Annotated in this window: 51 protein-coding genes, 1 tRNA gene and 3 pseudogenes (1 of these 55 running past the window's edge); 31 read left to right on the forward strand and 24 right to left on the reverse strand. The window is 55.5% G+C overall.

Features of this window, described 5'->3' with window-relative positions; translation table 11 throughout:
* The 7 genes and pseudogenes from ACHZBS_RS24195 to ACHZBS_RS24225 form a co-directional block, all read left to right on the forward strand.
* Nucleotides 1–459: hypothetical protein (locus ACHZBS_RS24195; protein ID WP_319409119.1), on the forward strand; the 459-nt coding region annotated here is incomplete at its 5' end.
* A gap of 176 nt (nt 460–635) precedes the next feature.
* A pseudogene (locus ACHZBS_RS24200) lies at nt 636–1,553 on the forward strand (IS481 family transposase); the annotation flags it as partial.
* Between the two features lie 226 nt (nt 1,554–1,779).
* Nucleotides 1,780–2,082 (forward strand): transposase, encoded by a 303-nt coding sequence (locus ACHZBS_RS24205; protein WP_394708070.1) that lies wholly within the window; start codon nt 1,780–1,782, stop codon nt 2,080–2,082.
* A gap of 72 nt (nt 2,083–2,154) precedes the next feature.
* On the forward strand, nt 2,155–2,424 hold the full coding sequence (locus ACHZBS_RS24210; protein WP_319404678.1) for a leucine zipper domain-containing protein: 270 nt from the start codon (nt 2,155–2,157) through the stop codon (nt 2,422–2,424).
* A 13-nt stretch (nt 2,425–2,437) separates the two neighbouring features.
* On the forward strand, nt 2,438–3,469 hold the full coding sequence (locus tag ACHZBS_RS24215; RefSeq protein ID WP_319404677.1) for a hypothetical protein: 1,032 nt from the start codon (nt 2,438–2,440) through the stop codon (nt 3,467–3,469).
* 373 nt (nt 3,470–3,842) lie between these two features.
* Nucleotides 3,843–4,978, forward strand: a protein-coding gene (locus ACHZBS_RS24220) for an IS3 family transposase (protein ID WP_319405970.1) whose coding sequence is annotated in 2 segments (ribosomal slippage) — nt 3,843–4,122 and nt 4,122–4,978 — 1,137 coding nt in all. Because the reading frame shifts where the segments join, the coding sequence is not laid out codon by codon here.
* 96 nt (nt 4,979–5,074) lie between these two features.
* Nucleotides 5,075–5,611, forward strand: a complete 537-nt coding sequence (locus ACHZBS_RS24225; protein ID WP_319409121.1) for a hypothetical protein — start codon at nt 5,075–5,077, stop codon at nt 5,609–5,611.
* Between the two features lie 28 nt (nt 5,612–5,639).
* Here the strand turns inward: ACHZBS_RS24225 and ACHZBS_RS24230 are convergent, their stop codons facing one another.
* The 7 genes from ACHZBS_RS24230 to lepA all read right to left on the reverse strand — a co-directional run bounded on the left by ACHZBS_RS24230 (nt 5,640) and on the right by lepA (nt 13,772).
* Nucleotides 5,640–6,215, reverse strand: a complete 576-nt coding sequence (locus ACHZBS_RS24230) for a hypothetical protein (protein WP_319409122.1) — start codon at nt 6,213–6,215, stop codon at nt 5,640–5,642.
* Between the two features lie 234 nt (nt 6,216–6,449).
* The gene (locus tag ACHZBS_RS24235) at nt 6,450–7,625 is read right to left on the reverse strand and encodes a transposase (RefSeq protein ID WP_319409123.1); all 1,176 of its coding nucleotides are present in this window, start codon (nt 7,623–7,625) and stop codon (nt 6,450–6,452) included.
* A gap of 317 nt (nt 7,626–7,942) precedes the next feature.
* A tRNA-Phe gene (locus tag ACHZBS_RS24240) sits at nt 7,943–8,015 on the reverse strand.
* A 154-nt stretch (nt 8,016–8,169) separates the two neighbouring features.
* Entirely contained in the window at nt 8,170–9,963 is a 1,794-nt protein-coding gene (locus ACHZBS_RS24245; RefSeq protein ID WP_319409124.1) for an SLC13 family permease, read from the reverse strand.
* A gap of 185 nt (nt 9,964–10,148) precedes the next feature.
* Nucleotides 10,149–10,673 (reverse strand): 3-isopropylmalate dehydratase small subunit, encoded by a 525-nt coding sequence (locus tag ACHZBS_RS24250; RefSeq protein WP_319409125.1) that lies wholly within the window; start codon nt 10,671–10,673, stop codon nt 10,149–10,151.
* A complete protein-coding gene (locus ACHZBS_RS24255; RefSeq protein ID WP_319409126.1) occupies nt 10,660–11,964 on the reverse strand; it encodes a 3-isopropylmalate dehydratase large subunit in 1,305 nt (434 codons plus the stop codon). The genes ACHZBS_RS24250 and ACHZBS_RS24255 overlap by 14 nt, the downstream gene beginning before the upstream one ends.
* Before the next feature lie 11 nt (nt 11,965–11,975).
* A complete protein-coding gene (gene lepA, locus ACHZBS_RS24260) occupies nt 11,976–13,772 on the reverse strand; it encodes a translation elongation factor 4 (protein WP_319409127.1) in 1,797 nt (598 codons plus the stop codon).
* A 164-nt stretch (nt 13,773–13,936) separates the two neighbouring features.
* Here lepA and ACHZBS_RS24265 point away from each other — a divergent pair, with 164 nt between their 5' ends.
* From ACHZBS_RS24265 to ACHZBS_RS24280, 4 genes are read left to right on the forward strand one after another with little or no spacing between them, the layout of a single operon-like run.
* Nucleotides 13,937–14,851, forward strand: a complete 915-nt coding sequence (locus ACHZBS_RS24265) for a diguanylate cyclase (RefSeq protein WP_319409128.1) — start codon at nt 13,937–13,939, stop codon at nt 14,849–14,851.
* A 9-nt stretch (nt 14,852–14,860) separates the two neighbouring features.
* Nucleotides 14,861–15,274, forward strand: coding sequence for a GNAT family N-acetyltransferase (locus ACHZBS_RS24270; RefSeq protein WP_319409129.1), 414 nt, complete (start codon nt 14,861–14,863; stop codon nt 15,272–15,274).
* Nucleotides 15,271–16,185 (forward strand): phosphatidylglycerol lysyltransferase domain-containing protein, encoded by a 915-nt coding sequence (locus ACHZBS_RS24275; RefSeq protein ID WP_319409130.1) that lies wholly within the window; start codon nt 15,271–15,273, stop codon nt 16,183–16,185. The genes ACHZBS_RS24270 and ACHZBS_RS24275 overlap by 4 nt, the downstream gene beginning before the upstream one ends.
* Nucleotides 16,186–16,195: 10 nt before the next feature.
* Nucleotides 16,196–16,726 (forward strand): type 1 glutamine amidotransferase domain-containing protein, encoded by a 531-nt coding sequence (locus ACHZBS_RS24280; protein ID WP_319409131.1) that lies wholly within the window; start codon nt 16,196–16,198, stop codon nt 16,724–16,726.
* Between the two features lie 185 nt (nt 16,727–16,911).
* Here the strand turns inward: ACHZBS_RS24280 and ACHZBS_RS24285 are convergent, their stop codons facing one another.
* The 3 genes from ACHZBS_RS24285 to ACHZBS_RS24295 are packed head-to-tail and all read right to left on the reverse strand — an operon-like array spanning nt 16,912 to nt 19,630.
* Nucleotides 16,912–17,820, reverse strand: a complete 909-nt coding sequence (locus ACHZBS_RS24285; RefSeq protein WP_319409132.1) for a 3-hydroxyacyl-CoA dehydrogenase — start codon at nt 17,818–17,820, stop codon at nt 16,912–16,914.
* Complete coding sequence (locus tag ACHZBS_RS24290; protein ID WP_319409133.1) at nt 17,817–18,836, reverse strand: electron transfer flavoprotein subunit alpha/FixB family protein; 1,020 nt, start codon at nt 18,834–18,836, stop codon at nt 17,817–17,819. The genes ACHZBS_RS24285 and ACHZBS_RS24290 overlap by 4 nt, the downstream gene beginning before the upstream one ends.
* An 11-nt stretch (nt 18,837–18,847) precedes the next feature.
* Nucleotides 18,848–19,630, reverse strand: a complete 783-nt coding sequence (locus tag ACHZBS_RS24295) for a hypothetical protein (protein ID WP_319409134.1) — start codon at nt 19,628–19,630, stop codon at nt 18,848–18,850.
* A 185-nt stretch (nt 19,631–19,815) separates the two neighbouring features.
* Here ACHZBS_RS24295 and ACHZBS_RS24300 point away from each other — a divergent pair, with 185 nt between their 5' ends.
* From ACHZBS_RS24300 to ACHZBS_RS24325, 6 genes are all read left to right on the forward strand, one after another.
* Complete coding sequence (locus ACHZBS_RS24300; RefSeq protein ID WP_319409135.1) at nt 19,816–20,526, forward strand: histidine phosphatase family protein; 711 nt, start codon at nt 19,816–19,818, stop codon at nt 20,524–20,526.
* 79 nt (nt 20,527–20,605) lie between these two features.
* The gene (locus ACHZBS_RS24305) at nt 20,606–21,835 is read left to right on the forward strand and encodes an acyl-CoA dehydrogenase family protein (protein WP_319409136.1); all 1,230 of its coding nucleotides are present in this window, start codon (nt 20,606–20,608) and stop codon (nt 21,833–21,835) included.
* 125 nt (nt 21,836–21,960) lie between these two features.
* Nucleotides 21,961–22,665, forward strand: coding sequence for a TetR/AcrR family transcriptional regulator (locus tag ACHZBS_RS24310; RefSeq protein ID WP_319409137.1), 705 nt, complete (start codon nt 21,961–21,963; stop codon nt 22,663–22,665).
* The gene (locus ACHZBS_RS24315) at nt 22,662–23,729 is read left to right on the forward strand and encodes a phosphotransferase family protein (RefSeq protein ID WP_319409138.1); all 1,068 of its coding nucleotides are present in this window, start codon (nt 22,662–22,664) and stop codon (nt 23,727–23,729) included. The genes ACHZBS_RS24310 and ACHZBS_RS24315 overlap by 4 nt, the downstream gene beginning before the upstream one ends.
* A 12-nt stretch (nt 23,730–23,741) precedes the next feature.
* On the forward strand, nt 23,742–24,500 hold the full coding sequence (locus ACHZBS_RS24320) for an SDR family oxidoreductase (protein ID WP_319409139.1): 759 nt from the start codon (nt 23,742–23,744) through the stop codon (nt 24,498–24,500).
* A 584-nt stretch (nt 24,501–25,084) separates the two neighbouring features.
* Nucleotides 25,085–25,348, forward strand: a complete 264-nt coding sequence (locus ACHZBS_RS24325; RefSeq protein ID WP_319409140.1) for a nickel-binding protein — start codon at nt 25,085–25,087, stop codon at nt 25,346–25,348.
* Between the two features lie 132 nt (nt 25,349–25,480).
* On the opposite strand, the gene ACHZBS_RS24330 is transcribed toward ACHZBS_RS24325, so the two are convergent.
* The 6 genes from ACHZBS_RS24330 to rarD all read right to left on the reverse strand — a co-directional run bounded on the left by ACHZBS_RS24330 (nt 25,481) and on the right by rarD (nt 33,720).
* Nucleotides 25,481–26,275 (reverse strand): transporter substrate-binding domain-containing protein, encoded by a 795-nt coding sequence (locus ACHZBS_RS24330; protein WP_319409141.1) that lies wholly within the window; start codon nt 26,273–26,275, stop codon nt 25,481–25,483.
* Nucleotides 26,276–26,720: 445 nt separating this feature from the next.
* Entirely contained in the window at nt 26,721–27,695 is a 975-nt protein-coding gene (locus ACHZBS_RS24335; RefSeq protein ID WP_319409142.1) for a rhomboid family intramembrane serine protease, read from the reverse strand.
* 70 nt (nt 27,696–27,765) lie between these two features.
* On the reverse strand, nt 27,766–28,599 hold the full coding sequence (gene nadC, locus ACHZBS_RS24340) for a carboxylating nicotinate-nucleotide diphosphorylase (RefSeq protein WP_319409143.1): 834 nt from the start codon (nt 28,597–28,599) through the stop codon (nt 27,766–27,768).
* A gap of 4 nt (nt 28,600–28,603) precedes the next feature.
* Nucleotides 28,604–31,255 (reverse strand): valine--tRNA ligase, encoded by a 2,652-nt coding sequence (locus ACHZBS_RS24345; RefSeq protein ID WP_319409144.1) that lies wholly within the window; start codon nt 31,253–31,255, stop codon nt 28,604–28,606.
* Nucleotides 31,256–31,378: 123 nt separating this feature from the next.
* On the reverse strand, nt 31,379–32,563 hold the full coding sequence (locus ACHZBS_RS24350) for a hypothetical protein (RefSeq protein WP_319409145.1): 1,185 nt from the start codon (nt 32,561–32,563) through the stop codon (nt 31,379–31,381).
* A 194-nt stretch (nt 32,564–32,757) separates the two neighbouring features.
* Entirely contained in the window at nt 32,758–33,720 is a 963-nt protein-coding gene (gene rarD / locus ACHZBS_RS24355) for an EamA family transporter RarD (RefSeq protein ID WP_319409146.1), read from the reverse strand.
* A 390-nt stretch (nt 33,721–34,110) separates the two neighbouring features.
* On the opposite strand from rarD, the gene ACHZBS_RS24360 reads away from it, so the two are divergent.
* On the forward strand, nt 34,111–34,485 hold the full coding sequence (locus tag ACHZBS_RS24360; protein WP_319409147.1) for a PaaI family thioesterase: 375 nt from the start codon (nt 34,111–34,113) through the stop codon (nt 34,483–34,485).
* Between the two features lie 90 nt (nt 34,486–34,575).
* Entirely contained in the window at nt 34,576–34,863 is a 288-nt protein-coding gene (locus ACHZBS_RS24365; protein ID WP_319409148.1) for a PBPRA1643 family SWIM/SEC-C metal-binding motif protein, read from the forward strand.
* Nucleotides 34,864–34,883: 20 nt separating this feature from the next.
* Here the strand turns inward: ACHZBS_RS24365 and ACHZBS_RS24370 are convergent, their stop codons facing one another.
* Nucleotides 34,884–36,998: a 6-phosphofructokinase gene (locus ACHZBS_RS24370; protein WP_319409149.1), complete on the reverse strand. Its 2,115-nt coding sequence runs from the start codon at nt 36,996–36,998 to the stop codon at nt 34,884–34,886.
* A gap of 411 nt (nt 36,999–37,409) precedes the next feature.
* Here ACHZBS_RS24370 and ACHZBS_RS24375 point away from each other — a divergent pair, with 411 nt between their 5' ends.
* The 4 genes from ACHZBS_RS24375 (at nt 37,410) to ACHZBS_RS24390 (ending at nt 41,057) form a co-directional block, all read left to right on the forward strand.
* Complete coding sequence (locus ACHZBS_RS24375) at nt 37,410–38,120, forward strand: glutamine amidotransferase (RefSeq protein WP_319409150.1); 711 nt, start codon at nt 37,410–37,412, stop codon at nt 38,118–38,120.
* A gap of 231 nt (nt 38,121–38,351) precedes the next feature.
* On the forward strand, nt 38,352–39,176 hold the full coding sequence (locus tag ACHZBS_RS24380) for a transporter substrate-binding domain-containing protein (protein WP_319409151.1): 825 nt from the start codon (nt 38,352–38,354) through the stop codon (nt 39,174–39,176).
* 142 nt (nt 39,177–39,318) lie between these two features.
* Entirely contained in the window at nt 39,319–40,329 is a 1,011-nt protein-coding gene (locus ACHZBS_RS24385; protein WP_319409152.1) for an ABC transporter permease subunit, read from the forward strand.
* Complete coding sequence (locus ACHZBS_RS24390) at nt 40,326–41,057, forward strand: amino acid ABC transporter ATP-binding protein (protein ID WP_319409153.1); 732 nt, start codon at nt 40,326–40,328, stop codon at nt 41,055–41,057. The genes ACHZBS_RS24385 and ACHZBS_RS24390 overlap by 4 nt, the downstream gene beginning before the upstream one ends.
* 90 nt (nt 41,058–41,147) lie before the next feature.
* Here ACHZBS_RS24390 and ACHZBS_RS24395 read toward each other — a convergent pair whose 3' ends face one another.
* The 6 genes and pseudogenes from ACHZBS_RS24395 to ACHZBS_RS24420 form a co-directional block, all read right to left on the reverse strand.
* Entirely contained in the window at nt 41,148–41,792 is a 645-nt protein-coding gene (locus ACHZBS_RS24395; RefSeq protein ID WP_319409154.1) for a corrinoid protein, read from the reverse strand.
* An 18-nt stretch (nt 41,793–41,810) separates the two neighbouring features.
* Nucleotides 41,811–43,223, reverse strand: a pseudogene (mtbB, locus tag ACHZBS_RS24400) ([dimethylamine--corrinoid protein] Co-methyltransferase).
* Nucleotides 43,220–44,704: pseudogene (locus ACHZBS_RS24405) on the reverse strand (trimethylamine methyltransferase family protein). Before ACHZBS_RS24405 ends, mtbB begins: the two co-directional pseudogenes overlap by 4 nt.
* A 12-nt stretch (nt 44,705–44,716) precedes the next feature.
* Entirely contained in the window at nt 44,717–46,030 is a 1,314-nt protein-coding gene (locus ACHZBS_RS24410; RefSeq protein ID WP_319409155.1) for a bifunctional lysine ketoglutarate reductase /saccharopine dehydrogenase family protein, read from the reverse strand.
* A 6-nt stretch (nt 46,031–46,036) separates the two neighbouring features.
* A complete protein-coding gene (locus tag ACHZBS_RS24415; RefSeq protein ID WP_319409156.1) occupies nt 46,037–47,389 on the reverse strand; it encodes a saccharopine dehydrogenase C-terminal domain-containing protein in 1,353 nt (450 codons plus the stop codon).
* A 23-nt stretch (nt 47,390–47,412) separates the two neighbouring features.
* Entirely contained in the window at nt 47,413–48,837 is a 1,425-nt protein-coding gene (locus ACHZBS_RS24420; protein WP_319409157.1) for a trimethylamine methyltransferase family protein, read from the reverse strand.
* 359 nt (nt 48,838–49,196) lie between these two features.
* Between ACHZBS_RS24420 and pylSc the strand changes: the two genes are divergently transcribed.
* Genes pylSc through ACHZBS_RS24450 form a run of 6 tightly spaced genes read left to right on the forward strand, consistent with a single transcriptional unit; the run spans nt 49,197 to nt 54,581 of the window.
* Nucleotides 49,197–50,039 carry a pyrrolysine--tRNA(Pyl) ligase large subunit gene (pylSc, locus tag ACHZBS_RS24425; RefSeq protein WP_319409158.1) on the forward strand — a complete coding sequence of 281 codons (843 nt, stop codon included), beginning with the start codon at nt 49,197–49,199 and terminating at the stop codon, nt 50,037–50,039.
* A gap of 21 nt (nt 50,040–50,060) precedes the next feature.
* Nucleotides 50,061–51,206 carry a methylornithine synthase PylB gene (gene pylB, locus ACHZBS_RS24430; RefSeq protein ID WP_319409159.1) on the forward strand — a complete coding sequence of 382 codons (1,146 nt, stop codon included), beginning with the start codon at nt 50,061–50,063 and terminating at the stop codon, nt 51,204–51,206.
* The gene (gene pylC, locus ACHZBS_RS24435) at nt 51,200–52,363 is read left to right on the forward strand and encodes a 3-methylornithine--L-lysine ligase PylC (protein WP_319409160.1); all 1,164 of its coding nucleotides are present in this window, start codon (nt 51,200–51,202) and stop codon (nt 52,361–52,363) included. Before pylB ends, pylC begins: the two co-directional genes overlap by 7 nt.
* Entirely contained in the window at nt 52,360–53,250 is an 891-nt protein-coding gene (gene pylD, locus ACHZBS_RS24440; protein WP_319409161.1) for a 3-methylornithyl-N6-L-lysine dehydrogenase PylD, read from the forward strand. The genes pylC and pylD overlap by 4 nt, the downstream gene beginning before the upstream one ends.
* The gene (pylSn, locus tag ACHZBS_RS24445) at nt 53,247–53,594 is read left to right on the forward strand and encodes a pyrrolysine--tRNA(Pyl) ligase small subunit (protein WP_319409162.1); all 348 of its coding nucleotides are present in this window, start codon (nt 53,247–53,249) and stop codon (nt 53,592–53,594) included. The genes pylD and pylSn overlap by 4 nt, the downstream gene beginning before the upstream one ends.
* Nucleotides 53,595–53,624: 30 nt before the next feature.
* Nucleotides 53,625–54,581 carry a uroporphyrinogen decarboxylase family protein gene (locus ACHZBS_RS24450; protein WP_319409163.1) on the forward strand — a complete coding sequence of 319 codons (957 nt, stop codon included), beginning with the start codon at nt 53,625–53,627 and terminating at the stop codon, nt 54,579–54,581.
* Nucleotides 54,582–55,016: 435 nt separating this feature from the next.
* Here the strand turns inward: ACHZBS_RS24450 and ACHZBS_RS24455 are convergent, their stop codons facing one another.
* Complete coding sequence (locus ACHZBS_RS24455) at nt 55,017–55,805, reverse strand: helix-turn-helix domain-containing protein (RefSeq protein ID WP_319409164.1); 789 nt, start codon at nt 55,803–55,805, stop codon at nt 55,017–55,019.
* 154 nt (nt 55,806–55,959) lie between these two features.
* Here ACHZBS_RS24455 and ACHZBS_RS24460 point away from each other — a divergent pair, with 154 nt between their 5' ends.
* On the forward strand, nt 55,960–56,319 hold the full coding sequence (locus ACHZBS_RS24460; protein ID WP_319409165.1) for a hypothetical protein: 360 nt from the start codon (nt 55,960–55,962) through the stop codon (nt 56,317–56,319).
* A gap of 240 nt (nt 56,320–56,559) precedes the next feature.
* Nucleotides 56,560–56,570 carry the start of a PilZ domain-containing protein gene (locus tag ACHZBS_RS24465; protein WP_319409166.1) on the forward strand. It continues 1,363 nt past the right edge of the window, so only the first 11 of its 1,374 coding nucleotides appear in the window; it begins with the start codon at nt 56,560–56,562; its stop codon lies beyond the right edge, outside the window.

Below are 56,570 nucleotides of genomic sequence, written 5' to 3' on the forward strand. Positions count from 1 at the left end.
CTAACGCAAATGCATATCCCCATTAAAAGGAAAATAAGGCTTTTGACTGAATTATTTGGTGAAACAGATAACCCTTGGCGTGTCATTGGTATAACAGAATCAGCTCTATCTGTTTTCATCAAACACAACTTTATAAAAGTTAAACGAATGGGAATAAATCGCGCACACATTAAAGATAGAAAAACATCATATACATACATGTTTATAAATGTGTTTGAAGATTCAAAAGAATGGTGGGATTATTATTGGGAAAATGACAAAACCATACTATCCACATCATCCGAAAATTTATCTTCAAATTTTTCAAAGATTATTTTCTTTGAAAATAATAACTTTCTATTTAAGAGCTCTGGATTTACATGGTCTTATGGAAAAAAAGAAAAAACATTCCTTGAAGATTTAGCACAAAAACAAAAAGAACCTAAGTCGCTCCAGCCGACCGCTGAAAGCGGCGGCTGAGTTCATTCGTTATGCGCGATATAATGGTTATAAACCAAGCAGAGGTTCTTTAGGTTTATGAAATAAGGATTCACACCTATGCACTTTGTCCTAATTTCCAATTTCTGACAATCTGATTTCGCAAAAAATGGGTAACACTCCGGTAACTAGAAAACAAGGAGAAAGGAGTGTTATTCATGGGAACTCACCGCAAAAGAAAACCGCAGAAAAGGGGCAAGCGGGGGCGATCCGCGGCACCATACCCTTTCGAACTACGCCTCAAAGTGGTGAAGTTGTACCTGGAGGACGGATACCCGGCGCCCCTGATTGCCGAGCAGTTCGGCATCAGCGATTACAGCGTTTACAAATGGTGTAAGCGGTATCGGCAGCACGGGGAACAGGGCCTGTTGAACAAGGTTCACAAACCATCCGGATCGAAGCTGCCGGCCGCCGTCACCCAGAGCATCGTCGATCTGAAGAAGGAACATCCGGGTTACGGGATCCGGCGCATTGCCGATACTCTCAAGCGGTTTTTCCTGGTCCGGACCAGCCCCAGTACGGTGCAGCGCACCCTGCGGGACCAGGGGCTTGCCACCCCGGTCAAAACAAAGCCCAAAAAGAATCCGGCCAAGCCCCGCTTCTTCGAACGGGCCCGGCCCAACCAGATGTGGCAGAGCGACATCATGACCTTCCGGCTGGCGGGTAAAAACGCCTACCTGATCGGGTATCTGGATGACTACAGCAGGTATATCATCGGCCTGGGATTTTACCGCAGCCAGACCGCGGAGAATGTCATCGAGACCTATCGCCGGGCCGTAGGCGAATACGGCGTGCCCAAGGAGATGCTCACCGACAACGGCCGACAATACACCAATTGGCGGGGCACCACCCGCTTCGAAAAGGAGCTTGCCAAGGATCGGGTCAAGCACATCCGGTCCCGTCCGCACCATCCCATGACGCTGGGCAAGATCGAACGCTTCTGGAAAAGCATCCTGAGCGAGTTTTTGCAGCGGGCCCAGTTCACCAGCTACGAAGATGCCGCCGGCCGGATCGCCTTCTGGGTCAAGTATTACAACTACAAGCGGCCGCATCAGGGCATCGGGGGGTTATGCCCGGCCGACCGGTTCTTCGAGATCGATACAGCCCTGAAGCAAACCCTGGAACAAGGCGTGGCGGAGAACGCCCTGGAACTGGCCCTTAGGGGCAAACCCCGCGACCCGTTTTACATGGTGGGCCGCCTGGGGGACCAGAGCGTGGTGATCCGCGCCGAAAAGGGCAAGGTCAAGATGCTGGTGGACGATGAAAAAGAACTGGTCTACGATGCCGGAAAGGACTCCCCTCATGAAAACGCGAACCCGCCGGGTATTCGACCCGAAAGAGAAAATCACCGCCGTACTGTCCGTCTGGACGGAAACCAAGAAAATGACCCAGGTCTGCCGGGAGATGTCGGTCAGCTGGGCGCTGTTGGATCAATGGCAGAACCAGGCCATGGAGGGGATGCTCGCCGCCTTGTCTCCCAAACGGCCCCAGACGACCCGGGAACTGCCTCCCCGGCTGCAGAAACTGATCGACAGGAAGCTGTCGGGCGGCAACCTGGTCAAACTGGAAAAGCGTCTGAAAACCATCCAGAGCAAGGCCAATTAGCCTATGGAAAGAAAACCGCAGGACCAGGCCCGGTTGCGGGCGCAACTGATCATGAAGGTGCGCTGCGGTCTGATGACGGCCGCTGCGGCGGCCAGGCAGCTGGGGGCGTCCCGTAAGACCTATTACAAATGGGAGCAGCGGGGGCTGTCCGCGCTGCTCGACGGTCTGTCCGACCAGGTGCCGGGCCGGCCGGAGAAGGAGGAAGCCCCGGCCCGGGCGATGTTCGAAAAACAGATGGCCAGCCTTCGCCGGGAGAAGGAACTGCTCGAACAGAAATTGATTTTAAAGGACATCGCCTTCGACCTTCGCATCCGGTCCAAAGACCGGAAGAAAAAAAAATGAGCAGATCAAAAACATGGTGGCCCAAATAGAAACCTTAAAATCCGAATACGGCGTGCCGGTAGCCCGGCTGGTGCCCATGACCCGTGTGAGCCTGCCCAGCTACATGCGCTGGAAGCGGCGCATCCATGATGGCAGGAAGCCGGTGCAAAAGCCGGGCGCTAAAAAAATCCAGCCCATCGACCTGGGTGCGTTGAGACAGCAGATTGAAGATTTGCCCCATGGCCGCAAGCGCACGGCCGGCACTGGCAACTTGTACGAGGCCTGCCGGCATGGGATCTCGCGCCGGGAGTTCAACGCCATGGTGAAAGCGGTTCGCACAGATACAAACAAGGATAAAGCCGCCTGCCAGTGCCAGGCTAAGTGGCTGCGGCCGGATCTGGCCTGGGCCATGGACGGCCTGGAATACCGGGATTGTTACGTTCAGAACGTCCAGGACCTGTGTTCCCGGTATAAGTTCGCTCCCCTGACCAGCGCCTATGAGCCCTGCGGGGAGGAAATCGCCGGCCACCTGTCTCGGCACTTCGGCCGGTTCGGTCCGCCGCTGTTTATCAAGCGGGACAACGCCGGCAACCTGAATCACGCTTCGGTCAACGACGTTCTTGAGGAACACATGGTCATCCCCATCAACAGCCCCTATTACACCCCCAGTTATAACGGGGCTATCGAACACAGCCAGGGGGAACTGAAAACCTGGCTGTGCACATGGAAACATGCGGCCGACTCCGATCGGGAATTGGAACTGCAAGTGGACAACGCGGCCCATGCATGGAATCATCGTCCCCGGCGCAGCCTGTCCGGCAAGAATGCCTGCCGTGCCTATTTTTCTTCTTCACGATTGCGCCGCACCAAACGTCAGCGAAAGGAGGCCTATGACTGGATTTTCGATCTGGCCGTTGACATCTCTGCACGCGCCGGCAAGAATGGAATCGATCCGACCGCATGGCGCGTGGCTGCCAGAAAATGGATGGAGAGAAACCGGATGATCGTCATCCGCAAACCGGAAAAAGTGTTACCCCATTTTTTGCCGAAATATTGTCATAATTAGCGATGCAGCACACGTAGTATAGAAGCGATTTTTGTTTTTTTGATCCCACCTGAAATTAGATTATCAACACAACTGATCAAGTTAGCCAACAAATGCTTTTCTAAAAAAAGGCAAATTGATTGATATCAAATTGGTTCACAAAAACTATCTATTATGGGGGGGAGATATGGAAGCATTTCAATACTTATTTATTTCTGCGTCTTTGATATTAGCCGGCGTATCTTTACTATTAAAGCATTTCTTTAATGACGCTGATTATTACAGGAGTTTTTGTGCCGAGCTACGCGCCAAATATATTCTCACGGCGGTGGACCCCAAAAACTGGACAATGTGCTAAGCTATGAGTCAGACCAAAAATGAGGAGGATCTGACGATGGGTAACAAGCGCAAATCACACAGTCCACAGTTCAAAGCCAAGGTCGCTCTGGCTGCCATTCAGAACGAAGAAACCGCAGCACAGTTGGCCAGTCGATTCGGTGTTCACCCCACCATGATTTCCACCTGGAAGCGGCAGATGCTCGACGGTGCAGCCGATATCTTCGATAAAAGCCACCGATCCAGAAAACAGGCCGATGCCCAAACCGCCGAACTGTACCGCCAGATCGGTCAACTCAAGGTGGAAAACGATTTTTTAGCACGCAAGCTCAGCAGCTGAATCGCAAACAGCGTAAATCCATGATCGATCCGTTGGATCGGCAGCTGAGCGTTTCCCGGCAGTGTGAACTAATCGATCTTAGCCGGTCATCCTATTACTACCAACCCATACCCATAAGCCAAGAAGAGCTGGAACTGATGCGCAAGATCGACGAACTGTATCTTACCAATCCATCCTCGGGCAGCCGAACGATCAGCCGCCAGCTGGATCGTCAGGGCATAACAGCCAATCGCAAACGGGTTCAGCGGCTGATGCGATTAATGGGTATCGAGGCGGTGTATCCCAAACCGCGGACCAGCCGCCCCCATCCCCAGCATAAGGTATATCCTTATCTGCTAAGGGGTATGACCATCAGTCGCACCAATCAGGTTTGGGCCAGCGACATCACTTTCATCCCCATGGCCAGTGGGTACATGTATCTGGTGGCGATCATGGACTGGCACAGCCGCAAGGTGCTCGCCTGGCGGATATCCAACACCCTGGACAGCGCCTTTTGTATCGATGCCCTTAAAGAGGCGTTGAGCCGCTATGAGCCACCGGAAATCTTCAATACCGACCAAGGGGCTCAATTTACCAGCAACGCGTTCACCAAGGTTCTCATCGATAACAAGGTCGCCATCAGTATGGATGGTCGGGGTCGTTGCCAGGACAATATATTCGTCGAGCGGCTGTGGTGGACCCTCAAACACCAATACATTTACTTGCACGCATTCGACACCGGTAAGGCGCTGCGGCAGGGTCTGGGCCGGTGGCTCGATTATTACAATCACGAACGGGGCCATTCGGCCCTTGACGACAGAACCCCGGATGAGGTTTATTACGGTCTGCCCCATCCTTTCGCCGAGGCTGCCTGATGCCTTTTTATCTTTTAAAAAGCTCTCGGCTCATAGCTTATTCTACCCCTCAGGCTGTCCAGCCGATGGGGTCCACCTCCCACAAACACTGGGCCCATGTCTCTTCTATCAACTAATCCTGATAAAAAGATCGAGATCCTCCAAGACTTTCTAAAATTCAGATTAGTCAGACTTCATTTTGGCATAGTTAACTTTATAATTATTTCTGGATTAGGCCTGATCATTGCTGTCCTTGCTAGCGCAACAATCTTAGGGTTTCATTATAACAAAATTAAAGAGATAGAATATTTCTATTTTTTTAGTCGACCAACCATTTTGCTTACAGCTTTCTGCGTGGTTGTTCAGATTGCATTTGCAAGGCAGAGTTATAAAACAGCTGAAAGGATCTGCAATCTGACAAGTTGGGATCTAAATGGCAATGGGTCATTTGAAGATCAATGCAGCAAAATAGTTGCTGATAATCAAACTCCTGCGAATCGCCAAACAAAAATAATTACGGGGCCTTACAAATGGATTACAAAAGCAACTATTTTGCTGTACTATAATTTTTGGTCCACTGGTTTTGTAATTGTCTCCGATTTTTTATTTCTTGCTATTTTGTGCCCTAAGTTTTTTGATTGGTTCAAACCATGATGTTTGGCAGAACAGTCTCGAAATTGATTTAACCAGATATTTTTTTTGCTAATCCTGGAAACTTTGTTGCGATATAATGTTTGAAGGCCATGTTCGCTGATGAAAACAGGCCGTATTCCTTAATCATTTCTTCGAGCTCGACATTTTCCATTGGGTCTCCAAACCCTTTTTTCCATTGCGCGAACGAGTAGACGACGGCAGCGGACCGAACATCTATGCATTCCTCTTCCATTTCTGAGTCGATGCTTTGAAAGAAGCTGCCTGATTTTATGGTTTTCAACAGGATATAGAATTTGTTTCTCCAGTATTCTTCTTGTTCATCCATCAATACTTGAAATAGGCGAGTCTCAAAATTTTGTCGAAGTTCTCGGTAGCGCTGGATGTGTCTCGCAGCTGTTAACCAATCAATTCTTTGGTCTGACGGAGTCGGACTCTTTGCTTCGTCGACAGTGATCGCCGCATATGCGGACTCCAAAGAGTTCTTTAGGTTTTCGAACAATTCCTTGTCGCAACCATAATTTTTGTCTTTCACGTTTTTTTTCCAAGTGATCCCAAGCGATACCGCTGACACGATGAATGCTAAAACTGCGATTATGGCTTCCATGATGGTGCTCCTAAAGAATTATTTGCGATCCCAGCTTTTTTTTGTGACATGATGGTTTTTGTTGTTGCTGCTTGAACTCGCACTCTTAATCTTGGCGACAAACTTTCTGTATGCGTCCGCCATCTCTTTGGCGCCTGTTCTTGGCGGGACCCCGCCGATGCCTGACGCCGGGTTGCTGGCTCATAGAAACAGCTTATAAGGTCGGATTCGTCGCTGCTATAACCGACGCCCCAATCAAGGTCTCTGAGGCGCAATAATTGATGATTCATTTCTTGAATACCGGATCATCACCAGGCTCTGGCACGCCACCAGGGCATCGAATGTATTGCTCTGCTCTTTTCCCATGTAGAGCATTTGCTTCGCATCTTTGAAATAAACCTCGATCGCCCAGCGCCTGGCGTAGTAGTCCAGTATCCGGGACGGTTCCCGTTCGATATCGGTGCAGAGCAGGGCCTGCCATTGTTTGCGGCCATCGGAAACGAAGAGCACCCGGACGTGGCCGGTCTTCTTCAAGGTGACATCAACACACACCCCTTTAACGGTGCGATCCTTGATCCAGACCGTGTTCTTTTTGGCGAACTGTTGCCACAACTGCTTGAGGGTATAGTCCTTTCCCTGGTATCCGTACTTGACGCGACCGCGTTTTAGCCGGCAGATGACCCCGTAGCCGATATCCACGATCCGCCGGATGATGTCGTCATGGGAGAACCAACTGTCGAACAAGACGAAACTGGCATCGATCCCTGATTTCCAGGCGTTGTCGATCATCTTTACCAGAACATCGGTCTTTTTGCTCAGCGCCTCTTTACGCCGCTTCCAGCCGCTGGTGCGCTTGTCGATATCACGCATATGGGTATTGGGCCGATGGCTGGAGGTATGAAAGGCGCCATCCAACGGGAAAAAGTTCAACCCGTTGTGAAAGCCCAATTGCAGGTACTGGTTCCCAAGGATGGAGCGGTTGACCTTGTGGTCGAAATGGTAGCTGACCAGTTCAATCTCCTTACCTGTCTTGGGGCAGATCGAATCATCAGCGATCAATGTTTTCTCGCCTAACGGGACATCATCATTCGTGGCGATCACCTTGAGCGCTAACAGATAAACCAGTTTGCGCCAATTGAATGTCTCATTGTTCAAGAACCGGTAGAACGTATCCTTATGGGCCTGGACGTAATTCTGCAGGTATCTGCAGTTCCAGAATCCTGTCAGGCTTCTTTTTAGGAACGGTATCAGGATAAAAGCAAACAGCAGCGTGAGTGTTTCGCGTCCTCGCTTTTTGATGATATTGCTGCTGCGGACCATTGAGTTGAACCTGAGAGCAGTAAAGGCCTGGTTCAGCTCGTGGTCATCGATAATACGCTCCGTACCAAATTGTTTTTGCAAGGAGAGGGAAAATGTATTAGGAATGGACATAGCGGTTCTTTCTTTAGTGATATTAGGTGTTTGGCGATGTCTAATATACTAAACAGAGAGCCGCTTTTCAATTAAATTCCTAATATTTACAAAACATTACTCTCTCCGATTGCTGGAAAATTAACTGCGAAACTTCAGTAATGAGTTGAAAAGCTGTTCTGAGAATGGTTGGTAGCTCCGGCTTGGATGATCCGTTTCCTTCGCCGTATCCCAAAATAATTTTGGTTGCTCCCAATAGGCTCCCAAAGGTTGGTGCCACAAAAAAATAAGGGGTGAAGGCATCTGCCTAAACCCCTTATTTTTATGTGCATTTTAAGTGCCGAGGGACAGAATCGAACTGCCGACACGGGGATTTTCAGTCCCCTGCTCTACCGACTGAGCTACCTCGGCGGGGCTCCTGAAAAGGCAAGCTACCGTTTCAAGAAAAACCGCTTATAAACCCTTTTTCAAAGATAAGTCAAGGGCTTTTTTGTCCTAAACGGTTAACTGCCAAGCTGTCATCACCATGACCATGGTTGTTCATACTGCTTGAGAAAATCGTATTCTAAAACGGGTAGATCAGCGGTGTAAGAAAGATCGTCAGCGCTGCCACGATGAGGGTCATGACTGTTCCGATTTTGACGAAGTCGGTGAATTTGTACTCGCCCGGTCCCCAGACCATGAGGTTGGTCTGATAGCCGGTAGGAGTGATGAAGGCGCAGGAGGCCGATACCATCAGGGTGATGGCAAATGGCACGAAACTCACGCCCAGCTGACCTGCGGTGGACAGGGCGATGGGGAACATGAAGGCCGCTGCCGCGTTGTTGGTGATTACGTTGGTCATAAACGAGCAGCCGACGAAGATCACCGCCAGGGCCAGGTGGGGGTTGTCGCCGCCCATGGCGGTGAGCAGGCCGGCAATCTGCTCGGCCAGTCCGCTGCGGGTGACCGCCGATTCCAGGCCGATGGCGCAGGCAATCACCACCAGAGTCCCCCAGTCGATGCTGCGTGCGGCTGTGCGCAGGTTCAGGCAACCGGTCAAAAGCATGGCCCCGCTGGCCAGCAGGCTGGCATTGAGCATACTCATCCAGCCCATGGCCACCACACCGATCATTGCCAGGGTGATCAGACTGGCCTCTACCGCCCGATCTGTGCGTTGGAGGTGAAAGCCCTCCAGAGCTTTGGTAAGCGCGAAGTCATGCTCGATCTGGCATTCATAGAAAAAATCGTCGTTGACTTCCAGGACCGCATTGTCGCCGGCTTCGATGGTCACCTCTTCAAGAGGCCCTGCAAGGGGCTGCCCGTCCCGGGAAAGGGCCACAAACTTGTACTGGCAGGCGTTGACATCCCGGGGGAGGTCGGGGATCTTTTTGCCCACCGCCGTGCTTTGCCGGGAGACCACGGCTTTTACCAGATGGTGGGTGTGCCGCTCGGTTTCCATGGGGTTCAGCGTGAGATGCGGCACCAGTGCGTTGGTCCGCCACAGCTCGGTCATGGCGTGGACATCGGCAGAAAACGACAATAGATCGCCCGCTTCCAGCCGCTCGTGCATCAGGTCATTGGTCAGAATCGTGTCCGCCCGTCGAATGTAGAGCACTTCAACGTTGTCGCCGCTGGCAATTCCCGTGTTCTTCAGAGTGCGATCGACGATCCGCGACCCTTCACGGACCTCGAATTCCGCCGTGTAGCGCCGCATGACGGCGTCGACCGTCTTGTCATCTTCTTGGTCGGCAAGAAAAAAGCGCCCCACCAGGATCATGAAGGCGATGCCGGTGACGGCAATGGGTATTCCCACCAGGGCCGGGTCGAACATCTTCAGCGGGCGGATACCGGGCAGGGCGGGATCGCCTTTGGCGATGGCATCAATAACCAGGCCGGCAATGACCAGGTTGGTGGACGTGCCGATGATCGTGCACATGCCGCCCAGGATCGAGGCAAAGCTTAAGGGGAGATACAACTGTTTTGCAGGCAGCCGGCTGGCGCGGGAAAGGTCCCGGATCACCGGAATCATCATGGCTACCAGGGGGGTGTTGTTGAGAAATGCGCTCCCCAAGGCGATGGGGGGCAGAATTTTGACCTGGGCGCCGGCAATGGATTTGGGCAGGCCGATGAGTTTGTCCATGATCATGGTGATGGCGCCGGTGGCGTACATGCCGGCCGCGACCATGAACAGGACGGCCACGGTGAGCATGCCTTGGTTGCTGAATCCCTTCAACAGTTCATGGGCGGGGGCCAGCTTCATGGTCAAGGCGATGGTCAACGCCCCGACAAAGACTGCCGGTGCCGGGATCTTCGTTTTAACCAAAAGGACGAACAGCACCAGCAGCAGGGCAAGTGTCAGGTAGGCGGCAATCGTCATTTCAAACCACCCGTCATCTTTCGAAAGTCGGGTATCCGAGAGTCGACCACGGTTGGAATCGGTTGCGACAATTCTCAGACGTTAAAACCAAAACGCTGAACCCGGAGTCGATAACCAGAAGCCAGGAACCCCGAACTCAGAATGCTGGATCCGGTTTTTAGACCTCAGCCTTCCGTCCTCCAGTTTCAGAACTTGGCATCCGCATATTCCACCCATCCGCCGGCGGTGACCAGGTTCGCATCGAATCCGGAGATGGAGAAGGGGATGACCTCCTTAATTCCATCGGCGGAAACGGTGATGGTGCCGCTATCGATATCCGTCTCAACCGTTGTTTCACGACCGGCAAAGGCAGAAAACAGCCGGTCGATGGTGTCAGCCGGCAGTTCCACGGCCATCATGCCGCAGTTGAACATATTCTGGCGAAAGATCCGGGCAAAGCTTTCGCCCACCACCAGGTTGATGCCGTTGCCCTCCAGCGCCCAGGGGGCATGCTCCCGGGAGGAGCCGCAGCCGAAGTTGGCCCGGGTGACGATGACGCGTTTGCCGGCGATATCCGTTGCCGGGTCGAATCCGTTCAGCTTAAGGTCTTCCAGCAAGCAGGGCGCCAGGGCCTCTCGTGAGATTTCCGTGAGGTATCTGGCCGGTATGATTTCGTCAGTGTTGATGTCCGATCGGTCCAGAAACAGGACCCTGCCATCAAATGATTTCATGCTCTTTTCCTTTGAACAGCGGGGAGTTGGCGATGCTGCCGGCAATGGCGGTGGCCGCGGCGGTGGCCGGGCTCATCAGGTGGACCATGCCCCCCTTGCCCATGCGGCCGTTGAAATTCCGGTTGGTGGTGGCCGCGCAGACCTCGCCGTCGGCCAGCACCCCGTTGCTCATGCCCAGGCAGGCGCCGCAGGTGGGGTTGGTGAAGCAAACGCCCGCGTCCATGAATGTCTTGACAAGACCCTCCTCCAGGGCCTGGCGGAATACTTTCGGCGTGGCCGGCGAGACGATGGCCCGTACCCTTTCGCTGACCCGCTTTCCCGCCAGTACCCGGGCGGCAATGCGCAGATCGCTGATGCGGCCGTTGGTACAGGATCCGATATATACCTGATCCACCGGAGTACCGGTCATTTCAGATACCGGTTTGACGTTGTCCGGCCGGAAACCGAAGGTAACCATGGGTGCCAGGCTGGAAACGTCATGGTCGATGGTCCGGTCGTAAGCGGCATCGGCATCCGGCTGGTAGCGGTTAAAGGCCGCCGACGCCGCTTCCGGGCTGTGGTAGTCGTCCTTGATAAACGGCCACAGGTAGTCAACGGTGACCCGGTCCGGGGCGCAGATACCGCAGGTGCCGCCGGCTTCGACGGCCATGTTGCAAAGCGTCATGCGCGATTCCATATCCATAGCCGCGACCACGGGACCGGCAAACTCGATCACCTTGTTGGTGGCGCCGTCGACCCCGATGCGGCCGATGATCGACAGAATTACGTCTTTGGCAAAGACGCCCTGGGGCAGGTTCCCGGTGATGTTGATGCGCATGGTGTCCGGCGTCCTGAACGCGCAGACGCCCTTGAGGATGCCCACCTCCAGGTCGGTGGTGCCGACACCGGCGGCAAAGGCGCCGAAGGCTCCGTGGGTGCAGGTGTGCGAATCCCCCATGATCACGGTGTACCCGGGACGGACGAACCCTTTTTCCGGGAAGAGGGCATGGCAGACACCGTTGGCGCCGATGTCGAAAAAATCGACGATGCCGTGGCGCCGGGCCCAGGCTCGCAGGATCTTGCCCTGCAGGGCGGTTTTGGAGTCTTTGGCCGGGGATACGTGATCGATGACCACCTTGATGCGCGTCGGGTCGAATACCCGGTCTTTTCCCCGCCGTTCGAGGTCCACGATTGCCGGTGGCGTGGTGATTTCATGGCAGAAGACGGCATCCAGGCGGATGACGTGTACGTCCGTATCCGGTGTGCCGACGCGATGTTCGTCGAAGATTTTCTGTGCGATGGTTTTTCCCATGGTTTTTCCCGTTAATCCGTGTCGGTCTTGAGCACAGCAAGAAAGGCGGACTGGGGCAGCATTACCTGGCCCACCATCTTCATGCGCTTCTTTCCTTTTTTCTGCTTCTCCAATAATTTGCGTTTGCGGGAGATGTCCCCGCCGTAGCACTTGGCCGTAACATCCTTGCGAAATGCTGATACGGTGGATCGGGAGATGATATTGCCGCCGATGGCGCCCTGGATGGCGATCTTGAACATCTGGCGGGGGATCTCCTCTTTGAGCTTGTCGCAGGCGATACGGGCCCGGTTGACGGCGTTGTCCCGGTGGATCAGCATGGACAAAGCGTCCACCCGCTCGCCGTTGATCAGAAAGTCCAGCTTCACCAGGTCGGTCCGGCGATAGTCGATCAGTTCATAGTCGAAGGATCCGTAACCCTGGGTGATGGATTTGAGCCGGTCGTAAAAGTCGTAGATCACTTCCCCAAGGGGCAGTTCGAAGACCATTTCCAGACGTTTGTTGGTCAGGTACTGGTAGTTTTTGTTGATGCCCCGGCGCTCCAGACACAGCTTCATCACGGCGCCCATGTAGCGGTCCGGGATGATGATGGCCGCCTTGATGTAAGGCTCCATGGCATACTCGATGTTGGTCGGGTCAGGATAAAGGGCCGGATTGTCGATGACCAGTTCCTCCCCGTCGTTCATCATCAGGCGGTAGCGAACCGATGGGGCGGTGAGGATCAGGGAGAGATCGTATTCGCGCTCCAGGCGCTCCTGGACCACCTCCAGGTGAAGCAGGCCCAGGAAGCCGCAGCGGAAGCCGAATCCCAGGGCGGCGCTGCTGTCTTTTTCATAGATCAGCGAGGCGTCGTTGAGCTTGAGCTTCTCCATGGCCACGATCAGGTCTTCGTAGGCGTCGGATGCCACCGGGTAGATGGAGGAAAAGACCACCGGTTTGGCTTCTTTAAAACCGGGCAGGGCCTTATCGCAGGGTTGGCGGTGATGGGTGACCGTGTCGCCGCAGCGGGTATCGCTTACCGTTTTGATACCGGCGATCATGTATCCCACTTCTCCGGCGGTCAGTTCTTTTTTGGGTACCCGAACGATCTGAAAAACCCCCACTTCCTCAACCTTGTAGGTGGCGTTGTTGGACATGAAGCGGATACGATCCCCGCTGCGGATGGTTCCATCCTTGATGCGGAAATGAACAACGGTGCCTCTGAACGGGTCATAATGGGAATCGAAGATCAGCGCCTTCAGCGGCGCGTCGGCATCGCCTACGGGTGGCGGAAGCTTCCGGACCACGGCTTCCATGATGGTATCGATCCCCACACCGTCTTTAGCCGAGGCCAGGATGGCCGTTTCCGGATCCAGCCCCAGATCCTCTTCAATCTGATTTTTAACCCGGTCGATGTCCGCCGACGGCAGGTCGATCTTATTGATCACCGGAATGATTTCCAGGTTGTGTTCCAGGGCCAGATAGAGATTGGCAAGTGTCTGGGCCTCCACGCCCTGGCTGGCATCGATCAGCAGGAGCGCCCCCTCGCAGGAGGCCAGCGCCCGGGAGACTTCGTAGGTGAAGTCCACGTGACCCGGCGTGTCGATCAGATTCAGGTCGTAGGTCTTGCCATCCTTGGATTTATATGGCAGACACACGGTCTGGCTCTTGATGGTGATGCCGCGCTCGCGCTCGATATCCATGGAGTCCAGAATCTGGTCCTTGAAATCCCGGTCCGAAATGATTTTGCTGGACTGGATCATCCGGTCGGACAGGGTGGACTTGCCATGGTCGATATGAGCGATGATGCTGAAGTTGCGTATGTTTTTCATATAATTACGGGTTCGATCAAAACGGGTATCATCTGCCGGTTGACACCGGATTTTAACATGGTTATAATCTTTTCATTTTATAAAATTTTTATTAATATCAGACCGTTTTCGGGCATGTCAACCGATATCCGCGAGCGTTCTGCCGATAATGAAAAACGAGCTAAATGACGCCACACATTCTTATTGTCGACGATGACCTCTCCATCCGGGATGCGATGCACGAGTTTATCGAAATATCCGGATATGAAGCTTCGGTCGCATCCAGTGCCGAAGAGGCCCTGGATGTTCTTAACGGAGAGGTCGTAGAGGTGGTCATTACGGACATTCTGCTGCCCGGCATGGACGGCCTGGCATTGACCGATCGGATCAAGCGGGACCACGACATCGATGTCATCGTCATGACCGGCTACAGCACGGAATACTCATACGAAGAGGCCATCAGCAAAGGGGCCAGTGACTTTGTTTTCAAGCCGGTACGCTTCGAAGAACTGCTGTTGCGCCTGAAGCGGGTGCTCAACGAGCGCCGTCTCAACCAGGAGCGGATTCAGATGCTGGAGAAGTTGAAAAAACTCTCCATCACCGATGGCCTCACCCAGCTGTTCAATTCCCGGCATTTTTACAGCCAGCTCAAAGGGGAGATCGAACGCTTCAACCGTTACGGGCACACGCTGAGCCTGCTGCTGCTGGATATCGATAATTTCAAGGACTTCAACGATACCTACGGCCATCTGGAGGGGGATAAAATTCTGGTGCGGCTCGGACGGATTATCAAATCCTGCCTCCGCAAGATGGACACCGCCTATCGATACGGTGGAGAAGAGTTTACCATCATCCTGCCGGGAACCCATGGCGAAGAAGCCAGGACGGTTGCCGAGCGGCTTCGGACTGCCGTGGCTGCCGAAGATTTCACCGACGGCAAAAATTCCGACCTGGAGATCACTATCAGCATCGGTGTGACCCAGTATCGCCAGGAAGAAGAGATCTCCACCTTTGTGCAGCGGGCCGACCAGGCCATGTACCAGTCCAAGCAGGCCGGCCGCAATCAGGTTTCCTGCCTCTTCGACAACCCCGCTGGATGATCCTTGTTTATGATTGATTATTCGTTTCTTGAAACACCGTCCCGGATTGAGATCGCTCGATTGACCGGACTTTACCGGCAGGCCGGCTGGTGGACGGACGAGGCGGACAACCCGTTGCTCGTCGCCGGCATCGTTGCCGGCAGCCACTGCTTCCTGGTGGCCCGCCAGGCGGAGTGCATTATCGCCATGGGCCGCGCCATCAGCGACCGGATCAGCGACGCCTACATTCAGGACGTGACCGTGGACCGGGCCTTCAGGAGGCAGGGCATCGGCTCCCGGATGGTGTCCGAACTGGTGGCTCGACTGGAGGCCGACGGTATCGGCTGGATAGGACTCATTGCAGAAAGGAAGACGCATCCATTTTATCGACCCCTGGGATTTTCGCCCATGGCCGATTCCGTGCCCATGCTCAAGACATCATGATGAATTTCAAAGGACTGACACCACCGGACTATAGGACCTATCTCCCCTATTTCGACAACCAGCGTTATTCCCTGTGCGCCTACTCCCTGTCCTCTATCATTGCATGGACCAACACGGAGTACAAACCGTTTGGTGCCGTATATGAAAATGCAATGATTGTGGCCGCCGAATTCGAAACCTTGAAAAAAAACCGGCATCTGCTGCTGCCGATCTCTCCGGACCGGATGTTTACCCCCGAGGAACTGGTGACGGTGGCCAACCTGGCCGGGCACACGGAATACTGGTTTGTTCCCGAGGCGTATGTGGACCATTTCGGTGAGGATATCGTCGGTCGCTTTTTCACGGTAAAGCACCAGGGTGCCTATGACGACTATGTCTACCGGGTCGCGGACCTTGCCGGGCTCAAAGGCAACCGCTATTCCAAAAAACGCAACCTCATCAACCAGTTCCAGCGTGATTATGTGGACCCGGGGAAGGTGGCCATCGATTCCATTGACCGGGAAAATGCTGAAGAATGCCTGGTCTTCCTGGAAGAATGGTGCCGGGAGCGCGATTGTGACGCGGATGACCAGATGGATCTTGCCTGCGAGAAGCAGGCGGCCATCAATACCCTGAATCACTTCGACGCCTTCGACCTGAAAGGTATCCTGCTGCGCATTGACGGCAAGGTGAGTGCCTTCGGCATCTCTGCCCCCTTGACCCGGGATATGGCGACCTTACAATATGAAAAGGCCTTCAGCAGCATCAAGGGACTCTACCAGTATTTCGACAACGCCTGTGCGAGTCGGCTTTTTAACGGTTATACCTACTTGAATAAAGAAAGCGATATGGGTATTCCCGGGCTGGCCAAGGCCAAGAAATCGTATCATCCGTTCAAGATGGTGCGATCCGTTAAATTGATCCTGAAATAGAGGTGAGACAATGGAACTCAAAGGCAAGAAAATCCTGATTCTGGTGGAAACCTTTTATAACGAGTTCGAATTCTGGTACCCCTTCTACCGGCTCAAGGAGGCGGGTGCCCAGGTCACCGTAGTGGGATCGGGCAGTGCCGATGTTTATAAGAGCAAGACCGGGCTTCCGGTAAAAGTCGATACCACGGCGGGGAATATCTCCGTTGCCGATTATGACGGTGTGGTCATTCCCGGCGGGTATGCCCCGGACCACATGCGCCGATACCCGGCCATGGTCGGCCTGGTGAAAGGATTTGCCGAGGCCGGCAAATTGGTGGCCGCCATCTGTCATGCCGGCTGGATGCTGGTGTCGGCGGATATTATCCGCGGCCGGACCGTCACTTCCTATTTCTCCATCAAGGACGACCTGGTCAACGCCGGGGGCAACTGGGTGGACAAGGAAGTGGTGGTGGACGACCGCCTGGTCACCAGCCGGACGCCGGACGATCTGCCGGCATTTATGCGGGCTATCATCGGGGTGCTGGGCGGTGACCGCCCATAAAGGGCATCTTGCGGCCCAGGCCGGCGCTCCCACGCTTGCGCAATCCTTTACGCAGCGCTGCTGCGCCTGTGGTTGCGAAAACGCTGCGACCTTGGCCTGAACCATAACCTGCCCTTTATCGACGGACACGACTCAGGTTTGATGCCTGAAAACAGATGTCGGAACCCCGCAGCTTGAACCAGAAACTATCCCCTCCCTTTGAGAAAATCGGGCTGATGAAAATGGGGCGACGGGTAGGTGTAAAACCCCGCCCCGCTTTTGATACCCAGCCGACCGCCATCGATACGTGTTTTTAAAAACGCCGCATTGGCCGCCAGTTGGGCATCGTTGGTCACCTTGGCCCAATAATCACTGATCTTCCACACGGTATCCAGGCCCACACTGTCCATCATGCCGAAGGGGCCCATGGGCGCCTGAAGCACCCCCATCCAGGCCCGATCGATGTCCTCGACGGCGGCCACCCCATTGGACGCCAAGGTCAGGGCCGATTTGAACAGGTCGCTGAGCATGGCGTTGAACACGTAGCCGAAACTCTCCCGTTCCAGAACGATGACCGTCTGGTTCAGCCGCTCAGCAAAAGCGCGGATCAAAGCCACCGATTCGATCGATGTGCCGGGATGAGGCATCACATCGACCACATCGGTGAGCAGAATGTCATGAAAATGAAAGGCCAGAAAACGATCGGGCCGGCCGGTCGCCTCGGCAAACATGGAAGGGACCAGCGTGGAGGTGTTGGTGGTGAATACCGTGCGCGACGGGCACAGACGGTTAAATTCCGCAAAAACCTTGCCTTTTAATTGGGGATCTTCCGGAACCGATTCGGTGACGATGTCGACACCGGCCGCCGCTGCTTCGGCATCGTTGGTGAAGGCGATCCGGCTCAGGACCGCGGCCTTTTCTTCGGCAGGCAGTCGTCCTTTTTTTACGAATCGGTCCGCGAGCTGCGCCAACCGCTTCCGGGTTGTTTCGAAAATGTCCGGAGACACATCGTACACGACGACATCATATCCATTCATGGCGCAGAGGAATCCGATCTGATGCCCCATGGTGCCGGCACCGAGGGTGAGAATACGCCTTACCTCGTCGATTTTCATATTGCATCTCCTTTATCTGTCATCTTGTCGTATCTTTTCCGCAGTGTCGGCAGGAAAACGGTTAAATCTTCGATTACCGCATAGTGGGCCGCGTTGCAGATGGCTGCCTTCGGATCCGTATTCACCGCTACGATGGTCCGGGATTCACGCATGCCGGCCAAATGCTGGGGGGCTCCGGAGATGCCGCAGGCCAGGTAAAGGGCCGGCGACACGGTGCGTCCCGTTTCACCGATCTGGCGGGTGTGAGGCAGCCAGCCCTGGTCACATGCACCGCGGGAACCGCCGACCGCCGCACTTTTGAACATGGCGGCAGCGGCATCGAGCAGGTCTTTATGTTCATGCCCCCCAAGGCCGCGTCCGGCCGCCACGATCACTTGAGCCCTTTCCAGTGATTGATCCGTGTGTGATTGGCTATTGACGGCCTGGGGGATGAACCGTTGATCCGCATCCCTCACAAGCCTGGTTTCCACCGATAAAGAACGGTCGGGCCCATCCGGGGAAGCCGAGCGGGAAAAGATGCCCGGCATGATCGTCAGGACCATCGGCGTATTGCCGGTAGACACGGTTTCGCACAGCTTGCCGCCAAGGATCGCCCGGTTGAGCGCAAACCGGCCGTTTTCTTTGAAAATGGCGTCGACGGCGGTGATGCAGGGGGCCTTGATGCGCCATGCCAGGGTAGCGGCGGCCTGGCAGGCGCGCATGGTGTGAGGAAAACAGACGGCCAGGGGTGAGCCTTCGTCAGCCAATACCTCAACCCCTGATGCGGTCATGGGCGGGTTGGGATAACGACTCTGCGCATGATCCAAAACGATGACGGATATGCCGGCTGCCTTTGACCAGCTTTGAGCCGCCTGCTCGATTTTATGACCGGTCAGAACGCCGACAGGCTCACCGCCGATCTGTTCGGCAATCGACCGGGCCTGTTTGGCCAAATCCCTGGAGCCGGCGGAAAGGCGGCCGTCAATGGTTTCACCCACGATCAGAACGGTGTCGGGGTTATTTGCTTTTTTAAACATTTGGAATCAGCCTATTTCAGCCATCCGTTGTCGTTAAACAGCCGCAACAGCGTGTCAGCCTTTTCAATCACGGTCCCCTCGATGATCCGGCAGGCGGATGCCCGTTGCGGAAACGCCACCCGGCGCGTCTCGGCCATTGGCATGGGGTCGGCAATCGGGGCCGGAACCACCTGCTCGATTATTTGCCTGCGCGACCTGAGAGTGTTGGACAGGGAAGGGTAGCGGGGGATCCGCCGACCGGTCTGCACCGTCACCAGGGCGGGGCAGGGGAGCCGAACGATTTCGGCCATCCCACCTTCCATCTCGCAGGTTGCGGCAAGCGATCGATCCGACAGGTCCGGGAGAATTTCTACCGCTGCCGCGGCACAGGGCCGGTCGAGCGCAGCAGCGATTAGGGGGCCGGTGACCCCGTGCATGTCGTCTTCGGACATGACGCCGGTCAGAATCAGATCGTAATTTCTTGTCCTGACATAGCGGGAAATGGCCATGGCAATGGTCGCCGGGCTCAGCCGCCCGACGGCGTTCATGGCCAGGTGGATCCCCGCATCGGCGCCCATGGCCACGGCCCGGCGAATCGTGTCCCGAACCCGGTCCGGCCCTGCCGATAGGGCATCGACCGTGACATTGGGAGTCCCCTCCTTGATGGATAGGGCCGCTTCCAGCGCGTGGGCATCGTAATGATTCATGCACCAACCGATGGCCGTTTCATCGATCCAGCGGCCCACAAGGGTCATTTCGCCGCCGGATGCCAGATCGGGTACCGCCTTGATGCAAACCAAAATCGAAAATGCCATGGATTCCTCATCATGTTTGACTGGGGAACCTATAATCATGAAACGCCTGCCAAGGCAATAAAAAAAACGAGCGTTCGCTATATTTTTATTGACACGGGATAGGGTCCACCCTATAGGAAGGGGAGACGGCATGAGATATTTCAGGCCTTTCAATAAAATCTTACGAAGTTGGGGACGCAGTTAGAATGAGCACCTTGTATCTGATTCGACACGGCCAGGCCTCATTCGGAACATCGGACTACGATGCGCTGTCGGACAGGGGGCGGCACCAGGCCCGTGTCCTGGGCGGTTTTTTTCTCAAGACCGGCATCCGCTTCGATGCATGCTGGTCCGGCACTCTAAACCGGCAGCAGCAGACCCTCGGCGAAGTCCGGGACACTTATCTGGACGCAGGGCTTGACCTGCCGCTTCCGGCCGAAACGGCCGCGCTCGATGAATACGATTACGAAGCGGTTCTCCGGGCGCTGATACCGGTTATCGAAAAAGAGGATCCGGCATTCATCTGCGATGTAAACGGTATGCTATCGGATCGGCAGGCTTTTCAAAAGGTATTCGGGCGGGTGATGACCCGCTGGGCCTCCGGCCGGGATTCCATGGATGATCTTCTCAGCTGGTCCTCATTTGCCGCAGGCGTGACCACCGGTATCCGGGACATCATCGAACGCAGCGCCCGCGGCAGCCAGATAGCCGTTTTTACTTCAGGGGGTCCCATCGCTGCATCCGTCGGCAGGGTTCTGGGCTTGGACGCGGAAAAAACCATCTCCCTTTCATGGCAGTTGGTAAACGCCTCCCTTACCCGATTCAAATTCAGCGACGGGCGAATCAGCCTGGCCACCTTCAATGAACAGGGTCACCTGGAGGGGCAGGGTGGAAACAGCCTGGTGACCTACCGATAAGCGCATTAATCATTTTGACGGAGCAGATTGGCTGCGTAAAAAATCAACGTCCGGACGGAAACGGAAAAGGATGGGAAAAATGGATTTTACGGTCTCGGAAAAAATGCAGGTAATCCTGGAGATGATGAATGAGTTTGTGAACAAAGAGCTCATTCCCCTGGAGCCGGAATTCCTGAATCACGAATTTGTGGAACTCCTTCCGGTGCTGGCGGAGAAACGCAAGATGGTCAGGCAGATGGAGTTGTGGGCGCCCAACCATCCCAGGGAACTGGGGGGCATGGGCCTGGACCTGGTCGAGCACGGCCTGGTGTCCGAAGTGCTGGGGCGAACGCCCATCGGCCACTATGTGTTCAACTGCCAGGCGCCCGATGCCGGCAATATCGAGATTCTGCATAAATACGGCAGCCAGGCCCAGCAGGAGCAGTATTTAAAGCCTCTGGTGGACGGGAAAATCCGCAGCTGCTTTTCCATGACCGAGGTGGATATGCCGGGCTCCAATCCGACCATGCTGGAAACCACGGGCGTCAAGGACGGCGGCGACTACGTGATCAACGGCCAGAAATGGTATACCACCTCGGCGGATGGCGCCGCCTTCGCGATTGTCATGGCCGTCACCAATCCCGAGGCCTCCCCTTACATGCAGGCCAGTATGATTATCGTGCCCACCGACAACCCGGGTTTCAACCTGGTGCGCAACATTCCAGTTATGGGCCACCGGGGAACCGATTACGCTTCACACGGGGAAATCCTCTACCAGAACTGCCGGGTTCCCCGGGAAAACCTGCTGGGGCCAGAAGGGCACGGCTTCGTGATCGCTCAGGAGCGGCTTGGACCCGGCCGCATCCACCACTGCATGCGCTGGATCGGCATCGCCCAGCGTGCCTTCGACCTCATGTGCCGGCGGGCCAATACCCGCAAAATCTCACCGGACGGCAGAACCCTGGGATCGAAGGAGATCATCAAGGCCTGGATTGCGGAAAGCGCCGCAGAGATACAGGCCGCGCGGCTCATGACCCTGCACGCCGCCTGGAAAATCGAAAAGGAGGGCGCCAAAGCCGCGCGGCATGAGATTTCATTCATCAAATTCGTGGTGGCCAACACCCTCCAGCGGGTCGTCGACCGGGCGCTCCAGGTGCACGGCGGCCTGGGGATGACCGACGACACGGTGCTGGCCTATTTCTTCCGTCACGAGCGGGCCGCCCGCATTTATGATGGGGCCGATGAGGTCCACAAGATGTCCGTGGCCCGGCATATCCTGCGTGCCCATGCCGGAGGCGGTTTACAAGCGGCCTTGAACCTGCCGGGATGAGGCGGAGTTCAGAGGACTGAGGACTGCGGGTGAATAGTGAAGGGTGAATAGTGAATAGTGAAGGGTGCGCAGCAGGTTGTTGCGATCCATATTGTCATCATAGCCCCCCTTATCGAGAAACGGTCATGGATCTGAAGTCCTTTGAAAAACAGGTCGCGGTCTCCACAACGGATATCTGCCGGGAAATTTTCGAGAGCCGGTCCCACTCCATTAAAATTAAAAAGGAACCGGTGGCGGTCAGGAACCTGGTGAGAATTTTCAAGGCGACGCTCAAGCTGGCCAATCAGAAGGGGTTTCACGCCATGAGCCTGCGGGACTTGTGTGCTGAAAGCGGCATGTCCATGGGCGGGCTGTACGCCTATTTTAAAAACAAGGAGGAACTGCTGACCCTGATTCAGGAGCAGGGCAGGGCTATTGTGGCCCGGGTGTTGGGGGATCAGCTTGCCGGCATCGACGATGCGGCCCAGGCCCTGGAAATGGCCATCCGCAGCCATCTCTATCTGTCCGAAGTGCTGCAGCCTTGGTTTTTTTTCTCGTATATGGAGACTCGCTTTTTCCACGCCGAGGAAGGCAAGCGGGCCATCGCGGGTGAACTGCAGACCGAAGCCATCTTCGCCGGCATTCTGGAGAAGGGGAATGCGGACGCGGGCTTTGCCATCACTGACCCGTTATTGGTTGCCGCCGCCATCAAGGCCCTGCTTCAGGATTGGTACCTGAAGCGCTGGAAATACCGGCGGCGCAACATTTCCGTCGAAGCCTATGGGGATTTTGTCATTTCCATGGTCCGCGCCTATGGTGCCGGCCAGACTGCGAAGGGAGAAAATAGATGAACGCTCATGATCCGGCCAGGGTGGTTCGTCCGGGAGAATCCCTGGAAACCGAGACGATCATCGCTTATTTGAAAGAGAAGCTGTCCGGCCTGGATGGCCCGGTGACCGTCCGCCAGTTTCACAGCGGTTTTTCAAACCTGACCTACCTGATCAGCGTGGGTGAAACCGAACTGGTGCTGCGCCGCCCGCCCTTTGGAAAGAAAGCCAAAACGGCTCATGACATGGGCCGGGAATACCGCATTCTCAGCGCCCTGAAGCCTGTATTCCCTTATGTCCCGGAACCATTGGCCTACTGCGACGACCCGGCGGTAATGGACGTGCCCTTTTATGTGATGGAACGCCTGCAAGGCGTCATCCTGCGAAAAGAGCTGCCCGAAGCGCTGGCCTTCGATGCAACGGTTGCCGGTCGACTTTGCCGGCGATGGGTGGATGTGCTGGGCGATCTTCACGGCCTGGACTACCGGGGATGCGGCCTGGCGGATTTGGGCAACCCGGAGGGCTATGTGGCCCGGCAGGTCCGCGGCTGGTCAAAGCGATACCGCGATGCCCGCACCGGCGACGTGCCGGACTTCGAACCGGTCATGGCCTGGCTGAGTGCCGGCATGCCGCCGGATTGCTCAAAACCCGCCCTGGTTCACAACGACTACAAGTTCGACAACGTGATCTTGGATCCCGCCGACCTCACCCGGATTATCGGTGTGCTGGACTGGGAGATGGCCACCATCGGCGATCCGCTCATGGACCTGGGCGCCTCCCTGGGGTACTGGGTGGAACCGGACGACAGCGACGAGCTGAAGCTGATCCGCACCCTGCCGACCCATGTCCAAGGCATGCTGACCCGGCGGCAGATCGTTGAGCTATATGAGAAGAAAACAGGAGCAACCATCAACAATTTCGCCTGGTATTACTGCTTCGGGCTGTTTCGCCTGGCGGTGATCGCCCAGCAGATTTACTACCGTTTTTTCCATGGCCAGACGACCGACCAGCGCTTCGGGATGCTGGGGGTTGCGGTGGGGATATTGGAGAAGGCAGCGGTAAAGGTCATGGAAACCGGCGAATATTGAGAGGAGACATCGATGGTGTCATTTGATTTGAAAGATCGTGTTGCGATGGTCACCGGCGCCAGTCGGGGCATCGGCCGGGCCATTGCCGAGACGCTGGCCGAGAAAGGCGCCGAGGTGATTGTGGTGAGCCGCAAGATGGAGAGCCTTGAACCGGTTGCCGCGGGAATATGCGAAAAAGGCGGTAAAGCCGCCGCTTTCGCCTGCAACATGGGCAGCCTGGCGGACATTGATTTGCTGTACGCAAAGATTGTCGAGGATATAGGCCGACTGGACATTCTGGTGAACAATGCCGCCACCAATCCCCACTTTGGAGAAATGGCCACCATTGATGAAAAGGCCTGGGAGAAAACCATGGACGTGAATTTGAAAGGTCCTTTTTTCATGATCCAGAAGGCTATTCCCCTTATGCGGGCGGCCGGCAAAGGCGCGGTGGTGAATGTCTCGTCGGTCAACGGCATCCGGCCGGCGGCGTTTCAAGGGGTCTATTCGATCACCAAAGGGGCGCTGATCACCATGACCCAGGCATTCGCCAAGGAACTTGCACCCCATCATATCCGCGTCAATGCCTTGCTGCCGGGATTCACGGATACCAAATTCTCCTCGGTCCTCATGCAGAACAAGGAGATCTGCGACATGGTGGTCTCCCAGATTCCGCTGAAACGCCATGCAGACCCGTCCGAAATGGTCGGCGCAGTGCTGTACCTGGTTTCAGATGCGGCATCCTACACTACCGGTGCCTGCATTACTTGTGACGGTGGGCTGCTGGCATAGCCAACGGCTTTCAGCCGGACTGAATGACAAATAGGAGGATCCAAATGTAGATTTTTGGATGCGCTTTGGTCAGATGCCTTGATCGATGCTTGAATCTACAAAGGCACTATCTGTTTCACTGAAAAACCAACTCCAACCCAACTTTGGGGATCATCTTCAATAGCAGATATCGGTAGTCTCGGTAGACTTTAAGATTTGTTGGAGATGTCATAAGACATAGGAATAACTATACATATGTGATAGAAAGTTGAAAAACAACATATTTTCGACAGTAATAAACTACCAGATGTCGTGGTCGGTTAGATTTTTAGCTGGATAGTTATAAGAATAGTTTTTATCTGTTAAGATTCATTACGTTGTCATAAGGTAATCACATGGTCAGGGGATTAAGATATTTTATGCATCCGTTTTATAACTTCAGCATCGACAAACTACCGGTAAGGTAAATCAAGGTTTTTAAAACAATGTTATTTGTGGTATATACTCAATTACAGGCAAGATCCAAGGTGCGGTCACAGGTTTTGGCAAACCCGGTTTTTTTGATTTAATTACCTGTTATTAAAGTAAAAAGGAGGGAATGGAAAATGGCAAAAGTATTGGTGATGAGATATAATAGAGGCAAAATTCCTCCATCTGCTTTGACAGACGAGTTCAAGCAACAACTTGGTGGAGCACTAGAGAAGTATTTAAAAAAAAATCCGCAGGTCAAGTTCAACGGACTCTGGGTGAATGAAAAGGGTACAGGAATCTGCGATTGGGAGGCACCTGACGCAGAGTCGGTTAAAAAGTTCATTGATAGTGCTGGTGGGTCTTACGACGAAATAGTAGCGGTAGAGAAATTGTTGTAATCCGCTGAAACAAGCAATAATTGTATAAATTAAAGGCGTCTTACTGATCAGGGCTTGTCAAAACCTGAGATCTTTAATCCGAATTTATCAATAATTCCATGTGGAGATATCACAAATCTTACAAGGCCTTCTTTATCTTATCCACCGACCTCTGATTTTCTCCAGTTCTCCATCTTTATGCATTGCCCTGATTGTTTCATCGAATTCTGACAGTAGTTTCAAAAATTTTGACTCTTTATGTATAAGCAAATGAAATCCAATCTGAGAAACAGGGGCATCAAATGAAATAACATTATCAAGGTGTAACTCTGGATACACCCCTTTTTTCTTGATATTTTTAATGGCGTGTAAAACCATTATTTCATCCTGTAAAAAGACATCACCCCTGTACGCAGCAATCTTTTTACAAGCAGAAGAAAGATTAGGTGACCAATCAACGCCAAATTGGCTCAGGTTCTTTTCTGCCCATCCGTCGCCAATGTAATCAATGATTATTAATCCTTTTAGGTCAGCCAAAGATTTAATAGATCTAATTTGAGCAATATTAGGGTTGTCACGTTGAGTGAATATTTTATATTTCATGATAAATACCGGTTCTTTGCTTGGTACTAAATATTCAAGCCTTGCAGGTGTGGGGATCGTTACCAGAGCATCAGCTTGCTTCTTTTTCACAAGTAATTGTGCGCGTCTCCAAGGAAAAACTTCGTATCTGAGCGGTACCCCCATACGCCTCAACGCACTACTAATTATATCATAAAAAAGGCCTACCGGTTTTTTATCTGTGTTTGCTGATATATACGGCGCAGCATCCATATCATCGGCAACAAAGAAGACCTTTTCTGATAATACAGGGCTAACAAAAGTGAAAAGCAAGATAATTGTATTTATTATGATTTTACATCGGTAAAATTTCAATTTTTTTGCCATCAGTACTAATGTTGAGATAATTGATTCAGTGGCAGGTAAGTGAACTTTATTAACGATACTTTAAGCGGTCTAAGTCTTTCTAATTTTAAGGTATATTGTCAACCCATTTTAATTGATACCATAAGATAAGAATCAAGATATAGGGGTCGGCCGAAAGAGATAAGCTCACGAATTCCACAACTGGCAAAACTTGCGATTTTCTGCCTAACCTGCACTGTCAAAAGTGTTGTAGGATCTACGGATATCTTTAATGGAGCCAATTTTTTAACTGGCTGCCTAAGTGCCCCTGTTCGAAAATACGGTGACACACCGAGATTGCCGAGGCGCCCGGATCGCAAGGCGGGAGAAGCGACAATAGCAGCGCTATTGGGACGCCGAGCAACGCGGCGAGTCGGCATGCATCGGCGATCGAATGCCATCGTATTTATGATTTGGGGCACTCAGTTTAGACGTGCTGAACCCGAACCCTGAGCATCATGTCGCCCCGGGTGCCGTCTGATTTAGTTTTGCCCACATTTTTTAACCGCAGCACCTGGCCGTCGGCAATGCCTTGGGGCACCACGACATTGTACAGGCGATTCTGCAATCCCAAGGGGACGGTGATCAGTTTGCGTGCGCCGACCATGGCTTCGTATTGGGTGATGGTGAGGGTGCCGTAAAGGTTGGCTTCCTCCTCGCCGTTGGCGGTTCTAACCACCTGGAAGCGGTGGGATCGCTTCTTTTCGGTGGCGTGGCGCAGCCGGTCGGTAACCCCTGTGGCCGGTATGCGATCGAACAGCTTGAGAAAGACAAGGCCGAAGACGAACCCGCCGATGTGGGCCCACCAGGCGATTCCGCCGGCTTGCCCGGAGCTTCCCGCTGCATTAAAAATTTGCAGGAGTAACCAGATCCCCAGAAAAAAGAAAGCCGGGATCTCCACGAACCAGGGGATGAAGATGATCGGGATCAGGGTGAGTATGCGTGAACGGGGATAGAGTATGAAATAGGCTCCCATGACGCCGGCGATGGCACCGCTGGCACCGATGGTGGGAATGTTCGAGTGGGCATTGAACAGCAGTTGAGCCATGCCCGATGCCAGGCCGCACAATAGGTAGAAGACCATGTATCGCGCCGGTCCCAGGCGATCTTCCACATTATCGCCGAAAATGTAAAGGGACCACATATTCCCGATCAAATGCAGGAATCCGCCGTGGAGGAACATGAAGGTGAACAGGGAGAGGATCCGCTGGCCGAGCGAGAAATATGCCGACACCTGGGGAACGGTGAATTTTGCCGGGACCAGCCCGTAAAGGTAGACGAAATGGTCCTGGGCCGGCCCCTGGGCCAATTGCACCAGGAAAAACACGATATTGATGCCGATAATGGTATTGTTGACCACCGGAACGGTTTTGGTCGGTGTGGTGTCGCGAATAGGGATCATGGCATAATCGATTGAGGGATTGGGGGATTAAGGGAATTGGGAATTGGGAACCAAACCATTCCTGAATCCCTCAATTCGGTTTGATACGCATGCTCAGGTCAACGGCCACGGCAGAGTGGGTCAGGGCGCCGATAGAAATAAGATCCACGCCGGTTTGGGCCAATTCCTTCAGCCTTTCCCGAGTGACGTTGCCGGAAACTTCGATCAGGGCCTTTTTGTCGATCATGCGGACGGCCTTGCGGATCTGATCCAGATCCATATTGTCGAGCATGATGACGTCGGCACCGGCGGCCAGGGCTTCTTTCACTTCTTCAAAGGTGGCGGCCTCCACCTCCACTTTTACCAGGTGGGAGATCTGCTGCCGTACTTTCTTTACCGCATTGGCGATGCCGCCGGATACGGCGATGTGATTGTCTTTGATCAGCACGCCGTCGTAAAGGCCCATGCGGTGGTTGTGGGCGCCACCCATGCGTACCGCGTATTTCTCCAGCACCCGCCAGCCCGGGGTGGTCTTACGGGTATCTACGAGTTTCACCGATGTCCCGGCAACCTCGCCGACAAAGGCATGCGCCTGGGTGGCAACGCCGGACAGCCGCTGAAGAAAATTCAAGGCGGTGCGTTCACCTCGTAACAAAGCGCCCAGCGTTCCGTCAATCCTGACCACGGTGCTGCCGGCAGGTATCCGGTCCCCATCTGCGTAAAGGGCTTCGAAATCAATTTGGGGTTCCAATGTTTTGAAGACCTTCCCGGCCACTTTGAGGCCGGCGATCACCAGATCCTGTTTGGCGATAATCGTGCCTTTTCCCCGGGTGCCGGGGGCCACCAGGTTATCCGTGGTAATGTCACCGGGGCCGATATCTTCTTTTAGGGCCAGTTGTATCAGATCTTCTATGGCATAATACATGATGTCAACCCATCATTGCCTTTATGCGCTCCATGGTCGCTTCCAGGGCATGTTGCTTTTCCAGCATGGCGGCATGCTTTTCACGGACACCCTCCACCACCTCGGCCGGTGCTTTTTTAAGAAAATCCTCGTTGCCCAGTTTTTTGTTCATCCCCGACAATTCCTTCGACAGTTTGCCGATTTCCTTTTCCAGACGCATCTGCTCCTGGTCAAAGTCGATGATGCCTTCCAGCATCACATATACCGTGGCCCCGTCTACCAGGACGGTGGCCGCCGCCTTGGGTCGTTTCATGGCAGCGTCTACGGTGATCCCGTTGAGGCGGGCCAGGTTTACGATCAGGTTGCGGTTATTCTCAACCACTGTAGCGGTTTCCGAATCCTCGGGATGGACTGCAGCAGATAGGGCGGTGGAGGGAGAGATATTCATCTCACCGCGCACGTTGCGGATACCGGTGATGACGGCCATCACGGTTTCCATCTGTGCCTCGGTCGCCGGGTCGTCACCGGGCTGGATGCGATCCGGCCAGGCTGCGCGCATGATCGAACCATCGGTGCCGGGCAGGGAGTGCCAGATCTCCTCGGTGACAAAGGGGGCAAAGGGGTGCAGCAGGATCAGGGCTTCCTTGAACACGTGCCACAGCACCGAGAGGGTGGCGGTCTTTTCCTCATCGCCGGTCTTATCGTACAGGGCGGGTTTGATGGCCTCCAGGTACCAGTCGCACAATTCATGCCAGACAAACTGGTAGACGGCGCCGGCAGCCTCGTTGAACTTGTAGGCATCCAGGGCTTCCTCGGTCTGCCGTGCCACCCGGTTCAGCCGAGAGAGGATCCAACGGTCCTGTAGGGAGATGTTTTTCTCATCGATGGCTTCAAAGCCCTTCTCCAGATGCATGAGTGAAAACCGGGCGGCGTTCCACAGTTTGTTGATGAAGTGGCGGTAGCCTTCCACCCGTTTTTCACTCATCTTCACATCCCGGCCCTGGGCGGCAAAGGCGGCCAGGGTGAAGCGGAAGGCGTCGGTGCCGTACTGGTCGATGACGTTGAGCGGGTCGATGACATTGCCCTTGGATTTGCTCATCTTCTTGCCTTCCTCGTCGCGCACCAGGGCATGTACGTAGACATCATGGAAGGGGATCTCTTCCATGAAGTGGATACCCATCATCATCATGCGGGCCACCCAGAAAAAGAGGATGTCGAACCCGGTGACCAGCACCGAGGTGGGGTAGTAGGTCTTGAGCAGTTGGGTCTGCTCCGGCCAGCCCATGGTGGAAAAGGGCCACAAGGCCGAGCTGAACCAGGTGTCCAGTACGTCGGTTTCCTGGACCAGATCGGTTGAACCGCAGTCCGGGCAGACATCGGGTGCGTCCATGGCCACAATCATCTTGCGGCAGGCCTGACAGGTCCAGGCCGGAATCTGGTGGCCCCACCAGATCTGGCGGGAAATGCACCAGTCGCGGATGTTATACATCCATTCGTAGTAAGTCTTGGTCCATGATTCAGGGATGATGCGAGTTTTTCCCGTCTCAACGGCTTCAATGGCTTTTTCGGCCAAGGGTTTGGTCTTGACGAACCACTGGCGCGAGAGATTGGGTTCCACCACGGTCTTGCAGCGATAGCAGTGGCCCACGCTGTGCCGGTGAGGTTCCACCCGTTCAAGAAGCCCTTCGGCCGTCAGCGCTTCCACCACGGCCTTGCGGCAGACGAAGCGGTCCATGCCTTTAAACCGGCCGGCCGCATCGGTCATGCTGCCGTCGTCGGCGATGACCTTGATGCTGGGCAGGTCGTGGCGGACGCCGATTTCAAAGTCATTGGGGTCGTGGGCCGGAGTCACCTTCAGGGCGCCCGTACCGGTGGACAGGTCCACATAGGCGTCACGGATAATGGGGATTTCCCGGTTCATCAGCGGCAGGATCACGGTGGTTGCCGACAGATCGGCATAGCGCTCGTCTTCCGGGTGAAGGGCCACGGCCGTGTCCCCCAGCATGGTCTCCGGGCGGGTGGTGGCCACGGTGAGGGACCCGGACCCGTCGGCATAGGGATAGCGAATGTGGTAGAAGTGTCCGTCCAGGTCTTCGTGCTCCACCTCCAGGTCGGACAGCGCCGTGTGGCAGCGGCAGCACCAGTTGATGATGTAATCCCCCTGGTAAATCAGGCCTTCATTGTAGAGCTGGACGAATACTTTTCGAACCGCCCGGGAAAGTCCTTCGTCCATGGTGAAGCGCTCCCGGTCCCAGTCGCAGGATGCACCCAGGCGCTTGAGCTGGTTAATGATGGCGTTGCCATATTCCTTGCGCCAGCCCCAGACCGCTTCGATAAAATTCTCTCTGCCCAGCTGGTGCCGGTCGGTGCCATCGACAGCCAGCTTCTTCTCCACCACGTTCTGGGTGGCAATGCCGGCATGGTCCGTTCCGGGCATCCACAAAACGCTGTCCCCTTTCAAGCGGCGATAGCGGCACATGATGTCCTGCATGGTGTTGTTCAGGGCGTGGCCCATGTGAAGCACGCCGGTGACATTGGGCGGCGGGATTACGATGGAATAGGGCTTTTTAGTCGTATTCTCATCCGCGGCGAACAGTTTTTCCTGCTCCCAGTAAGTGTACCAGCGTTTTTCGACTTCTTCGGGGGAATAATTTTTTTCCAGCAGATCGCGACTCATGGGCTAAACGCTCCTTGTGCAAAACGGCCTGGTCATATAACTTCGGCTCAAAAAAATGGAAAAGGGGATTAAGGATAATCCCCGTTTAAGGTTGTTGAATGCTGATAGAGGTTGGTTGCCTGGCTATCCGACCATATCGTCGTCATCCTCCAAGAGGGCATTTTTGATTCTCGCGATTTCACGCGTCACGGTCTTTTCGATGGCCCGGATCATCAACTGCTCAATCTTTTCGCCGTAAATCTTCTCGACGGTCCGCTCCAGGGCCGCTTCCAGCTGCGCTTCGGTCAGAGAGATCGGCTCGGACGGCGACACCGGGACAAACAACATGTCGTCAGTGACCGGTTCGGGTATTTTCGGTTCGTTATCAACGATTGCGGGCGTTTCACTCTCGTCCGTGATTGTCCCATCGTCTTCGAAAACCATGAAGTCGCTGTCCGGTCCGGCTGTTTCGGCCGCCTCCTCGGGCGTTTCATAATCAAAGGCATCCGTAGCGTCGGTCAATATGGCTTGCGCCCTGGTTTCCAGGTCGGTAAGTTCATCATCCGCATCAACAGCTGTTTCTGCTTCTTCCGGTGGTGGTTCCACGGCATCCAACAAGTCGATGATCGGCTCATCCGCTTCCGTGATTCCGGTCGTCTCTTCAGATATGGTGCCATGGCCCTGCCGCTCAGTATCGGCGGTATCGGTTTCCGGGGTATTTGCCACGTCCATCAGATCGATCACATCATCCTCATCTTCCGCTGTCGCGATCGATTCTTCTGATATTGTGGCAGAGACTTCCGGTTCCGTTTCGGTCAAATCGGTTTCGAGGGTGGTCGCCACGTCCATCAGGTCGATAACCTCATCGTCATCCTCCGTTTTTGAAACCGATTCTTCAGATATTGTGGCGGGGGCTTCCGGTTCCGCTTCGGTCAAATCGGTTTCGAGGGTGGTCGCCACATCCATGAGATCGATCACCTCTTCATCCCCGTCATCTTCATCGGGCATGGGGGCGGGTTCCGCTGCCGTTTTGACGGCAGGCGTTTCCGGGGCTGCGGCTACCGCCGTCAGGTCGATGATTTCATCATCCGTGTCTTCCGGCAATTCGGTCGAGGTGTTTGCGGGAATGGTATCCACCAGGGGGATAATCGCCTCTTCGGGTTCAACTCCATCGTCCAGTGCCTGCTCCGGTTCCTCCAGAATTTCGGTAAGATCGATGATGTCGCCGTTGTCTCCCCCTTCGACAATCTGCGTCAAATCAATGGCCTGCTCATCGTTCAGTTCATTCTCGTTTTCAGGTTGCGGATCGGGCTTCTGACGACCGTCCATAGTGTTCCCCCGTTAACCGTGTTAAATAAAAAAGCCTGCCTTTCGGCCATACCTCGTACCCGTTGGAATCTGCCTTGGATTCATCGCTCCTGATTACGCGCGATGCGGGATTGTCGATCCCGGGCAAAATATTATCGAAAAAAAACTACCATAAGGTGCCAACCCTGTCAAGTTATTTGGATTCTTGACAAAATCTACGATTTTCGGATCCCGGCACCCGGCAACAAACCATGGGTAACTTCTTCTCTTTTAGAGGCCTGTTTTCGATGGATCCGAACGGTGTCCCAGGAATAGATGGCCAGCGCCGTCCAGATGAGTCCGAAAGTCACTGCCTGAATTCCGGTAAACGGCTCTCCGAACAGGGTGATTCCCAGCAGAAGCATGCCGGTAGGGGCCGTGTATTGGATAAATCCCAAAGTGGCCAGGGTGATGCGTCTGGCCCCGAGGTTGAAAAGCAGCAAGGGGGTGGCCGTGAGGACCCCCGTGCCCAATAGCAGGAGATCGGTTTTAATTCCGGTATACAAAAATGCTCCGGACTGGATGTGATGCAGGTGAAACACCCATATGCCGGCGGGAACGGTCAGCAGCAACGTTTCCACGGTCAGGCCCACCAGTGCCCCCACCGCCGCGACTTTGCGGACCAGTCCGTAAATGCCGAAACTGAATGCCAGCGCAAGGGAAACCCAAGGGAACACACCATAGCGAAAGGTTAGGTTGATTACCCCCAGTGTTGCCAGCACCACTGCCACGGCCTGGGCCCGACGCAGCCGCTCACGCAGGAAAACCATGCCCAGGACGATGTTGACCAACGGGTTGATGTAATAGCCCAGGCTGGCCTGGAGCACCCGACCGTTGTTGACCGCCCAGATGTAGATGAGCCAGTTGGCGCCTACCAGAATGGCGGTGACCAGGAGAATAGACAGCATTTTAGGGCTTTTAATCGTTTTTTTGAATTCGGCCCAGTGGCGACCAATACATACCAAGGGCATGAGAAACGCAAATGACCAGAGGATGCGATGCAGAATGATCTCGAAGGCCCCCACTCCGTGAAGGGCTTTCCAGTAGATCGGGCTCAACCCCCAGATGAGAAAGGCCAAAAAGGCGAAAAGGGCACCGGCACCAGCCTGCCGGTCCGCCACCGGTTGGATAGGGTTCATCAGCGGAAAATCGGCTCATAGTTAAATTGGCAGAAAAGCTCTTTTACCAGAAACAGGGGGAGGGTCAATAGGGAATTACACATTTGTTGGATAATGGAGCGTGAACCGATGGCAATAGTCTCGAATTTTTTTCCTCCCTTAGAATTAATCCCAAGGAGTTGCCTACCATCCGAATTCAGTTCGGGGGTGCGCACGATTTCATCAAAATTAGACTCAATTTTTGCCCGATGGTAAAGGGCAGACGACAGAAAATCTGGATTGGTTGACACCCCAGCAGTTTATAGTAGTATGGAAAAATCGCAAAACGTTGTTTCGAGGTGACTTGAACCAGTTTTTTATGCGTTCATCGATGGTATTCGCATGTATTCGCACTTAAAAAATGGAGAGAATGTGAAAATTAACGGTCAGATTGAATTTACTATTACAGGAAAAACGCCCGACCACGTTACCGCTGAGATGCCGATACAAGCTGGAATATTAAATCCATTCGGCACCGTTCATGCCGGCGCTACCCTTTGGTTTGCCGATGTAACGGCAACGGTTCTTGTGCTTGAAAGCTTTGATGCCACCGAGGGAATGAAAGGATTTCCGCTGGCAATCAACCTGAATGCCCATTTGACAGGCAATAGTAAAAAAGGCATTTTTCATGCTCAAGCAAAATATGTAAAGCGGGGGAAGTCGGTAAGCATTGTCAGAACAACGGTTACCGATAATAATGGCCGCCTTGTTGCTGAAGTCACGACCAGTCATGTGCCATCCGCATAATCGGGAGCTAAGGGATTGTGGGGAGGCGGGTGACCGCTATTTCTACCACGACTGCGGTAAATGAATCTTATAAACGTTTATGGTGAAAAGATGGAAAAAATATTTGATGGTAAAAAAACAGCTAAATTGGGTACTCGGACGAATCCTGCCATTGTCAATGTTCAAACAGCAGAAAGAGTGAAAGAATTAGAATCCGTGTTTGAAGAAAACGGGTGGAAGCATACCATTGCGTTGGAACCCGATAAACCTGAGAATATTAAAGACCTGGAGATATTGTTGCATCCCCTGAAAACAAGGATTGCCGAGAAAAGTGTGGGACGCAATGAATCCTGCCCATGTGGAAGCGGTAAAAAATATAAAAAATGCTGTGGTAAGTAAGTCTTTTTTTATTCGGCAGCCTACTGATCCGGCGTGGAAAGATGCCCGCCCATGGCGTTGAGCAGCAGGGTGATGGGTCGGTTTTCCTCGCTGTTGCCGGCAAAGCGGATGGGACCCGGGTGACGGTAATGGTCTTCTCCCGGCGTGGCGGCCAGCCATTTGTCGCGGAAGGTTTTCACGACTCTGTATGCCGGTGAGTTGACGTCTACGATGCTCTTTTCCAGCACCAGCTCCAGCTTGCCTTTGCGCTCTTCTAAATGCATGAGCGGGGCGATGGGAATACCGATGGGGCGCCAGCTGTGAAAATCCTGCTCCAGGTTCAAGATGGCGGCCATCTGGCCGGTAGCACCGTTGGCGATCAGGCTGAATACGGTCTGGCCCAGGTTGTAGGTGTAAATGCAGTCGAACCGGGTAGGGTCGCTACCCCTTCCGTCGTACCCGTAGAAGTGGGTCTGGGTTTTGAATTTGGGGACGGATTGGTTGTAGATTTTTTCGATGGGCGCCGGAATGGTTTCGTCGTCTCCTAAAAAACCGGCTTTGACCAGAGCCGTCTTAAGGGTTTTTCTGGAGATGATGGTTTTTTTGATCATCAGGTATTGGGCCTGCTTCCAGTTTTCGAAGAGAATGGGTCCGTAACGCTCCGGATCCAACCCCCCTTTTTGCATTGTCTTGACGAACTGCGCATCCTGGATGCCGATTTTGTATTGGCCTTTCTCCTTTAAAATGCCCAGGTAGTCTTTCACCAGGTCAAGGAGGACTTTTTCCGTCTTGACCTGGGAGAACTGGAAATTGCCGTGGCTGTCCCGCTCGGTGAGCAACCCTTCCTGGAAGAACTCTGGGATGTCGTTGAACAACTCGTCGTCCCTGGCATTCCACACATTGTAGGAAACATCCTTGCGGATTCCCCGCACCAGCCGACGCAGGTATTCCAGCTTTTCGTTCAGCGTGGGAAAGGCGGAATGAAAATCCCGATCATGCATTTTGTTGTAGTTGCCGATGATCGTGTTGAGTTTGATGATGAATACCTGGATTTCGTTGATGAACTCCAGCACACCTTCGGGGACCACCAGGACGCCGTAGTTCTTTCCCACGGCGGCCCTTTGCATGATGGCGTCGCAGGTCACCCGGGAGAGGTGCCGCAGGGTCATGCCGTAGGCCGTGTAGTCCACCACCCGCTCTTTTTCGGCTTTCTCGAGCCTGGCGTAGTCCACGTAGTCCGCCAGATCTTCACCGATCAGGGTCATGTTGGCGTGGGTCTGCAGGGCCACCTCCAGAGCAAGGTGGCTGGCCACGCGGCCCATGACCTTGCACACATGCCAGTATTTCACGTCGGAACTGGCGTCGGTGCACAGGTTGGCGATGGCCTGGGAGAAGGCGCGGGCGGCGGTGTGAAAGCCGAATGACATTGCGCACAGCACCTGGCCCCGGGCGTCGCGGACCTGGATGTCGCCGTCGATGGTCTTGGGAACGCCGATGACCTGAACACCATCCTCGAACATTTCCTGGGCGAGAAAGGCGGCGTTGGTGTTGGAGTCGTCACCTCCCACCACCACCAGGGCGTCCAGTTCAAGCTGTTTGCAGGTTTCCCGGGACAGGTCCATTTTCTTGCGGTTGTCGATCTTGGTGCGTCCGGTCTTGATCATGGTGAACCCGCCTACATTTCTGTACTGATCCACCCGCTCGCGGGTCAGTTCCATGTAGTCGCCGTCGATGATGCCGTCCGGGCCCATGAGGAATCCAAAGATCCGCGTCCGGGGGTTGACCTTCTTGGCGGCGTCGAACAGACCGGCGATAACATTGTGGCCGCCGGGTGAAGGTCCGCCGGAGAAGACGATGCCGATGTTGCGCGCCTTTCTATAATTCTCTTTGACTTCATCGGCGGCGTCATCGCAGCCTTCGACCCGCTGGACCGTGTTGGCGATGATGTGCGACAGCTGCCGGTGAGCTTCCTTGTCAATCTCGAACTGGTACTGCGTATCGGTCGCCAGCGTGGTGAAAGGGCTTTTGAATACAGTGCACACGGGAGGCTGGTAGGCCACTCTTTCCTTCAGCTCCAGATTAACATCGGCAACGGCGTCCATAACCGCGGGATGATCGAGCAGCTTGTCGAGTCGGATGGTGGATGGTTCCGGCATTCAGCCCTCCTGATAAGGTGGTTGATCGTGTTGGTGAAATTCGTCTCCCGTGGTGCGAAGCGATTCGTCTGCTGGGTCCATTCTATTATCCCCGGGCCGCGGTTCAAGTCAAGGTAATTGTATATCCATACAGGGCGTTCCATCCGCCATAACCCATTGAGAGCAAAGCACAAGTGCGCATTGTGGCCCTATGCGGGCAGAGCCTTGGCGGGCAATGCCGGAAGGAGAATCTTGACAACGCCGATGCGAGCCGCTATTGAAAATGGCTCCGTTTTCCATGAGGAATTCGTAAAACGTCCACCATCTGCGTTGAACGGTATTTTCAGGACCAGCGGCGGTCAATCGGTTTGCCTTGTTCATGGACGGATAAAGCGTTCCTCAACCCTAAATTTAAAAGGATCGGCATCCGCTATGAAGCCCATCATCATCGTCAAGACAGGGGGAACCTACCCGGATATGGCGGCCCGGTACGGTGACTTCGAAGACTGGTTTGTCGCGCGAATGGACCGGTCGGCGGGAACCCTTGAAACCGTCAGCCCGTTTTCAGGGGAACCTCTGCCGCCGGCGGCATTGTTCGGCGGCATCATCATCACCGGGTCCCACGACATGGTGACCGAAAAACATCCCTGGAGCGAGAAGACCGCCGACTGGATCAAACAGGCCGTTGAAGCCGATATTCCGCTGTTGGGGGTCTGTTACGGTCATCAACTGCTGGCGCATGCGATGGGCGGTGTGGTCGGCGACAACCCCAAGGGGAAAGAGATGGGTACGGTATCGATCCGGCTCAACCCGGATGGGCGGCAGGACCGGCTGTTTGAGGGGACCCCGGAGACGTTTGCTGCCCAGGCCTGCCATAGCCAGAGCGTGATGCAGCTGCCGGCCGGTGCAACGCTGCTGGCGTCATCCGACATGGACCCCCATCACGCGTTTGTCATCGGAAAGCGGGCCTGGGGCGTTCAGTTTCATCCCGAATTCGACGGGAAGATCCTCCGGCTCTACGTCCACCGGTTCGCCGATGATCTCAAGACTCAGGGCTGTGATGTGGAACGACTGCTGGCCGAAATAAGGGAAACACCGGAAAGCGAAGCATTGCTGCGCCGGTTTCAGCGGGTATGCAACTGAACCGGGCGGCGAATGCTTCCGGGCTGCCAATCAGGGCTTTACTTTACTTGTATCTTATTATAAAAGCTAATTGTATTTTTGGTTCACCTTTTTTAATGAATGGCATTTATCCCGATGTCGAATGACGCTTCGGGGTTCTCCCGGAACGGCGTTTTCTTCAGCAAATCTGTGGATCCAGCCGTCGGTTTGCGGCTTTGCTATGTTCTAATCTATCAAGGAGGAGGAGCACGTATGAAAAGAGGCTTATTTACTACATTGGCGATTGTTGCCGCAGTGACTTTTTGCATGGGAACGGCTTTCGGCGCGGACATCGAGCTGGCCAAGAAATCCCACATCCAGAAAATCCTGGAGCGCGGAGAACTGCGCGTAGGCTTTGAATCCGGCTACATGCCCTTTGAGATGACCAACAAAAAAGGCGATTTCATCGGCTTCGACATGGATTTCGGGCGGCATATGGCCAAGGCCATGGGCGTCAAGTTCGTTCCCGTCAACACCGCCTGGGACGGCATCATCCCCGCCCTGGTTACCGACAAGTTCGACATCATCATGGGCGGCATGACCATCACCCAGGAGAGAAACTTGAAGGTCGCATTCTCCGATCCTTACATCGTCGTGGGCCAGTCCATTCTTCTCAACAAGAAAGATGAAGCCACCGTCAAATCCTACAAGGACCTCAACGACCCCAAATACATCCTCACTTCCCGCATGGGCACCACCGGTGAGCAGGCCATCAAGCGCATGATCCCCAAGGCGACCTACAAAGGATTCGAGTCCGAAGCCGAAGCCGGTATGGAAGTGATCAACGGCAAGGCCGATGCGATGGTTTACGATCTTCCCTTCATCGGCATTCTCTACTCCAGCCAGGGCAAAGGCAAGACTGTGTTCCTGGATCAGCCGTTTACCTACGAACCCCTGGCTTGGGCCATCAACCAGGGCGACCCGGATTTTATGAATTTTCTGAACAATTTCCTCAGGCAGTGCAAGGGTGACGGGTTCTACGAAAAAACCTACAACAAATGGATCCTGAGCTCGGACTGGAAAAAAGAACTCGAGTAACCGTTTTAACTGAAACTGATTGGTGATCATGATCCACACACAGGCCGGCCGGTGCGTTTTCGGCCGGCCTGTGTCATCATGATGCCGGAATTCTTGAACCATTGCCCTCACGCTTTTACCCTAGCAGGAAGAAGATGCGATCATGAGCGATGAAAACAGTCAACGGATAACCGGACGACGCGCCGATTACACCAAGTGGGTCATTATTTTCTGCCTCGGTGTATTGGTATTTCTGGGCTTGTTCTACTATGCGAGCCAGAAGATCAAATATAACTGGCGATGGAACCGGACACCGATCTATTTTGCCTATCAGGACGACATCGAAGTGACCTCCGCCATTGCCGGTGATGTGTCATCCATCCGCACGGAGGGTGACAGGGCGACCATCACGGTGAAAAGCATTGATGAAGAGGAAAGCTACACGGTACCCGCCAAGAGCGTGCGGGTTGATGAAGGGGAGTACATATCGACCGGTGATCTCCTGTCCAGCTATAAGAAGTGGAAACCCGGACTGTTGGTCATCGGTTTGTGGATCACTCTCAAGATCAGCGTGATGTCCACGATATTCGGTGTGATCATCGGCATCATCAGCGGATTGATGCGCATTTCCGACAACCCGGCCATGCGCTGGACATCCATCGTCTATGTGGAACTGATACGCGGCTCACCGTTGATGGTACAGATCCTGATCTGGTATTTCGTTCTGGGAACGCTGATCAACGACCTGCTCTACGCATACGGATTCGGGCAGATCCCGGCGTTCTGGTACGGCGTCGCCTCATTGGCCTGTTTTGCCGGCGCCTACGTGTCGGAGATCGTCCGGGCCGGCATCCAGTCGATTCACCGCGGGCAGACCGAAGCGGCCCGCTCATTAGGCATGAGTTATGCCCAGTCCATGCGCTACATTATTCTCCCCCAGGCCCTGCGCCGGATTCTGCCCCCTTTGGCCGGCCAGTTCATCAGCCTGATCAAGGATTCCTCCCTGCTGGGTATCATCGCCATCCGCGAACTCACCAAAGCGGCCCGGGAGGCGGTTACGGCAACGCTGCAGCCATTCGAGGTCTATATTCTCCTCGGGCTGCTCTACCTGGTGCTCACCTTTACCCTTTCCATGTACGTGCAACATCTTGAGAGGAGGATGGCGACATCGTGATACAGGCAAAGAATGTATATAAAACGTTTTATGTGCCCCATGAGATCCATGCACTGGTGGATGTGACGGCCGATATCAAGGCCGGCGAGGTGGTGGTGGTGATCGGCCCTTCTGGGTCCGGCAAGAGCACCTTTTTAAGGTGCCTCAACCGCCTGGAGCATGCCACCAACGGGCATATCTTCATCGACGGCATCGACATCCTGGCCCAGAAGACCGACATCAACAAGGTCCGGGCCGAGGTGGGGATGGTCTTCCAGTCCTTCAACCTGTTTCCCCACAAGACGGTGCTGGAAAATGTGACCCTGGCCCAGAAAGTGGTGCGCAAGCGGTCGGGAAACGACAGCGAGAAAAAAGCCATGGCCCTGCTGGAAAAGGTGGGTATCGTGGACAAGAAAGATGTCTATCCGGACCAGCTCTCCGGCGGACAGCAGCAGCGGGTGGCCATCGCCCGGGCCCTGGCCATGGACCCGAAGGTGATGCTGTTCGATGAACCCACGTCGGCGCTGGATCCGGAGATGATCGGTGAAGTGCTCGACGTGATGAAGACCCTTGCCAAAGAGGGTATGACCATGGTGGTGGTGACCCATGAGATGGGTTTTGCCCGCGAAGTGGCCGACCGGGTGATTTTCATGGATGCCGGCGCTATTGTGGAGGAAGGGACCCCGGAGCATTTCTTCGTCAACCCCACCCACGACCGAACCAAACTGTTTCTCAGCCAGATCCTTTAAGCGGTCGCCACCGGCGGCCTTTCCCATTCAAAATATAAAAGGCCCGGATATATCATTGTATCCGGGCCTTTTATCGTCCATTTGAACGGATCACGCGGGCTCAAGCAGTGCCTTGGCCAATTTCACCGCAGCCGATGCATTTTCCGCAAAGGCATCGGCGCCGATGCGCTTGGCCCACCGCTGGGTCACCGGGGCGCCTCCCACCATGGTCTTGAATCGCTCCTTGAGGCCGGCTTTTTTCAATTCAACTTCCAGCCGGCGCTGTCCTTCCATGGTGGTGGTCAAGAGGGCGCTGGTGCCGATAATATCGGCGTTGAACTTATCCGCTTCTTCGATAAACCGATCTGTGGACACATCCCGACCCAGGTCCATCACCTCAAACCCGTTGGCTTTGAGCAGGGAAACCACGATGGTCTTGCCGATGTCATGGACATCCCCTTCCACCGTTCCGATAATGAACCGTCCCCGGGATTGTCCCTGACCATCGGGGATTGCCGCGTTGATTACGTCGGTGGCATTCTGCATGGCGTTGGCCGACAGGATCAGTTCCGGCAGAAACAGCCGGCCGGAGCCGAAAAGGTCTCCGACCGTGTTGATCCCCGGAATGAATCCTTCGTTGATCAGGATTACGGGGTCGATTCCTTCTCCCAGGCCTTTTTGGGCCGCCTCCACCGCTTTGTCGGAATCGCCTTTCAGGATGGCGTCGGCGGCGCTTGCAAATATATCGTTACTCATTAAACTTCTCCTTTTCAGCTACCCGGGAAAACCCATCTGGGACTTGAACAGCGCCACGGAGCGGATATTGATGCCGAGCAGGTCGGCAATCCTGCATTTTGCCCGTATACCCTTGGGGCCGCCCGCAATGGATGTGACCGTGCCGATTCCCAGGTCCTTCCTGATGTCGCGCATGATCTCTTCATCCGTCAGGTCGTTGATGCCCACACCTAATTTTTCCGCCACATATGCCTTGGCTTCATGAATTCTCATTTTTCGGGTCATCTGCATCCAGGCCACCAGGTCTCCGGAAGTCCGAATGCCCCCCATGCATGAGGCCATGATATGGGCGATATGCATTCCCATGGGATCGCCGACGCCAATCTACAATCCGTCGGCTTTACCGAGCTGCACCAGGGCCTTGGACACCCGGGTCACCGAATCGATGGGCGGCTGTTCCATCATGGGAATCCCGCATACCCCCATACCGACATTGGCGTGAACGGGGATATTCGAAGCCTCGGAGGCGGCCTTGACAAAGGTGACCGCCCGGGACAGGTTGTACGGCAGTGATTCGGTGGTGGCGGTGTTGATGGCCACGCCGGCAATGTCGGCGCCTGCCGTTTCGATGATCCTGACCTGGTCCTGGGGATAGAGCCCGGCCAGACGTGTGCCCGCGTACTTAACCTCGCCGTGCATGCCGAGAATGAATTCTCCGGATGCGCCCATGAGGATGGGCAGATCCGGCACCCGGCGCTTCAGCTCGGCCACCGCCTGGAGGGCGGCCATAAAATCCGCGTCGCCGGCCGATCCGCTGGTGTCGAAGTTCAGACCCTCGAGCCCCACGTCGGCCAGGCGGCTGCCCACGAACACCAGATCCTTGGTCAGATGGACGGCAGCTTCCTCCTGGGCCCGGCGGGCTTCGTCGATCTTTCCCATGGGCATCAGTTCGGCGGCATTGGGGCAGGGGCCGTCGGGCTGGAAGTAAAGCCCCAGGTTAGGCTGAGCCCCGTAGAAGAAGGGGGCCGTGGTCATCATGGAGATGTTGTAGTAGTCGTTGGCCTCGAAGTTGATAATCGGCTTGACGGGCTTGTAGCTGTAATCGCTGTGGCCGAGCGAGGTGGTGTCCGCCCCGCAGGCCCGCTCGTAGGTCAGTACCGCCTGCATCCGGCTCAGCGGTGCTCCGACTCCGCCGCCGTCCTGGCCGGAGTAAAAACTCATCGTGCAGCCGTCATCGGTGACGATAACCTCCTCTCCGGGTTTGACGCTGACGATGCGCGAGGGATCGGCGATGATGTCGAAGAGCTGCTCCTGTTCCTGGGCCGTCAACTCGGGGATGCCGCCGCGCTGGGCCGCATCGGCGGTGCCGGCCTGGATGTCCTCGTAGATCTCTTCGGCCGACAGCGACACCCGTTCGCCGTCACCCATTCGGGTTACGATGTCATTGCTCATTTTTTCTCTCCTGGTTGGATGCCCAGTTCCGCCTCGGCCTGTTCGACGATGCCCCTGATTCTGGCAAGAACCTCATCCGACAGCGGTTCGGGGTGATGGTTGTCAAGGATCCAACGGGCCTTTACCATGGCCCGTTCATAGGCGGTGGTGGCACCGGCGGCCTCCCACACCCCTCTCATCTTGCGGTCGATAATTTCCGGCTTGGATTGATTTCGCATCCCTTTGAAGGTCGTCGGGTGCATGAGAAAATCACGGCCCGGACCGATCTCCTTGATCGCGTCTACGGCGAGTGTTTCGTCATTCACCGGGATTCCCTGAACCGTAAATTTGATCATTCGGGCAATTTCGCAGTCTAACACCAGTTGGCCGTAATCGAAAGTGATGCCGCTTTCAAGCATTCCCAGACCGTAGATCATATTGGCACCTGCCAATGCGGGCAACAGTCCGGTGAGGGTCTTTTCGTGGCCTGTCTGGGTGTCGGATATTTTTGAATCGCCCTAACCACCGGCGACATAGCTCGGCAGGGCATAATAGCGCGCCAGGCGCGCCACGGCCCCGCTGATCAGCGCACACTCCGGCGTTCCCACCGTGGCTGCAGCAATTTTCAGGTCCATGGCAGTGGTCGAACTGCCGTAGACGACCGGCGCCCCCTTGCGGGTCAGCTGGCTCAGGGTGATTCCGCTCAGGATTTCCGCATTGTGGGTCACCAGGGTGCCTGCCAGGGTCACCGGTGCGGTGCCGCCGGACATGGCCATGGAGAGAATGTTGCACACCACGTTGTTGCGGGCCGATTCCATGATGATTTCGCAACAGTCCGTGATCAGTTTCAACGGGCTGACCGGGCAGGTGGTGAACGAAACGATGGGCCGTTCCTTCAACCGCTTGACACCGCCGACGATAGCTGCGGCCATCTCCAGAATTTTGTTCAACAGCCGGCCGTTTCCCGGACCGAAGGCGCAGTGTTTCGTCGTGTGGGTCAGGTAGGCTTCGGCGTTGTGCAGGGGCACGACATCCTGGTTGACGTCGTGGGCGCCCAGGGCCTTTTCGCAAAAATCCACCTCGTCAAGGTAGTCGATCACCCGGGCAGTGTCGATCAGGTCCTGCTTCACCGGTGTGCGGTTCTCGCCGGTATGGGGGTCATTGATCTTTACCCCTTCGCTGAAGTTGGTAAAGTGTACCCGGTTGCTTTCCAGCACGATGTCGTGGCGGGGATCCTGACCGGCCAGGATGACCTTGGCCGGCGCCGACCGGATGGCGTCCTCGATCAGATAGGGCGGGATCCGCACGACCCGGCTATCCCGATCCACCCGGGCGCCGCCCGCTTCGAAGCGATCCAGGGCGGTTCCGTCTTCAACATAGATGCCTGTTGTCTCAAGCAGCTCGAGGGTCCCGAGATGAATCTCGTCGAGCTCATCCTCGGTGAGGATGTTGAGGCTCAACCCCCCGTTGCGCTGCTTGCCTGCGTGTAGGTTTCGTTTCATAGGCAGATTCCCTTATTTTTTTAGAAATGCGTTCAGATACTCGTACGCCCGGGTCAGCCGTCCGTTGTAGACAATTACGGCTCTTTTTATCTCAGGGGGCAGGCCTGACGCTTCAAGGCTACTGGCATAATCGGCCTTTAACAGACCGGGTACGAACGGCTTGAGTTGGTTGCTGAAAAACGATGAGGAATCGTTGGGCAGTTCACAGGGCAGATTGTCCACGGCCAGCAGCACGATCCCGTCTCCCAGGTGGCCGTCGTGGGTCGTTCCCGCGACCGGGTCCACCCGATAGGCCGGCATGTCGCTGTCGGTTGACTTGACATTGCATTCGATTGACCCATGGGTGTCGCAGGTGATGTCGGCAATACCGCTGAGCTTGATCGTCGATACGGTTTCGGCCAGGCGCTTCAACCCTGCCCAGGTGACGAATCGGGGATAGCGCTTCTCCCAGTATACCGCGTTGACCAGCAGCGTGAAGCTGGGCAGGAAGCTCTCGAACCGGCTTTCGTAGCGTTCCGGGTGATCGAAATAGTCCTGCAGGTCGAAGGCTGCCTCCGCGGCGATGGGCTTGACCAGGTCCCGCTCTTTAAAAACCGTCACATAGACGGTGTGGCGGTCACCTCGGCCATCGCTCACAAAGGCATTGATTTCGTCGGCTGCAATACGTTCGGTCGGCAGGCAGTCGAAGATCTGCTGGGCGCCACCGGAAACATTGCCGTAGCCCAGGATGCCGACGGTGAAAGGGCTCAATTCCGGGGGAAAGCCTTCCCGTCGTATTTCATGACCGATCTCGGTGAGGTGTGCTCTGGCTGCTTTCACCGAGTCGTATTGGTGCGCCCGCCTGACCTGAGCCAAAGGGGTGTCGATGCCCTTATCGGCCCAGTGTTCGCCCATGAGCGAGAGAATGTCGATGGCCCCGGCATCCCCGGCATAGGGGCCGAAATAGATCAGGCGGCGGCCGTTTTCATCGGTGATTTTTTCATAGTCGATGAGGGTGGACCCGCTGTCAATAATCTTTTGCAGCAGGGGCATGTTGCCTGCCTGCCCCTTGATGGTATGGGAGAAAAAGAGATAGGTCTTGCCCTCCAGGAGCTTTTCGATGGGAATCTCTTTCACGCCGAGAATAATTTCCCCCTCGGCCATTCCCTCGCAGCCCACGGCTCCGGCTGCCTCGTATTGGTCTTCACTGAAAAACCGTTTGCCCGATTTTTCCACAAAGGCCTGGGCGCCGGTCTCGCGCAGGATGGCTGCCAGGTCTGCCGGAACGACCGGTGAACGGCGCTCCCAGCGGTTTTTGTCTTCGGCACGAATCAACAGTCGTTTCATTTTTTTTCAATCCCCCCAATAGCTGCGTTCGTCGGCATCCAGGTCGGATCGCCGTTCCTTGAAACAGATACCCAGGCGACGGCATTCCGCCAGGATGGGTTCATAGATCTCCGGGTGAACCGGCCTCAATACGCCGGTTTGGGCGATTTTACCTTCAGCCACCAGGCCGGCGGCGATACCCACCGGGTATCCCACCGTTCGGGACATGGAACTGTCCCCTCCGGGAATGCCGCAGTCGATAAGGGTGGACTGGATGCGCTGGCGGGGCTGGTCGGGATAGATGGCTTCGAATTCGTGGTGCATTACCAGCAGATCCATTTCGCCTTCATCATACACCAGGCGGTTTTTGAGCGTATGGGCGAACATATCGAAGACCGAGGCCGTGCCGATTTTCAGCTTGCGGTCGGAGAGCAGTCCCAGCCATTCCAGCTTTTTGAGGGTCAGGGAGTATTCCGGAATTTTGAGGTATTTGGAAATACCCGTACGCAGATCCTTTCCAGGGCAGTTGACGATGTTGGCCAACACCTCGCGGGGGGTGACTTCATCGAAATTGAACATCATCTTTCGGTTGAGCAGCCCCAACTGCTTGATGAAATCCCAGGTTTCGCAGTAGCCGATGTTGCGCAGGGTGCCGCGATACATGCCGGCGGCATCATCGATGCCGTAAATGTTCAGGTAGGGCAGGGCGTCGCGGTTGACGTAGGCTTCAAAGACGCCGGCACCGGGAACGCTTTTCAGCCAGTAGTGTTTGAACAGCTGGTCCCCGGGCACTTCAATCACCTTGCCGTGCTCCTTGTACCGTCCATCGTTGGTTGCCGCCAGCATGGCGCCTTCGGGGCTCCAGGAGAACTTATACCCAAGAGGGTTGTTGTTGCTCTCCAGGGCCGGAAGACCGCCGCAGTATGAGAAGAAGCTGTCGATGCGCCCCCCGTCGCGTCGAACCGCGTCGATAACCTGCATGGCCGACATGTGGTCCAGGCCCGGGTCCACGCCCACTTCGTTGAGAAAGATCAGGCCCTTTTCCCTGGCCGGGGTATCCAGGGCCTGCATCTCGTCCTTGACATAGGATGCGGTGATCATGTGTTTGCCGTGGGTCAGGCACAGGCGGGCAATGACCGGATGCAGGGTCCACGGCAGCAGGCTGACCACAACGTCGGATTGCGCGATCTGGCGCGCCAGCAGGGTTTCGTCTTTTGCGTCCATGCGGACGGCCCTGCCGTTGGGGTGCCCCGCGATGATGGCTTCGGCCTTGTCCACCTGCTGATCGGCCAGAACTACCTGAAGTCCGCCTTTTTCAAGCAGGTAGCGGACCGCCGGCCGAGCCACCAGGCCGGCACCCAATATCAACAACTGCTTCATGACGCCTCCCATAAAGGTATGCTCTATTTACCCATCGTATCGATAAAACGGCGGCCACGATCCATCAGTTCATCGTGGTCCCCCGGCGGTTCAAGACCGTCGATTATCTGCAGAACGTGTTCTCTCAGGGCCCCATCCGCAGTGGTCGAGCCCTTCGCCAGCCATTGATCCAAGGTCATGGACGGCCAGATGGGGCTTTCGTAGGGCATCTGCCGAAATAACCGGCAGGTGAGTCCGGACATGAGGAAACTGCCGCCGGGGCCGGTGGAACGGATTTCATCGTGGGCCACGGCGGCGTCATCCAGTTCAAACCCGACGGCAAACATCCGAGACAGTCGGATCACCTCGTCGGCATAGACCACGGCCGCCGGCGAAAAGACCAAAGAATCGAAATTGCCGCCGACGAAAGGGGCCAGCCCCACTTTGCCCAGAAGGCTTGAGAAATGATTCATCCAGAACCCGCCCGATGCCAGCAGATCCGGGCCCCAGCCAGGCCCGCTGCCCGAGGTCCCCGAATGGGGCAGGCCGTAATGAGCCATCATTTCCGCGCAGGCCAGGTTCAACAGCATGGTATGCGGGGTATACAGGCTCATCATGCTTTTCATGTCGAATCCCGCCGGCAGGCTTCCCAGGATGACGGGGGACCCCGGTTTGACCAGTTGGGCGAATACCAGGCCCGCCAGCAGCTCCGCATTGAGCAGGGCCAGCGTGCCTCCCGGGGTGATCGGCGTCGTGGCCCCGGACATGCCGTAATTGTTGAAGATAAATGGCAGTCCCCGGTCGATGGCCATCATCATTTTTTCAGCCGTTTCGTTGTTGAGGACCAGCGGCGAAATGGGATTGACGTAGGGGATGGCAGAGGGCCGCTCAGTCAGGCGTCCGTTGATGTGTTCAATCAGATCCAGCACAGGACCGAAACGGCTGTGTTCCGATACGAGGACCACCAGCGGTTTGGTGGTGTTGGCCGCCATCGCCAATGTGGTATGCAGGTCGGCGGTCTGCTGGGAGATGTCCTGGGCAATGCCCGGGGTGGACAGCATATCGAACTGGTTCAACCGTTGCGCCAGCCGTGCGGCCGTAGCCGCATGGGCAATTGAAAAGGGCGCAATGCAATCGGTTGCCGGATCCTGATAGTGAAGGTTGGTGACGCCGATGCCGAATCGGGTTTGGCTTTGGGGGTGCTGGCCGACGGTGAATGCCGGATTGCCGCTGCGATCATAGATATTGACGCTGTCGGGGGCGTTTTGGATGGCCCATTGCACCCGTTCGGGGGGAATGAGGACCCGATTATCCGGCAGCACCCGGCAGTCCCCTTGTGCAAACAGGGTTCTGGCTGCATTCGAATCCACGCGGACGCCGACGTCGGATAGGATTTTCAGCGAATAGTCGTGTACGCGAGTGCACTGGTCCCGGGTCAGGCAGTTGATGGAGGGACTGACGGCCCCCATATCGGATCTCCTTTTTGGTCCTGCTTATCTCGATTCGGCAGACAGGAATAAAAAAGAATTGATTTTTGAATAGACAGATTTATAATGGCCGACAATTTGTTGTCATAAACAGGACAACTTTTACCAAGCGGTCGGAATGGTGTCAAGGGCATTTTAGCGATGAGATCGCCACATCCGGGTTGAAAAAGGTCGCGAGGTGTGAAACGGTAGCCGAGTTTGCGGGGGGTGGATCGACAGGTGATCGCGTGGACTCTAAATCTACGTAGCTCGGTGCAACACCGGGACTCCCCGCCATTTCAACACCCTTTTAAACGACCGGTGTAATTCGGTGCATCGACCCCAAAAAGCAGTGACGAGCCATGAGCATTTACTGGACGGATATCCAACGCAAGCGGTTGGTGGAACTGGATGCCGACGCCAATACCCTTGACCGGGCGTTCGACGATACGGATCGGCGTAACCGGGCATTCCAGACCCTGGAAAAAGGGCTCGTCGCATCCCATCGCCGCCAGCTTGACGCTCTGCGCAGCGGCTGTCGACGCCCCCGGTTGTGCCGGCTTGAAGACGTATTGGTGGAAATGCTGGTGTCTCACGGATTTGTTCAGGTATCCACGCCGATGCTGATGTCCCGGGGGTTGCTGGGCAGGATGGCCATCACGGCCGAACACCCCCTGTTTCAACAGATCTATTGGGTGGACAAGGAAAAATGCCTGCGTCCCATGCTGGCGCCCCACCTTTACTATGTGATCAAGGATCTGCTGCGGTTATGGGAAAAGCCGGTTCGGATATTTGAAGTGGGTACCTGCTTTCGTAAAGAGACGGAAGGTGCCAGACATGCCGCCGAGTTTACCATGCTGAACCTGTGCGAGTTCGGATTGCCCGAAACCGAGCGCCAACAGCGGCTGGAATCGTTTGCCGCCCTGGTCATGGAAAGCGCCGGGATCGACGGCTATCGATTGGAAACGGAAACATCGGCGGTATACGGTTCCACCCTGGACGTAGTTTCCGACGAAGACGGGCTTGAGCTTGGTTCCGGCGCCATGGGTCCCCATCCCCTTGACCGGGCCTGGCGCATTACCGATACCTGGGTGGGCATCGGTTTCGGACTGGAGCGTCTGCTTATGACTGCCGCAGGAGGCTCCACCCTGTCCCGTTTCGGCCGGAGCATCTCCTACCTGGACGGCATCCGCCTGAACATCTGAAAAAGAAAAGGTCAGATCATCGTGAACAAAGATCGTTCGGCCACCGTCATTCCCGCGTATTGTCAGGGGAGTGACGATCTGGAGGCTATCGTAGAAAAAGCGGCGGACAACTCCGGTATTTCCCCGGCAGCGATGATCCGCCTGCTGGATTCCCCGGCCCCGGCCCTGTTGGAAAAGCTGTTTGCCGCTGCCAGACGGCAGCGCGACCGCCATTTCGGCAATTTCGTTTTTCTTTATGGGTTTTTATACATCAGCACCCATTGCCGCAATCGATGCAGCTTCTGTTTTTACCGCAGGACCAACACCCGGGCGATCCGATACCGCAAGACCCGGGCCGAGATTTTAGAATCGTCCCGACTGCTGGCTCGGTCGGGTGTCCATCTCATCGACCTGACCGCCGGTGAAGATCCCCGTTTTTTCACGGATGACGAAAACGGCTTTGACCCGGTGATCGGCATCGTACAATCCATCAGGGCGGAAACCGGCCTGCCGGTGATGGCCTCCGTCGGCGTGGTTCCGGATACGATTCTCGACAGACTGGCCGCAGCCGGCGCCGATTGGTATGCCTGCTACCAGGAGACTCACAACCGGCAGCTGTTCGATCAGCTTCGGGTGGGCCAGAGCTTCGAGGCCCGCTGCCGGAGCAAGGTGGCCGCCAAAGCCAGAGGCATGCTCGTGGAAGAGGGTCTGCTTTGCGGCGTGGGTGAAACATCGCGTGACCTGGTCCATTCCTTCGATGCCATGTCCCGCCTGGGCGCCGATCAGGTTCGGGCGATGACTTTCGTTCCCCAGGCCGGAACCCCCATGCATGACCAGCCGCCTTCCTCCTCCCTGCGGGAATTGATCGCCATTGCCCTGATGCGCATCGTCTTTCCCGATCGGCTCATCCCGGCCTCACTGGATGTGGACGGCCTGGCCGGCCTGAAACAGCGGCTGGATGCCGGTGCCAATGTGGTGACGTCGCTGGTTCCACCGGGCCGGGGGTTGGCCGGTGTGGCCCGGAGCGCCCTGGACATCGAAGACGGCCGGCGCACCGTGGAAGGCATTGCACCGACCCTTCGCACCTGCGGTCTCCAACCGGCAACTGACGATCAGTACCGGAACTGGATCGTTGAACGAAAACGAACCGCCTGCCTTCCTGATCGCCGAATGGCAACGGCATGTTAGCAGCCATCGTCGGCGGCAGGCTCCAGGGAGTGGAACTGGCCTGCCTGGCCCGCCATGCCGGCTGGCGGACCCTGCTGGTCGACCGCAAAACCGATGTTCCCGCCCAGCGGCTTTGCGACCGGTTCCTCCAACTGGATGTCAGACAGGCGTCCGCTTTGGACGTCGCACTGAAAACCGTGGACCTGGTGGTTCCCGCCCTTGAAGATCAGGCGGCCCTGGATGGGTTGGTTGGCTGGTGCCGGGACCGGCGGGTTCCGCTTGCCTTCGATTCCGAAGCCTACGCCCTTTCCAGTTCCAAAATCGACTCGGACCGGCTGTTTGCGTCCCTGGGGATTCCCGCTCCCGAACCGTGGCCCCGGTGCGGATTCCCGGTGGTGGCCAAACCCAGCTGCGCCAGCGGCAGCGACGGGGTGGCGATCCTGAAATGCCAAAGCGATGCCGACGCACTGTTCCCGCAGGGGTTCCCGGAAAAGGGATGGGTGTTCCAGCAGTATCTCGACGGACCATCCTTTTCCCTGGAGCTGATTGGCCGCCCTGGCGACTATGCGCCGATTCAGGTGACCGAGCTGTTCATGGACGCCGTATATGACTGCAAGGCGGTAGCTGCACCGTGCCGGTTGACCGCCGGCCAGATTAGTGAAATCGAGAACATGTCCGAAAAAATAGCCGAAGCCATCCGCCTCAAGGGATTGATGGATGTGGAGGTGATTCTTCACGAGGGGCGCTTCAAGGTGCTGGAGATCGACGCCCGGTTTCCCAGCCAGACCCCCCTTTGCGTATATGCATCCACGGGATGCAACATGATCGAAATGCTGGCCGATTTGTTTCTGTCGGGGAAACCGAAACCCCGACGGCCGGACACGACCGTCCGGGGTTCAATTCTCGAACATATCCGTGTCACGCCGCAGGCGGTCATCGTCGAAGGTGAGCATATCATGGCCGGTGCGGGGCCCCTGGACCGGGTGCCCGGATTCTTCGGTGCCGATGAGGCCATCACCAGTTACCGGGACGGGGCATCCGCGTGGGTGGCCACACTGATCGTCACCGGTGAAACCCGACAGCGCGCCGCGGAAAAACGCAACCGGCTGCTGGCTTCGATCCAGCGCCGCTTCAACCTTGAGAAAATCGTAGACCGCGGTCCGGGAGACACAGCATGACCCGGCTGACCACCGACGACATCCAAGGCATCCGCGCACGGCTGGTCCAGTACGATCGACAACTGGTCTCGGTCACCGGGCGGACCCTGCTGGGAATCGGCGCCTGGGCGTCGGGCCGTGAGGATGAGGGCCGTCTTCAACGCCTCGCCCCGGGGATAAAAATGGCCGTGGTGCCCATTCGCAGCGGTCTTGGCGTCATTTCCGGCTTTGCAGAGACGGTTTGCGGCATCCTCTTGCATTTGGGCTTCGATGCAACGATTGCCGGGTGTTCGGATGTGGCCGGCTTTGCCGATTCCATGGACATGGGAGCTCAGGCGATCATGGCTGCCGATGACGAACGCTTCGTGGCCTTTTGCCCCCGCCAGGGAAAAACCGTGGACAATTCCCGCGCCACGGCAGGGGGGTTTGTCGCGGGCCTCGATCTCATGGCCGGTGGACTGGACGGCAAAGGCGTGGTGGTGCTCGGATGCGGACCCGTGGGGCGTTGGGCGGTTGAGGCATTGTTGATGCGCAAGGCAAGGGTCTGCGTGGTTGATCGTGTGGCGGAAAAGGCCGGGGACCTGTCCCGATGGGCCAGAAGTAAGTTCCACACGGACGTTCAGGCGGGCCCGGATTTGGAACAGGCGCTGTCGACCCATGATCTCGTTGTAGACGCCACCAACGCGGCGGATGTGATTCATGCGCGGCACGTCACTGCCGACACCCGTGTCGCCGCTCCGGGGATGCCCTGCGGCGTTACCCTAAATGCCCGGGAAAAACTGGCCGGCAGAATTCTGCACGATCCGCTGCAAATCGGCGTTGCCGCCATGGCCTGCGAAGCGATGCGCATCATTTGTGGAAAACCCTTTTCCGTTCGCCCGACGGACCCGGATGGAAAATCCGCATGAGCGACGGTGCATCCAAAATCAAGCCGGCCAGACGACGATTTTATCGCAAACGGGTGGACCTGTTCCGGCTCATCGACAAAATCAAGATCTGGCCGTCGCGCAAAGGACTGTTGCACGGCATCAAGACAATCGAAGCCATGGGCGACCAGGCCCGGATCACCACCCACTGCAACAAAACCTTCATGGTGAACAACTCCAGGAACAGTCGGGCCGCGCGATGGCTGCGCAACAAATGGTTCAAAGGGGTCTGCCCGGCCTGCGGCGTACCCGAGTGGAAGCTGGAAAAATACGCCTCCACGCATTTTCGGCGGCATCACGGCTCACTGCTGATGTCTGACGACTGAAGTCCGATTGGAGCGGACGGGACACGAAAGATGAGCATCCGGCAATCAGCCTCAAGCCGCCAGCGGGTAAGAAACGCCATCCGCCACCAGCCCGGAACCGGTATCCCCGCCGGGGAACTGACCATGGACCGTCGGTTCATGGAAGCGCTGCTGTCCTGGAAAGGCGTACGCAATATAGAGAAGATGGACCACATGCAGATGCTGATCGAATGCAGCCGTCTTCTTCGCCATGACCTGGTCTGTCTTCAATCGGATCCTGCAGAAAGCGGTGGGCCGGATTCATCCACACGTCTGAGTGACATCTCGCGGGCCGCCGGCGAAGGACTGTTTGTCTTCTGGGTCGTGGACGGTGCCTTCCAGCGGACCCTGCACCGCCATGACTTCATGGCACTCATGAAGGCTATCGCCCGGAGACCGGACGACGTCGTCGGAGAAATGGAGCGATCGTCCGTAGCGGTGACCCTGCTTATCGAACAGGGACTCAACCACGGCGCCCACGGCATCATCATCGCCGACGATATCGCCTATCAGCGAAGCACTTACATTTCCCCGGCCTTTGGGAAGCGTTATCTTCTGCCACTCTGGCGCCAACAGGTGATGGCCGTCAAGGCCCATGACATACCGGTGTTTTTCCATTCAGACGGCAACCTCAACAGTTTTCTCCCTATCATCGTCGACGCGGGCTTCGACGGGCTGCAGTGCATCGAACCGGCAGCCGGCATGGATATCGTCACTATCAGAAGATCTTATGGCACCCGTCTGTGCCTGATGGGCAACATTGACCCGTCGCTGCTTTGCGACCCGGATAATTGTGTGGTTGGCAAAAAGGGATATCAAAAGCTGGACCGGACCTTAACCGACCTGATTACAGCGGTCGGCGGCAGCGGAGGACTGATAGTGGGATCTTGCAGCGGACTGCACGCAGGAATGTCACCGGAGCGGGTTTGCCATATGTATGAACGGGTGTCGCAAAGTAAACGGGCTTGAAATCGCTGCTTTGACCGTATTTTTCCCGCCTGGCCAGTTTGACCATCCTATCCGCCGTCGGCGTGGTCATGCCGTTAAACGACCGGCGCTGGAAAGTGCTGTAATCCGACGGTGCTGCAGTGGATCGAATGTCCGGCAGGGTCCGTTTCCCCTCAGGAGATTCCGGAAAACGACTACTTGAGAATGTGTGCCAGAAATTGCCGGCTGCGGCTGCGCCTGGGATTGGTGAATATCTCCTCCGGCGGTCCCTCTTCGACCCGGTTCCCATCGTCCATGATGACCACCCGGTCTGTTAAGGAACCGGTGCCCCCCCTTCATAGGGGAATTAATGATCGATCATCCCGTTTACCGATAGTGTATCCAAATTGTGTCGAAGGGCTGTATCGTGCTTCAATGATCCCCGGCAGCAATGTCCGGTTACGGGCGATTTTAAGGCTACATATCATTCTGGATGATCTCATACACTTTTTTTTCCTTTTCATCCAGCGGCTGGCCCAGGTTGTGGGTCTTGTACAGAAAATAGTGAAAAAAATCGTGCCGCAGGCTGTCCCGCCCGGCAGTGACGAACCACCGGTTGCGGCCCCAGTTGATGCGGCACTCTTCTATATTTTCGGCAGTGAACATGCCGCCGATAAACTCCTCCTTGTCCACCACCAGGTCAAAGGAGCGCCCTCCCAGATTGCGTTCCACCACTTCATGCTGCGGGTGAATCACCTGAATGACAAAGGTCCTGGGAAAAGGTTCCATGAAAATGCATTTTACCTGCACCGCTCTTTTCTCAGCTTTTTTCAAGGCACGGATGAGCGTTTCAGCTTCCTGCGGGAAAAGGCGGATGTATATCTCCGTATGGGCCGCATCAATCATCTCCCTGGCCTTGTCCATGACCCGTTGGTACCCGGTGACGGTCCATATATAGTCGTGGTCGGCAGGCGTCTGGGCCTCCCTGGCCAGATCTTCGAAACGATCAAGGTCTTCCTCATAGTCTCGCCGCAATTGCTTGATCAGTTCGTCGGGCGGTAATGGAACGAATACACCCTTGCCGGCTTCCGCGACAAAGCCGCGCTTTTTCAACGTGCGAAGGATGTCGTAAATTCTGGCGCGGGGGATTCCCGATTGCTTGCTCAACTGAGAACCGTTGACGGGATGGTGTTGAAGTAGTGACAGGTAGGTGTGTATCGCGTAGTCAGACAGACCGATGTTGACCAGATTATAGGTTTTTTGCATGATAGGCCCTTTTGTTGTCACAAATCGTACAACTTTTTTTGGTTAACAGTCCTGACGTTTCTTGTCAAGCTGACAAAGGGCGCTTTTCAGTTGATTTTCGGAACGCTTCCAATTAGCATCAATTGTCCTTGATCAGACAAAAATGAGGTAGACAATGAAAAGCCACCTTTGTCACATGCTTTCCCGGTGCAGGCGTTTAATTGCCTTGATCGTGATATCCTTCGCCACATATGGCTGTGCTTCCGGGCCAACCATCGTTGGGAACTGGAAAGCGGTGGAGGGGGCCGCCACCGTAAATTTTGCTGCCGATGGAGGGTTCCAGGCCGTTGACAACCAAGGGATGCCCGTTTCCGGAAAATACCGGCTGGTAGGGGCAAACGGCATTCAATTTGAGATCCAGCACGGCGGAGACGAAACCGAGACCATCGAGGCCAGAGTAATCCGGGCGGGTGAGCGCCTGACCCTGGCTTTTCCCGGCGAAAACACCGTTGAATCCTACGAACGTATTCCTTAACCATTTTATCGAAACGGCGGCCGTCAGTTATGGTGACATTGCCGGATCCGTTTTTTGACTCCGTTGCCATCGGTTTGACACCCGACAGCGTCCGGTCATCCCGACGACCTTTGTTTTTAAGCTGAAAAGACCGGTCTTTTCCTCCCCGCAGACCATCCATTTCTGTGGCACGAAACTTGTAGTTTTGGTTTCCGATGCAATTATTCGTTCAACCGATGATTCGACCCACGTGGGAGTGCGATGCTGTTTTT

Origin of the sequence: uncultured Desulfosarcina sp. (assembly GCF_963664155.2) — a bacterium.
Classification (GTDB): Bacteria; Desulfobacterota; Desulfobacteria; order Desulfobacterales; family Desulfosarcinaceae; genus Desulfosarcina.

What these genes read in the sequence shown, in the direction of transcription:
- ACHZBS_RS24265 (WP_319409128.1), top strand. Translation starts at nt 13,937, where the DNA reads ATGACGCCACACATTCTTATTGTCGACGATGACCTCTCCATCCGGGAT.
- rarD (WP_319409146.1), bottom strand. Translation starts at nt 33,720, where the DNA reads ATGAACCCTATCCAACCGGTGGCGGACCGGCAGGCTGGTGCCGGTGCC.
- ACHZBS_RS24255 (WP_319409126.1), bottom strand. Translation starts at nt 11,964, where the DNA reads ATGGGAAAAACCATCGCACAGAAAATCTTCGACGAACATCGCGTCGGC.
- ACHZBS_RS24290 (WP_319409133.1), bottom strand. Translation starts at nt 18,836, where the DNA reads ATGTTTAAAAAAGCAAATAACCCCGACACCGTTCTGATCGTGGGTGAA.
- ACHZBS_RS24245 (WP_319409124.1), bottom strand. Translation starts at nt 9,963, where the DNA reads ATGACGATTGCCGCCTACCTGACACTTGCCCTGCTGCTGGTGCTGTTC.
- ACHZBS_RS24325 (WP_319409140.1), top strand. Translation starts at nt 25,085, where the DNA reads ATGGCAAAAGTATTGGTGATGAGATATAATAGAGGCAAAATTCCTCCA.
- ACHZBS_RS24275 (WP_319409130.1), top strand. Translation starts at nt 15,271, where the DNA reads ATGATGAATTTCAAAGGACTGACACCACCGGACTATAGGACCTATCTC.
- ACHZBS_RS24335 (WP_319409142.1), bottom strand. Translation starts at nt 27,695, where the DNA reads ATGATCCCTATTCGCGACACCACACCGACCAAAACCGTTCCGGTGGTC.
- ACHZBS_RS24395 (WP_319409154.1), bottom strand. Translation starts at nt 41,792, where the DNA reads ATGAGTAACGATATATTTGCAAGCGCCGCCGACGCCATCCTGAAAGGC.
- ACHZBS_RS24300 (WP_319409135.1), top strand. Translation starts at nt 19,816, where the DNA reads ATGAGCACCTTGTATCTGATTCGACACGGCCAGGCCTCATTCGGAACA.
- pylSc (WP_319409158.1), top strand. Translation starts at nt 49,197, where the DNA reads ATGAGCATTTACTGGACGGATATCCAACGCAAGCGGTTGGTGGAACTG.
- ACHZBS_RS24280 (WP_319409131.1), top strand. Translation starts at nt 16,196, where the DNA reads ATGGAACTCAAAGGCAAGAAAATCCTGATTCTGGTGGAAACCTTTTAT.
- ACHZBS_RS24410 (WP_319409155.1), bottom strand. Translation starts at nt 46,030, where the DNA reads ATGAAACGACTGTTGATTCGTGCCGAAGACAAAAACCGCTGGGAGCGC.
- nadC (WP_319409143.1), bottom strand. Translation starts at nt 28,599, where the DNA reads ATGTATTATGCCATAGAAGATCTGATACAACTGGCCCTAAAAGAAGAT.
- ACHZBS_RS24370 (WP_319409149.1), bottom strand. Translation starts at nt 36,998, where the DNA reads ATGCCGGAACCATCCACCATCCGACTCGACAAGCTGCTCGATCATCCC.
- ACHZBS_RS24450 (WP_319409163.1), top strand. Translation starts at nt 53,625, where the DNA reads ATGAGCATCCGGCAATCAGCCTCAAGCCGCCAGCGGGTAAGAAACGCC.
- ACHZBS_RS24460 (WP_319409165.1), top strand. Translation starts at nt 55,960, where the DNA reads ATGAAAAGCCACCTTTGTCACATGCTTTCCCGGTGCAGGCGTTTAATT.
- ACHZBS_RS24305 (WP_319409136.1), top strand. Translation starts at nt 20,606, where the DNA reads ATGGATTTTACGGTCTCGGAAAAAATGCAGGTAATCCTGGAGATGATG.
- ACHZBS_RS24235 (WP_319409123.1), bottom strand. Translation starts at nt 7,625, where the DNA reads ATGTCCATTCCTAATACATTTTCCCTCTCCTTGCAAAAACAATTTGGT.
- ACHZBS_RS24310 (WP_319409137.1), top strand. Translation starts at nt 21,961, where the DNA reads ATGGATCTGAAGTCCTTTGAAAAACAGGTCGCGGTCTCCACAACGGAT.
- ACHZBS_RS24375 (WP_319409150.1), top strand. Translation starts at nt 37,410, where the DNA reads ATGAAGCCCATCATCATCGTCAAGACAGGGGGAACCTACCCGGATATG.
- ACHZBS_RS24270 (WP_319409129.1), top strand. Translation starts at nt 14,861, where the DNA reads ATGATTGATTATTCGTTTCTTGAAACACCGTCCCGGATTGAGATCGCT.
- ACHZBS_RS24210 (WP_319404678.1), top strand. Translation starts at nt 2,155, where the DNA reads ATGACGGCCGCTGCGGCGGCCAGGCAGCTGGGGGCGTCCCGTAAGACC.
- ACHZBS_RS24315 (WP_319409138.1), top strand. Translation starts at nt 22,662, where the DNA reads ATGAACGCTCATGATCCGGCCAGGGTGGTTCGTCCGGGAGAATCCCTG.
- ACHZBS_RS24250 (WP_319409125.1), bottom strand. Translation starts at nt 10,673, where the DNA reads ATGAAATCATTTGATGGCAGGGTCCTGTTTCTGGACCGATCGGACATC.
- ACHZBS_RS24320 (WP_319409139.1), top strand. Translation starts at nt 23,742, where the DNA reads ATGGTGTCATTTGATTTGAAAGATCGTGTTGCGATGGTCACCGGCGCC.
- ACHZBS_RS24345 (WP_319409144.1), bottom strand. Translation starts at nt 31,255, where the DNA reads ATGAGTCGCGATCTGCTGGAAAAAAATTATTCCCCCGAAGAAGTCGAA.
- ACHZBS_RS24455 (WP_319409164.1), bottom strand. Translation starts at nt 55,805, where the DNA reads ATGCAAAAAACCTATAATCTGGTCAACATCGGTCTGTCTGACTACGCG.
- pylD (WP_319409161.1), top strand. Translation starts at nt 52,360, where the DNA reads ATGACCCGGCTGACCACCGACGACATCCAAGGCATCCGCGCACGGCTG.
- ACHZBS_RS24420 (WP_319409157.1), bottom strand. Translation starts at nt 48,837, where the DNA reads ATGGGGGCCGTCAGTCCCTCCATCAACTGCCTGACCCGGGACCAGTGC.
- ACHZBS_RS24215 (WP_319404677.1), top strand. Translation starts at nt 2,438, where the DNA reads ATGGTGGCCCAAATAGAAACCTTAAAATCCGAATACGGCGTGCCGGTA.
- ACHZBS_RS24285 (WP_319409132.1), bottom strand. Translation starts at nt 17,820, where the DNA reads ATGAAAATCGACGAGGTAAGGCGTATTCTCACCCTCGGTGCCGGCACC.
- pylC (WP_319409160.1), top strand. Translation starts at nt 51,200, where the DNA reads ATGTTAGCAGCCATCGTCGGCGGCAGGCTCCAGGGAGTGGAACTGGCC.
- pylSn (WP_319409162.1), top strand. Translation starts at nt 53,247, where the DNA reads ATGAGCGACGGTGCATCCAAAATCAAGCCGGCCAGACGACGATTTTAT.
- lepA (WP_319409127.1), bottom strand. Translation starts at nt 13,772, where the DNA reads ATGAAAAACATACGCAACTTCAGCATCATCGCTCATATCGACCATGGC.
- ACHZBS_RS24205 (WP_394708070.1), top strand. Translation starts at nt 1,780, where the DNA reads ATGAAAACGCGAACCCGCCGGGTATTCGACCCGAAAGAGAAAATCACC.
- ACHZBS_RS24330 (WP_319409141.1), bottom strand. Translation starts at nt 26,275, where the DNA reads ATGGCAAAAAAATTGAAATTTTACCGATGTAAAATCATAATAAATACA.
- ACHZBS_RS24295 (WP_319409134.1), bottom strand. Translation starts at nt 19,630, where the DNA reads ATGGCATTTTCGATTTTGGTTTGCATCAAGGCGGTACCCGATCTGGCA.
- ACHZBS_RS24365 (WP_319409148.1), top strand. Translation starts at nt 34,576, where the DNA reads ATGGAAAAAATATTTGATGGTAAAAAAACAGCTAAATTGGGTACTCGG.
- ACHZBS_RS24350 (WP_319409145.1), bottom strand. Translation starts at nt 32,563, where the DNA reads ATGGACGGTCGTCAGAAGCCCGATCCGCAACCTGAAAACGAGAATGAA.
- ACHZBS_RS24385 (WP_319409152.1), top strand. Translation starts at nt 39,319, where the DNA reads ATGAGCGATGAAAACAGTCAACGGATAACCGGACGACGCGCCGATTAC.
- ACHZBS_RS24380 (WP_319409151.1), top strand. Translation starts at nt 38,352, where the DNA reads ATGAAAAGAGGCTTATTTACTACATTGGCGATTGTTGCCGCAGTGACT.
- ACHZBS_RS24225 (WP_319409121.1), top strand. Translation starts at nt 5,075, where the DNA reads ATGTCTCTTCTATCAACTAATCCTGATAAAAAGATCGAGATCCTCCAA.
- ACHZBS_RS24230 (WP_319409122.1), bottom strand. Translation starts at nt 6,215, where the DNA reads ATGGAAGCCATAATCGCAGTTTTAGCATTCATCGTGTCAGCGGTATCG.
- ACHZBS_RS24415 (WP_319409156.1), bottom strand. Translation starts at nt 47,389, where the DNA reads ATGAAGCAGTTGTTGATATTGGGTGCCGGCCTGGTGGCTCGGCCGGCG.